Source organism: Blautia sp. HCP3S3_B11 (assembly GCF_052064435.1).
Classification (GTDB): Bacteria; Bacillota; Clostridia; order Lachnospirales; family Lachnospiraceae; genus Blautia_A.
Window position 1 is genome coordinate 115,344 of the sequence record NZ_JBQHVP010000004.1, and the last position, 57,671, is coordinate 173,014.

The 57,671-nt window shown below is 41.9% G+C and carries 55 protein-coding genes, 1 pseudogene and 1 other annotated feature (2 of these 57 cut by a window edge); of the genes and pseudogenes, 8 read left to right on the top strand and 48 right to left on the bottom strand.

The features are described from left to right. The 7 genes from ACTNC0_RS04180 to ACTNC0_RS04210 form a co-directional block, all read right to left on the bottom strand. On the bottom strand, positions 1-1,484 hold the 5' portion of the coding sequence (locus ACTNC0_RS04180) for an ABC transporter substrate-binding protein (RefSeq protein WP_441086429.1). Its footprint begins 52 nt before the window's first position; 1,484 of the gene's 1,536 nt are visible here — the first part of the coding sequence; it begins with the start codon at positions 1,482-1,484; the stop codon falls past the left edge of the window. Between the two features lie 32 nt (positions 1,485-1,516). Further along, entirely contained in the window at positions 1,517-2,398 is an 882-nt protein-coding gene (gene nikC, locus ACTNC0_RS04185; protein ID WP_441086430.1) for a nickel transporter permease, read from the bottom strand. Positions 2,399-2,404: 6 nt separating this feature from the next. Beyond that, positions 2,405-3,340 carry a nickel ABC transporter permease gene (nikB, locus tag ACTNC0_RS04190; protein WP_441086431.1) on the bottom strand — a complete coding sequence of 312 codons (936 nt, stop codon included), beginning with the start codon at positions 3,338-3,340 and terminating at the stop codon, positions 2,405-2,407. A gap of 322 nt (positions 3,341-3,662) precedes the next feature. Next, the gene (locus tag ACTNC0_RS04195; RefSeq protein ID WP_118136380.1) at positions 3,663-4,571 is read right to left on the bottom strand and encodes a LysR family transcriptional regulator; all 909 of its coding nucleotides are present in this window, start codon (positions 4,569-4,571) and stop codon (positions 3,663-3,665) included. After that, a complete protein-coding gene (locus ACTNC0_RS04200) occupies positions 4,571-4,702 on the bottom strand; it encodes a hypothetical protein (protein WP_441086432.1) in 132 nt (43 codons plus the stop codon). Before ACTNC0_RS04200 ends, ACTNC0_RS04195 begins: the two co-directional genes overlap by 1 nt. A 13-nt stretch (positions 4,703-4,715) precedes the next feature. Next, positions 4,716-5,582, bottom strand: coding sequence for a serine hydrolase domain-containing protein (locus ACTNC0_RS04205; RefSeq protein ID WP_441086433.1), 867 nt, complete (start codon positions 5,580-5,582; stop codon positions 4,716-4,718). Positions 5,583-5,607: 25 nt separating this feature from the next. Continuing rightward, a complete protein-coding gene (locus ACTNC0_RS04210) occupies positions 5,608-6,126 on the bottom strand; it encodes an AAA family ATPase (RefSeq protein ID WP_441086434.1) in 519 nt (172 codons plus the stop codon). Positions 6,127-6,711: 585 nt separating this feature from the next. On the opposite strand from ACTNC0_RS04210, the gene ACTNC0_RS04215 reads away from it, so the two are divergent. Together ACTNC0_RS04215 and ACTNC0_RS04220 are read left to right on the top strand one after the other, a co-directional pair. Then, complete coding sequence (locus tag ACTNC0_RS04215; protein WP_441086435.1) at positions 6,712-6,981, top strand: carbon starvation CstA family protein; 270 nt, start codon at positions 6,712-6,714, stop codon at positions 6,979-6,981. Positions 6,982-7,013: 32 nt separating this feature from the next. Further along, positions 7,014-7,502 carry a carbon starvation CstA family protein gene (locus ACTNC0_RS04220; protein WP_441086502.1) on the top strand — a complete coding sequence of 163 codons (489 nt, stop codon included), beginning with the start codon at positions 7,014-7,016 and terminating at the stop codon, positions 7,500-7,502. 144 nt (positions 7,503-7,646) lie between these two features. On the opposite strand, the gene mgtE is transcribed toward ACTNC0_RS04220, so the two are convergent. After that, a complete protein-coding gene (mgtE, locus tag ACTNC0_RS04225) occupies positions 7,647-9,041 on the bottom strand; it encodes a magnesium transporter (protein ID WP_441086503.1) in 1,395 nt (464 codons plus the stop codon). Positions 9,042-9,844: 803 nt separating this feature from the next. Between mgtE and sdaAB the strand changes: the two genes are divergently transcribed. Together sdaAB and sdaAA are read left to right on the top strand one after the other, a co-directional pair. Then, a complete protein-coding gene (gene sdaAB / locus ACTNC0_RS04230) occupies positions 9,845-10,513 on the top strand; it encodes an L-serine ammonia-lyase, iron-sulfur-dependent subunit beta (RefSeq protein ID WP_441086436.1) in 669 nt (222 codons plus the stop codon). Positions 10,514-10,532: 19 nt separating this feature from the next. Next, the gene (gene sdaAA / locus ACTNC0_RS04235; RefSeq protein WP_441086437.1) at positions 10,533-11,402 is read left to right on the top strand and encodes an L-serine ammonia-lyase, iron-sulfur-dependent, subunit alpha; all 870 of its coding nucleotides are present in this window, start codon (positions 10,533-10,535) and stop codon (positions 11,400-11,402) included. Positions 11,403-11,479: 77 nt separating this feature from the next. On the opposite strand, the gene ACTNC0_RS04240 is transcribed toward sdaAA, so the two are convergent. From ACTNC0_RS04240 to ACTNC0_RS04285, 10 genes are all read right to left on the bottom strand, one after another. Further along, positions 11,480-12,115 (bottom strand): YczE/YyaS/YitT family protein, encoded by a 636-nt coding sequence (locus ACTNC0_RS04240; RefSeq protein ID WP_441086438.1) that lies wholly within the window; start codon positions 12,113-12,115, stop codon positions 11,480-11,482. Between the two features lie 101 nt (positions 12,116-12,216). Next, positions 12,217-13,404: an MFS transporter gene (locus ACTNC0_RS04245; RefSeq protein ID WP_441086439.1), complete on the bottom strand. Its 1,188-nt coding sequence runs from the start codon at positions 13,402-13,404 to the stop codon at positions 12,217-12,219. Between the two features lie 230 nt (positions 13,405-13,634). Next, positions 13,635-14,294, bottom strand: a complete 660-nt coding sequence (locus tag ACTNC0_RS04250; protein ID WP_441086440.1) for a ribonuclease H1 domain-containing protein — start codon at positions 14,292-14,294, stop codon at positions 13,635-13,637. Positions 14,295-14,303: 9 nt separating this feature from the next. Next, positions 14,304-14,813, bottom strand: coding sequence for an acetolactate synthase small subunit (gene ilvN / locus ACTNC0_RS04255; RefSeq protein ID WP_022381366.1), 510 nt, complete (start codon positions 14,811-14,813; stop codon positions 14,304-14,306). An 18-nt stretch (positions 14,814-14,831) separates the two neighbouring features. Continuing rightward, complete coding sequence (ilvB, locus tag ACTNC0_RS04260; protein WP_441086441.1) at positions 14,832-16,550, bottom strand: biosynthetic-type acetolactate synthase large subunit; 1,719 nt, start codon at positions 16,548-16,550, stop codon at positions 14,832-14,834. Between the two features lie 76 nt (positions 16,551-16,626). Further along, positions 16,627-16,895 (bottom strand) — a binding site (T-box leader). Positions 16,896-17,385: 490 nt separating this feature from the next. Further along, positions 17,386-18,978, bottom strand: coding sequence for a hydroxylamine reductase (gene hcp / locus ACTNC0_RS04265; protein ID WP_441086442.1), 1,593 nt, complete (start codon positions 18,976-18,978; stop codon positions 17,386-17,388). An 88-nt stretch (positions 18,979-19,066) separates the two neighbouring features. Next, positions 19,067-19,675 (bottom strand): ATP-binding protein, encoded by a 609-nt coding sequence (locus tag ACTNC0_RS04270; protein WP_441086443.1) that lies wholly within the window; start codon positions 19,673-19,675, stop codon positions 19,067-19,069. Between the two features lie 453 nt (positions 19,676-20,128). Further along, positions 20,129-20,488, bottom strand: a complete 360-nt coding sequence (locus ACTNC0_RS04275; protein ID WP_441086444.1) for a helix-turn-helix domain-containing protein — start codon at positions 20,486-20,488, stop codon at positions 20,129-20,131. A gap of 19 nt (positions 20,489-20,507) precedes the next feature. Next, on the bottom strand, positions 20,508-21,257 hold the full coding sequence (locus tag ACTNC0_RS04280; protein ID WP_441086445.1) for an ABC transporter permease: 750 nt from the start codon (positions 21,255-21,257) through the stop codon (positions 20,508-20,510). Next, positions 21,257-21,703, bottom strand: a complete 447-nt coding sequence (locus ACTNC0_RS04285) for an ATP-binding cassette domain-containing protein (RefSeq protein ID WP_441086504.1) — start codon at positions 21,701-21,703, stop codon at positions 21,257-21,259. Before ACTNC0_RS04285 ends, ACTNC0_RS04280 begins: the two co-directional genes overlap by 1 nt. A 162-nt stretch (positions 21,704-21,865) precedes the next feature. Here ACTNC0_RS04285 and ACTNC0_RS04290 point away from each other — a divergent pair. Both ACTNC0_RS04290 and ACTNC0_RS04295 read left to right on the top strand, forming a co-directional pair. Further along, a pseudogene (locus ACTNC0_RS04290) lies at positions 21,866-23,423 on the top strand (response regulator transcription factor). 17 nt (positions 23,424-23,440) lie between these two features. Then, positions 23,441-24,085 (top strand): hypothetical protein, encoded by a 645-nt coding sequence (locus tag ACTNC0_RS04295; RefSeq protein WP_441086446.1) that lies wholly within the window; start codon positions 23,441-23,443, stop codon positions 24,083-24,085. Positions 24,086-24,200: 115 nt separating this feature from the next. On the opposite strand, the gene ACTNC0_RS04300 is transcribed toward ACTNC0_RS04295, so the two are convergent. The 15 genes from ACTNC0_RS04300 to ACTNC0_RS04370 all read right to left on the bottom strand — a co-directional run bounded on the left by ACTNC0_RS04300 (position 24,201) and on the right by ACTNC0_RS04370 (position 42,686). Beyond that, on the bottom strand, positions 24,201-24,863 hold the full coding sequence (locus ACTNC0_RS04300; RefSeq protein ID WP_441086447.1) for a hypothetical protein: 663 nt from the start codon (positions 24,861-24,863) through the stop codon (positions 24,201-24,203). A gap of 54 nt (positions 24,864-24,917) precedes the next feature. Further along, positions 24,918-25,619 carry a hypothetical protein gene (locus ACTNC0_RS04305; protein ID WP_441086448.1) on the bottom strand — a complete coding sequence of 234 codons (702 nt, stop codon included), beginning with the start codon at positions 25,617-25,619 and terminating at the stop codon, positions 24,918-24,920. A 128-nt stretch (positions 25,620-25,747) separates the two neighbouring features. Next, a complete protein-coding gene (gene rhaB, locus ACTNC0_RS04310; protein ID WP_441086449.1) occupies positions 25,748-27,151 on the bottom strand; it encodes a rhamnulokinase in 1,404 nt (467 codons plus the stop codon). A gap of 242 nt (positions 27,152-27,393) precedes the next feature. Beyond that, the gene (locus ACTNC0_RS04315; RefSeq protein ID WP_441086450.1) at positions 27,394-28,509 is read right to left on the bottom strand and encodes a substrate-binding domain-containing protein; all 1,116 of its coding nucleotides are present in this window, start codon (positions 28,507-28,509) and stop codon (positions 27,394-27,396) included. Between the two features lie 187 nt (positions 28,510-28,696). Next, on the bottom strand, positions 28,697-29,677 hold the full coding sequence (locus ACTNC0_RS04320) for an ABC transporter permease (protein ID WP_441086451.1): 981 nt from the start codon (positions 29,675-29,677) through the stop codon (positions 28,697-28,699). A gap of 11 nt (positions 29,678-29,688) precedes the next feature. Then, entirely contained in the window at positions 29,689-31,200 is a 1,512-nt protein-coding gene (locus tag ACTNC0_RS04325; RefSeq protein WP_441086452.1) for a sugar ABC transporter ATP-binding protein, read from the bottom strand. A 20-nt stretch (positions 31,201-31,220) separates the two neighbouring features. Then, entirely contained in the window at positions 31,221-32,198 is a 978-nt protein-coding gene (locus ACTNC0_RS04330; protein WP_441086453.1) for an ABC transporter permease, read from the bottom strand. A gap of 141 nt (positions 32,199-32,339) precedes the next feature. Further along, positions 32,340-33,317, bottom strand: coding sequence for a substrate-binding domain-containing protein (locus ACTNC0_RS04335; protein WP_441086454.1), 978 nt, complete (start codon positions 33,315-33,317; stop codon positions 32,340-32,342). Further along, entirely contained in the window at positions 33,304-35,130 is a 1,827-nt protein-coding gene (locus ACTNC0_RS04340; RefSeq protein ID WP_441086455.1) for a sensor histidine kinase, read from the bottom strand. Before ACTNC0_RS04340 ends, ACTNC0_RS04335 begins: the two co-directional genes overlap by 14 nt. Next, complete coding sequence (locus tag ACTNC0_RS04345; protein ID WP_441086456.1) at positions 35,127-36,746, bottom strand: response regulator; 1,620 nt, start codon at positions 36,744-36,746, stop codon at positions 35,127-35,129. The genes ACTNC0_RS04340 and ACTNC0_RS04345 overlap by 4 nt, the downstream gene beginning before the upstream one ends. A gap of 315 nt (positions 36,747-37,061) precedes the next feature. Continuing rightward, a complete protein-coding gene (locus ACTNC0_RS04350; protein WP_441086457.1) occupies positions 37,062-38,072 on the bottom strand; it encodes an aldo/keto reductase in 1,011 nt (336 codons plus the stop codon). Between the two features lie 14 nt (positions 38,073-38,086). Beyond that, positions 38,087-39,136, bottom strand: a complete 1,050-nt coding sequence (locus ACTNC0_RS04355) for a galactitol-1-phosphate 5-dehydrogenase (protein WP_441086458.1) — start codon at positions 39,134-39,136, stop codon at positions 38,087-38,089. A 147-nt stretch (positions 39,137-39,283) separates the two neighbouring features. Next, the gene (gene xylB, locus ACTNC0_RS04360) at positions 39,284-40,792 is read right to left on the bottom strand and encodes a xylulokinase (protein WP_441086459.1); all 1,509 of its coding nucleotides are present in this window, start codon (positions 40,790-40,792) and stop codon (positions 39,284-39,286) included. Between the two features lie 28 nt (positions 40,793-40,820). Continuing rightward, complete coding sequence (locus ACTNC0_RS04365; protein ID WP_441086460.1) at positions 40,821-41,828, bottom strand: LacI family DNA-binding transcriptional regulator; 1,008 nt, start codon at positions 41,826-41,828, stop codon at positions 40,821-40,823. Between the two features lie 6 nt (positions 41,829-41,834). Beyond that, positions 41,835-42,686: a class II fructose-bisphosphate aldolase gene (locus ACTNC0_RS04370; RefSeq protein WP_441086461.1), complete on the bottom strand. Its 852-nt coding sequence runs from the start codon at positions 42,684-42,686 to the stop codon at positions 41,835-41,837. A gap of 330 nt (positions 42,687-43,016) precedes the next feature. Between ACTNC0_RS04370 and ACTNC0_RS04375 the strand changes: the two genes are divergently transcribed. Continuing rightward, positions 43,017-43,460 carry an RbsD/FucU family protein gene (locus ACTNC0_RS04375; protein ID WP_441086462.1) on the top strand — a complete coding sequence of 148 codons (444 nt, stop codon included), beginning with the start codon at positions 43,017-43,019 and terminating at the stop codon, positions 43,458-43,460. Positions 43,461-43,938: 478 nt separating this feature from the next. Here ACTNC0_RS04375 and ACTNC0_RS04380 read toward each other — a convergent pair whose 3' ends face one another. Then, the gene (locus tag ACTNC0_RS04380; RefSeq protein ID WP_441086463.1) at positions 43,939-45,735 is read right to left on the bottom strand and encodes an L-fucose isomerase; all 1,797 of its coding nucleotides are present in this window, start codon (positions 45,733-45,735) and stop codon (positions 43,939-43,941) included. Positions 45,736-46,154: 419 nt separating this feature from the next. Between ACTNC0_RS04380 and ACTNC0_RS04385 the strand changes: the two genes are divergently transcribed. Continuing rightward, on the top strand, positions 46,155-47,003 hold the full coding sequence (locus ACTNC0_RS04385; protein ID WP_441086464.1) for an AraC family transcriptional regulator: 849 nt from the start codon (positions 46,155-46,157) through the stop codon (positions 47,001-47,003). A 277-nt stretch (positions 47,004-47,280) separates the two neighbouring features. On the opposite strand, the gene ACTNC0_RS04390 is transcribed toward ACTNC0_RS04385, so the two are convergent. The 14 genes from ACTNC0_RS04390 to ACTNC0_RS04455 all read right to left on the bottom strand — a co-directional run. Beyond that, positions 47,281-48,423, bottom strand: a complete 1,143-nt coding sequence (locus ACTNC0_RS04390; protein WP_441086465.1) for an ATP:cob(I)alamin adenosyltransferase — start codon at positions 48,421-48,423, stop codon at positions 47,281-47,283. 43 nt (positions 48,424-48,466) lie between these two features. Next, the gene (locus ACTNC0_RS04395) at positions 48,467-49,618 is read right to left on the bottom strand and encodes a 1-propanol dehydrogenase PduQ (RefSeq protein WP_441086466.1); all 1,152 of its coding nucleotides are present in this window, start codon (positions 49,616-49,618) and stop codon (positions 48,467-48,469) included. A 24-nt stretch (positions 49,619-49,642) separates the two neighbouring features. Then, complete coding sequence (locus ACTNC0_RS04400; protein ID WP_441086467.1) at positions 49,643-50,407, bottom strand: DeoR/GlpR family DNA-binding transcription regulator; 765 nt, start codon at positions 50,405-50,407, stop codon at positions 49,643-49,645. A 38-nt stretch (positions 50,408-50,445) separates the two neighbouring features. Beyond that, a complete protein-coding gene (locus ACTNC0_RS04405) occupies positions 50,446-50,994 on the bottom strand; it encodes a BMC domain-containing protein (protein ID WP_441086468.1) in 549 nt (182 codons plus the stop codon). A gap of 16 nt (positions 50,995-51,010) precedes the next feature. After that, complete coding sequence (locus tag ACTNC0_RS04410; RefSeq protein WP_441086469.1) at positions 51,011-52,339, bottom strand: 4Fe-4S dicluster domain-containing protein; 1,329 nt, start codon at positions 52,337-52,339, stop codon at positions 51,011-51,013. A 4-nt stretch (positions 52,340-52,343) separates the two neighbouring features. Beyond that, the gene (locus tag ACTNC0_RS04415) at positions 52,344-52,610 is read right to left on the bottom strand and encodes a EutN/CcmL family microcompartment protein (RefSeq protein WP_026648404.1); all 267 of its coding nucleotides are present in this window, start codon (positions 52,608-52,610) and stop codon (positions 52,344-52,346) included. Between the two features lie 175 nt (positions 52,611-52,785). Next, positions 52,786-53,397: a phosphate propanoyltransferase gene (locus ACTNC0_RS04420; protein WP_441086505.1), complete on the bottom strand. Its 612-nt coding sequence runs from the start codon at positions 53,395-53,397 to the stop codon at positions 52,786-52,788. A gap of 69 nt (positions 53,398-53,466) precedes the next feature. Beyond that, entirely contained in the window at positions 53,467-53,745 is a 279-nt protein-coding gene (locus tag ACTNC0_RS04425; RefSeq protein WP_005427721.1) for a BMC domain-containing protein, read from the bottom strand. A gap of 212 nt (positions 53,746-53,957) precedes the next feature. Next, positions 53,958-54,266: a BMC domain-containing protein gene (locus tag ACTNC0_RS04430; protein WP_441086470.1), complete on the bottom strand. Its 309-nt coding sequence runs from the start codon at positions 54,264-54,266 to the stop codon at positions 53,958-53,960. 37 nt (positions 54,267-54,303) lie between these two features. Next, a complete protein-coding gene (locus ACTNC0_RS04435) occupies positions 54,304-54,579 on the bottom strand; it encodes a BMC domain-containing protein (protein WP_008705581.1) in 276 nt (91 codons plus the stop codon). 72 nt (positions 54,580-54,651) lie between these two features. Next, positions 54,652-54,966 carry a BMC domain-containing protein gene (locus tag ACTNC0_RS04440; protein ID WP_441086471.1) on the bottom strand — a complete coding sequence of 105 codons (315 nt, stop codon included), beginning with the start codon at positions 54,964-54,966 and terminating at the stop codon, positions 54,652-54,654. Between the two features lie 29 nt (positions 54,967-54,995). Then, a complete protein-coding gene (locus tag ACTNC0_RS04445; RefSeq protein WP_020993375.1) occupies positions 54,996-56,219 on the bottom strand; it encodes a zinc-binding dehydrogenase in 1,224 nt (407 codons plus the stop codon). A 27-nt stretch (positions 56,220-56,246) separates the two neighbouring features. Further along, a complete protein-coding gene (locus ACTNC0_RS04450) occupies positions 56,247-57,635 on the bottom strand; it encodes an aldehyde dehydrogenase family protein (RefSeq protein ID WP_008705584.1) in 1,389 nt (462 codons plus the stop codon). A 29-nt stretch (positions 57,636-57,664) separates the two neighbouring features. After that, positions 57,665-57,671, bottom strand: the final stretch of a protein-coding gene (locus tag ACTNC0_RS04455) for a class II aldolase/adducin family protein (protein WP_441086472.1). Its footprint extends 857 nt past the window's final position; 7 of the gene's 864 nt are visible here — the last part of the coding sequence; its start codon lies off the right edge, out of view; the stop codon is at positions 57,665-57,667.

Sequence of the window (57,671 nt, forward strand, 5' to 3'; positions counted from 1 at the left end):
GCCATACCCGTAACATTTGATTTTGTCACAATTCCCATGTTCAGATGAGATACAAAGAAATATGCATCATCATCCAGAATTTTCTGCTGAAGTTCTATTGCCAGTTTTCCTCTCTCATCTGTATCAAAAGTCTGATGAAGCTGCTCGGTCAGTTTTGTAACTTCATCATTCTGATAATTTCCGTAGTTTTTTGCACCGGTTACTGTACTTGTAAAGAAATACTCCGGATCTCCGGTAGGTGCTGTAGTAAGCGAACTTACATAAACATCAAAATCTCCGCTTTCCGCAAAAGTTTTATGATCAGCTGTATTATTTACAACCAAATCAATTCCGATATCTTTCAGAGTTGCCTGTGCATACTCTGCAAGTTTCGGCTGCTCCAGGCGAGTCGGATAAGTCAGCCAGTTGATCGTCAGTTTCTGTCCGTCTTTATCTACATATCCATCACCATCGGTATCTGTCCAACCTGATTCCTCCAGCAGTTCTTTCGCTCCATCCGGATCATAAGATACAGTCTCTACTGCATCATTTCCGTAAGAGAAACTGCTCGGAAATGCTCCTTTTGCCGGCAGTCCACGTCCTTCCATGATTACAGAGCAGAATCCTTCCTTATCAATTCCCATTTCAATAGCCTTACGTACATTCTGATCCTGTACGATTTCAGAATCCATGTTAAACTGACCAAAGAAACATCTGCTGGTAGCACAGGAATTGATCGTATAATCGGAATTTCCGTCAAACAGTGAATAATTGTCATACTGAAGTCCATAAGTTCCCTGAATATCGCCTGTCTGCAAAGCTGCTGTCAGTGCACTTCCATCTGCAAAAGATTTTACAGTAATTTTATCTACCTTTACTTCTCCGCCCCAGTAATCTTCATTCTTTACCAGATCAATCTGTGTAGGCGTAACGTTTGTAGCGATATAAGGACCAGTTCCTGCTACATTTGCAGAACCGCCTTCTCCCTGAACACCATATTCCATATCAATGATTGCACCATATGGATCACCCAGATAATTGATGATTGCCGGACATGGCTCAGTTGTATAAATAGTCAGGGTCAGACCATCAGCATCTATATGATCGACCTTCAGATCATACGGCGCGCGGTCATGAACTGCAAGCAGATCATCCAGACACTCTTTCACTGCCTCTGCATCCATCGTACGTCCACTTGAGAATTTTACGCCATCACGAAGTGTAATCTTTACCGTTGTATCATCTACAAATTCATAATCTGTTGCCAGCCATGGCTCTACTTCCATGTTATCATTGTATTTGAAAAGTGTCTCGCCAACACCATAACGAAGGGCACTCCATCCAGAATAATTGTCATGTGGATTGAGACCTGCATCTCCCATCTCCTCACTGTATCCGGTTGTTCCGTATACAAAAGTTTTCTCATCAGCTGCAAATGCAGTTGCAGACAAACCAGATGCCAGCATGGCTCCTGTAAGTAACATAGCAATCACTTTTTTCTTCATAGTTCTTTCCCTCCATTGTTTAGTTCTCTGTTTTAGTTCTTTGTTTTAGCTCTTTGCTTTGGATCCATATAATCTCTCAGTGTATCTCCAAGAAGATTAAATATCATAACAGTAATAAAAATTGCAGCACCGGGAGCCAGTACCATCCATGGTGAGATCTGAAGCATACTTCTTCCATCATTAATCATGCTTCCCCACTCCGCTGCCGGAGGCTGAACGCCAAGTCCCAGAAAAGAAAGTCCTGCAAGCTCCATCATCATGGTTCCGATATCAAGAACTGCCGTGACAAGAATCTGCCCTGCAATATTGGGTAAAATATGCTTAAATAATATTTTCAGTGTACTGCTGCCAGACATCCTTACCGCCATCAGATAAGCGGAATCTTTTTGTGCCAATGTCAGTCCTCTCGCAAGTCTTGCAAACTTTGGCCATCCGATTACTGCCAACGCAATCACCGCATTATGAATGCCACCTCCAAGAACTCCGGCAACAGCCAGTGCAAATACAAGGCTTGGAAATGCCAGAAACAAATCTGAAATGCGCATCAGAAGCGTATCTGCGATTCCACCACACCAGCCACAGACAATACCAATCACAGTTCCCACAACAGTAACGATTGCAACCAGTAAAAGTGTCGCATAAATGCTTGTCGTACTTCCTGCCAATACACGAGAGAACATATCTCTTCCGTATCTGTCCGTTCCCAGAATATGTTCCGCTGAGGGAGCTTTCTGTGCCTGCAGAAGATCCTGTGCATACGGATCATACGGACAGAGTTTTCTCGCAAAAACAGCAATGATAAGTAAAATAACCGTAAGCGCTGTAAAAAATATCAGTTTCTCCCTGATATGATTCTTCTTTATTTTCTGTTTACGGACACTGATCTTTTTCTCATTGATCTGATTTTCACTCATGCCTGATCACCCCCCTAATCTCACGCGGGGATCCATGTAGTGATACAGAATATCTGTAATAAGATTGACCACAACATAAATAATCGCCATCCAGGCGACATAAGCCTGAACAATCGGATAATCTCTCATGGTAATGGCATCTACTGCCATCTTTCCAACGCCATCCCACATAAAAATTGTTTCTACTATCGTAGTTCCACCCAGAAGGCTTCCTATGGAAAGTGCCAGGAGTGTAATGATCGTAAGCATGGAAGATTTCATTACGTTTCTCCACACGATTACACTTCCACGCACGCCTCTTGCCCTGGCTCCTGCCACATAATCCTTATTCAGTTCTTCAAGAACTGCCGCTCTCACCTGCCTGGTATACTTAGAAGCCATAGCAATTGCCAGAGTCAGAGTCGGAAGTACCAGACTCAGCGCAATGTTATCTGTAGTAATTACCGGAAGCCATCCTAACTTAATAGAAAAGAAATACATCAATACCAGTGCCGCAAAGAAATTCGGCATGGAATTACCGATGAAACTGACGAAACGTATTACATAATCGCTCCAACGGTTATGCTTTACTGCTGACAAAATTCCCAAAGGAATCGAAATAATCATGGTAAGCAATACCGATGATACCGTCAGAAGAAGGGTTGCCGGAAGTTTCTCTACAAAAGTATCATAAACATCCTTTTTTGATACATAGCTCACGCCCATATCCCCGGTTACCATTCCTGCAAACCATTTCCCATACTGGACGAGGAATGGCTGATCCAGTCCATATTCCGCTCTGGTCTTATCGATTACTTCCTGGGAAACCGCTGTTCCGGCATTTTCATACATATAAGTGACAGCATCTCCCCCTGCCAAACGCATCATGGCGAATGACAAAAAAGTAATTCCGATCAGAACCGGAATCAACTGAAGAAGTCTTTTGAAAACATATTTTATCATAGTTTCTCCTTTTGTATGTTCTAGTTTCTGACATTACGTCTACCCGAACATTCTGCGGAATATTACCGATAAGCATCTTACTGAATAAATTTTTTTATTTTTTCTACCTGCATAACCGTATTGAATCCGCACACTCAAATTTACAGATAAAGTCTAGCAAAAGCAAAAAAGGCACACAACCCCAGGGGAGGGTTGTGTGCCATTCTTAGTTTGAATACTTTTACGGCATTCTGGAATATGTCAGTTTACAGGCTGACATTCGTAAAATACTTCATTGTATACTTTTATACCAGATCTTTTTCTGTAACTTAGTCTACTCTGATCAGCTTTTGGGAAGTCTTTCTTTTAAAAATTCCAGAAACTCTTCTATGCTCTCATCTATTTTCTCACCCTTATGGAGAATATATCCGAAAATAACCTTATTATCGCCAAGTTCCAGCGGGATTCCCGGTGTAGTTCCTGTCTTGTTTTCTGAGAGATAACTTCCACTCATATTTGAAACCTTACTGTTCTTAAGCATTTTTTCCATAATATAATCGCTGTTCGTCAGCACAGAAATATCAATATCTTTCCATTGAAATGCTTCTTCCTTCACTGCGCCAATATCAAAAAACTCGTCCTGATAATTCTGTATGAAACGGATTCCTTCCAGATCCTCCAGATTCGCACTTGCCTTACCGGAACCGTAAAGTTGTGTCAAACGTCCTGGGTACAGAATCAGATTTGTTTCATACATAGGTATAAACTGCATTTTATTCTTTGCAAGTTCATGCAGGAAATTCTCCTTCTGGTGACTCAAGATATATACAAATCCAATATCATCCATATAATCCCTGACTCGTTCCATCACACTGCGCACACCTGCTGTTGTCAGTTGAAAATGGTATCTTTTTTCAAATGTTTCATTATAAAACTCTACAAATTGATTGGCAAACCAGGAACTTGGATTCATGGAAATCCGAATCCATTTCGTCATTCCACGCGATGCCATATTCTCAAGAACATCTATCTCATTTATAATTTTCGACGCGTACTGATAAACTTTCTTTCCCTGTACCGTCAGGCGGATTCCTCTTGGAAGCCGTTCGAAAAGCTGCATTCCAAGTGTATCTTCCAGACCTTTGATTACCTTGCTGACACTCGGCTGTGTTGAATATAGATTTTTTGCCGCCTCACTGAACGACCCGGTCTGCGCACATACCACGAAATACTGTAACTGTTTTAAATCCATTAATGTAGGCTCTCTTTCTGGTTTATTTTAAATTCTCCCAGTCTTTCCATATAAACAGCCTGCTCATCTGCAATTTTTGATGCACCTGGATCATAAATGATTCCCTGTTCCATACGTTCTTTTTGAGTCATAATATTTCTCCCCTTATAATAATTTTGTGCAAATAAGATCATAAACTGCGCGCATAAGTTCTTTTCCTCTGCGGCATTCCGATACAAATGTGACAACTGCATTTTTATCCGGAAGAACCATGGAAATCTGGCAATATTTTCCATCTGCTCTGTATGAATTGTATTCTCCGCGCCAGAACAGATATCCATAATGATCCACATCAGCAGCTTTTGTGCTTTCTTTTATCCACTGTTCAGACAGTATCTGTCTGCCATTCCATCTGCCTTCATTAAGATAGAAAAGACCAAATTTGTGAAGTTCAGAAAGGGTAAGGAATAATCCACCTGCTCCAAAGCTATTACCAAGAGGATCTGTTTCCCATGTCGGGCGTTTTATCCCAAGATGTGAAAACAATCTGGGTGTGAGATAGGAAACAAGATCACATCCGGACCGTCTCTGTACAAGAATTCCAGCCAGATACGGACCAACATTATTATATACAAAATGTGTTCCTGGCCTATATTTAAAAGGAACAGCCATAGACATCTTTACCCAGTCATCTTCCTTATATAACGGGCGCTGTTCTCCCATAAGATTTCCCTTTTCCTGTCCCAGGCACATGGTCAGTAAATCCCGGACTGTTGCAGATTTCAGGTTATCATCAATATTCTCCGGCATATCTCCTGAAAATGCTTCTGTAAGCTTTTCATTCAGATCAATCAAACCTTCCTGAACAGCAAAACCAACTGCACAGGATGTAAAGCTTTTCGTTGCAGAATAGATATTTCTCCTGCATTCAGGCTCACTGTGCCACTCTGCTGCCAGTTCTCCGTCTTTTGTAATTTTAATTCCAAGAACGTTAAGATTCTTTGCTACTTCTATAAATTCAGAAATATCCATATCAAAGGCCCTCCTGTTAATTTTCTTATGATATATTCGTATTATTATGATTAGAGCGACAAAAGGGTAGTTTTAAATCCCCTCTCAGTTGTTTGTACCTTGCTACGAAAATAAAACTCGTAGCTCTTTCATCCTCATCCAGCCTCTCACTATTCTTTAAAAATGAAAAACGTTTTGCTTCTGTTCCAATAACATTTCCCAGTGCTTTCTTTGCCGCTTCAAAATTTATTCCCTCTACACCTTTAAGCGTAATAGAAATCACTGGAAACTGTCCCATATATTTCTCACATAGTTCTGTTTCTTTCGATATCTTCAGTCCGTCAAAAATCGTCTGTTCAAATCCCACTTCAAAAAAATATTTCAGCATATTCATATTCAGGCTCTTGCCAAAGCGTCTTGGCCTGGTAAAAAGATTTACCGCCCCCCAATTATGAAGGAGTTCTGCAATAAGTTCTGTCTTGTCTACATAATAAAAGTCCTGTCTGATCAGCTCATCAAAAAATTCTATTCCCACCGGCAGCTTTTTTTCTTTCCATTCTATCACACTCCCTTCAACTGAAAAATCAAACTTTTTTATATATCCAGCCTGAATGGTTTTAATCCTGACATTTTTATAAGTCATTATTGTTGTATTTTTTATATTGTATCCATTTTTTCCAGCAATGTAAAGCAGGTCTTGAAATGCTAACAACCAAAAATAATGTTACTGGAAGCGGAGTGAACAGTAATAACAGCAGCCAATCACTTTGATAACTTTTTCTCATTTGTTATATTTTTTGCTTCTGTCGAGAATCTGGACCGTCTCTTTCTGGAAAAGTTGGATGCCACAGCCTGGGAAAAGGGAATCTCACGTGTTCAGCCGCATTCTAATCACAGAAATACAGATATTTCTCTGATCATCATCGCTTCCTCTGTAACTGAAGACATTTCCAAAATTGTGCCGAGGCTAAAACATTATAAAAGCTATCGCATGAGTTTACATGGATTTAGTCATTATCGACTGTATGTTGTTGATCTCTCCACCGGAAATCAGTTCTGCAATTCTCAGGGGCGTTCCATGAAGAAACTTTTCAGCAAAATAATGGCATGAGCGTGAGTCTTATTTTACACAGGGAAAAGGAGAAAACAAATGACAGCTATATTGATTATCGTAGCAGCGATCATTCTGCTCCTGATCGGTTATGTGGGCTATGGCTCCTGGCTCGCAAAACAGTGGGGCATTGACCCGAAGAAATCAACACCTGCAGTCGAAATGGAAGACGGTGTTGATTATGTCGCAGCAAAACCAGCAGTCCTTATGGGACATCATTTTTCATCTATCGCAGGTGCCGGTCCTATTAACGGACCAATTCAGGCAGCTGTATTTGTTCTGTTTATAACACGATTTACGCTCTTTTAACTCTGGCCGTATCTGTATTTGCACTGACTTCTCTGGATACAGGAACTCGTCTGGGACGTTTTCTGTTCTCAGAACTTTTCCTGAAAGAGGATGAAAAGACATGGAAAGATGCTACCGGCGCACGTAAGTTCCTTGCTCACCCGATGGTAGGTACTACTTTCCTTGTTGTTGTTGGCTGTATCCTTGGTGGTCTGTCATTAAGCCAGATCTGGGGACTGTTCGGAGCAGCCAACCAGCTTCTTGCAGGTATCGCTCTCATGGCAGTCTGCACATGGCTTGGCCAGGCAGGAAAGAACAATAAAATGTTCTATGTCCCAATGGTATTTATGCTTGCAGCAACACTCTGCAGCCTGCTTATCACTGTAAAAAATAAGATCGTTATGATCGGTGCAGGACAGGCTCTCTGGGGTGACTGGTTCCAGCTTATCTTTGCGGCAGCGATGGCTATTCTGGCTCTCTTCCTTGTAGCTGAAGGAATCCAGACATTTAAGAAGCAGAAACTTTCCAAAGCCTCTGCATAAAACTAACCTGAGACTTCACTTCAGATTATTTCTGAAGCAACTCTTTTAAAGCCAAAATTTATTTAAGAGATTACAATTGTACGTTTCCAGACGTACATAAAAATGGGCTGTCGGGAAATAGACAGCCCATTTTTTACAGTTTTATTATCCCGCCAGATGCAACATTTCCAGTAAAAAAATCCAGCTGAGACCATAGTATGTGATTACCGCAACCAGGTCGTTCACCGTTGTAATCAGCGGACCGGAAGCTACTGCCGGGTCAATATTAATTTTCTTAAAAAACAGCGGAATGCAGGTTCCCACTGCACTGGAAATCAGCATTGCCAGTAAAAGTGCCACACCGATACAGCCTGACACTGCGTAAGAAAACAACAATGTTTTTCCCTTAAACAGATAAATATACAACCCAATCAATACGAAAGAGAAAAATCCCAGAAGGCTGCCGTTGCACAATCCGATTCGCATTTCTTTCCATACAAGTTCCAGTTTCTGTTTTCCTGTAAGTGATTCATCCATCAGCACACGGATCGTTACAGCCAGAGACTGTGTACCTACATTTCCCGCCATGTCCAGGATGAGGGACTGGAAACACATCACAATCGGAAGTGCCGTTACTACCTGCTCAAAGAGACCTACAACAGAAGATACGACCATTCCAAGACCTAACAGAATGATCAGCCATGGCATACGTTTCTTCATACTCTCTTTCAGAGGTTCTTTTAAATCTTCTTCAGCAGTCAGACCAGCCAGCTTCGCATAGTCATCTCCCATCTCGTCATCAACCAGATCAATGATGCTCGCAGATGTGATAACACCCAGAAGCTGGTTATCATTATCCAGTACCGGAACAGAATCTTCTGAATAATCCTTCAGTTCTTCAATACAGTCATCAATATTCTCCTCCGCATACACATACGGATATGATGTCACGACCAGGTTCTCGAGCAGATCATCCTGTCTGGCAATAATCAATTCTTTCAAATCGATCGCACCGTAGAATTTCTGCTGCTCTGTTACTACGAAAATCGTAGAAATATTATCGTTCTTCGCTGCCTGTGAAATCAGGCTGCTCATAGCCTGCTTTACGGTGAGCTTATCTGTGATCACAATAAAGTTTGTAGTCATGCGGCTTCCAATCTCATCCTCATCAAAAGATGCGATCATTTCCACATCACGCCGAACCTCAGGTTCTAACAGATCGATCAGTATTTTCTTTTTTGCTTTTTCAAGTTTATTTAATACATCTGCCAGGGCATCTGTCTCCATTCTGGATAAAATGGCTGCCGCCTTTTTTACATCCATTTCGTTCAGATACTCTGCTGCGTTCTCTTCTTCTGTGTACTCAAAAATATCAGAGAGCACATCTGTGTCCAGAATGCGGTACAATTTGCACCGTTCCTGTACAGTCAGCACTGGCAGTACATCTGCCAGGTCATTCTCATGATAATCCTGCAGTCTTCCTGCCATAACAGCCGGAGAGGTATTGCTGCGGATGATTTTGAGAATTTCTTTGGAATAATCCTGTACTCTTTTCTCCATCATTTTTTCCTCCGTTAAAATGCGCACCAAAAGAAAGCAGTCTGTCGTTACTGCCACTTTCTCTATGCACTTTACAGCACAATAAAACAGTAAACACTTCCAATGTATTGCTTACTGATTATTCACTGTTCAAATATGTAATTGCATGATTCGGGGAATTTCATAAATACAGGATAAGAAATCGAAAAAGATGTGTAATATATGACTACAGCAGAACAGAATGTCTGCAATACTCATATGCTCTTTTTATTTCAGATCCTGTGCTACTACTTCGCCCATGAGAATCGCAATTATCCATTCTGTTCCACCTGCCTTTTCTCTATATTTTTCGTTCAGAAAAATTTCATTCTTTCTGTGAACTGATTTCCTGAACGCTCAAAACTTACACTGTTCTTTTATGATAAAAACAGTCTTGTTTCATTTGCATTGTTATTGTAACCGCCCTATTGTGAAAAAGCAACCCTGTATTTCTATTTTTTACATTAATTTTTGTTAATACGTTACTGTTCACACATCACTATCCCGCGAGGTGTTTTGGCATGAATATGCCAAAATCCCGAGACATACAAGCCAAAATTCCATTGCCGCAGGCAATCTGGAATGAATTTTGGCTACGTTACTGTGAACGGAGTGAACAGTAACGTTAATACTAACGCTACTGGCACAGAGTAAACAGCAACAATACTAACGTAAGGCTTTCCTTTAACAGTTTATATTAGAATTTGCTTATTTCATGAGTCAATGTTAGAATATAGCTAACGCCGGAGGGCTTATTATTTCATAATTACAGGAGAATAATTCTTATGTCATTTATCAGTGCATTTGATGTAATGGGACCGAACATGATCGGTCCTTCAAGTTCACATACCGCAGGTGCGGCACGTATTTCTTATCTTGCCCAGAAAATGATCGAAGGTCCGTTAAAAAGGGCTGATTTTATTTTGTATGGTTCTTTTGCCAAAACCTATCGCGGACATGGTACAGACCGCGCTTTACTTGGAGGAATCATGGGATTTTCTACGGATGATATGCGTATCCGAAACTCATTCGATATTGCCCACGAAAAAGATCTGGAGTTTTCATTCACTCCTAATGACCAGGAAACAGACATTCATCCAAATACTGTAGATATCTGTATGGAAAATGAAAAAGGCCAGAAAATGACTGTGCGCGGAGAATCCCTGGGTGGTGGAAAAGTCCGTATTGTTAAGATCAATCACGTTCAGGTAGATTTTACTGGCGAGTACAGCGCAGTCATCGTTATTCACCAGGATACTCCGGGTGTTGTGGCCTATATTACCAAATGCCTGAGTGACCGAAATATCAATATTGCATTTATGCGTCTCTTCCGCGAAGGAAAAGGCGATATTGCTTACACAATTGTAGAATCTGATGGTAAGCTTCCGGAGAATATCGTTCCTGCTATCCGCGAAAACCCAAATATTCATGAAGTCATGATCGTACAGATGTAAAGAAAGGAGGATTTTTATCATGGACTTTAAAAATGCAAACGAACTCTTAACACTCTGTGAAGAAAAAAATCTTCCTATTTCAGAGATCATGCGTCTTCGCGAGATTGAACTTGGCGAAACAACCGCTGAAACTGTAAAGGAACGAATGAGCCGGGTTCTGGAGATTATGAAAGATGCCGCACGTTCTCCTATTGAAAGACCTGTAAAATCCATGGGCGGTCTAATCGGAGGCGAGGCAAGAAAGCTGAGTCTTCACGCTCAGAATAGTCAGGGACTTTGTGGTGATCTGCTTCAGAGAGCAATAACTTACGCCATGGCAACACTTGAGACTAACGCTTCTATGGGATTGATCGTGGCTTCTCCTACTGCCGGTTCTGCCGGAATTGTCCCTGGACTGATGCTGGCAATGCAGGAGCATTACCACTTCTCTGACGATCAAATCATTCAGGCGCTTTTCAATGCAAGTGCGATCGGATATCTGGCAATGCGAAATGCCACCGTCGCCGGTGCTGTCGGCGGATGTCAGGCAGAGGTCGGCGTTGCTTCTGCCATGGCTGCTTCTGCCACTGTGGAACTGATGGGCGGCACCCCAAAAGAATGTACGTATGCTGCATCTACTGTCCTTATGAATATGCTTGGTCTGGTATGTGATCCGGTAGGAGGTCTGGTAGAATATCCTTGCCAGAACAGAAATGCTGCCGGTGTTGCAAATGCGATCATTGCCGCAGAAATGGCTCTCGCAGGAATCCCGCAGTTGATTCCTCTGGACGAAATGATCCAGACGATGTTTACCGTGGGTAAAAAGCTTCCTGCAGAACTGCGTGAAACTGCTATGGGAGGATGCGCTACTACGCCATCTGCATGTAAAGCATGCCATATATGCAGTTAACAGGCTGACAAATAAAAAAACTGTCTCTGTAATGCACCTATTTTCTACGTATAATGTGCATATACAGGACAGTTTTTTTATTTTTCCAGCTTTGCCAGCACTTTTGATGTAAAATGTGTGTCAAAAAACTGTACAAATGGTCCGAATCCAAATGCGCTGACTAAAGTTCCAAGCCCCACGATTCCGCCTGCAAGATAGCACACCAGTGCACTTATTGCATCATTTGATACCCTGCACCAGAAGTACGGAATCTTCGGCCATCTCTCTGTCATAATCAGTGAAATACTGTCATATGGTGCAACGCCCTGCTTCGGAAGCTGATACATGGAAATTCCAAGGCTTGTGATGATAACACCAATACACACTGTCAGCACCCTCATTGCCATCTGCTGTGGTGCATCGATCACTGATATGATCAGATTGTAAAAAAAGGTCACTATGTATCCAAGAAGCAAAGCATTTACGATTGTTCCCAATCCGATCAGCTTTCTTCCCCAGATGATTTCTATTATGAAAAACCCTATATTCATCAAAATTACAAATCTTGCATATTCAATCCCCACACATTCAGCCAATGCCATTGCCATTCCGCTGAAAGGGTCATTTCCAAGTCCGGAAAGTTTAAAAATCGCAATTCCAAGTCCCAGAATGATATTTCCTATGATCATTACAAGGACAAATTTCCAGTTTATTTTTTTTATCCATTCTCCCATTGTTTTTCCTCCGTAAAGCTAATTTAGTATACCAAAACCTTCTATATTTTACAATGTTCTTTTGAAATATTTTGTAACCATTCAGCAGTCTGCTATATTTCCTATATATTCTTCTTTCTCAGTCCGGAAATCAGCTTAATTCCTACTATCATTAATATCGGAAAAACAAGTGCCGCGAAAATTCCCATTTTCAGATTATCATTCAGTGTACCGGAAATCATTCCCACATAAGTAGGCCCTGAAGAACATCCCACATCACCGGCAAGTGCAAGAAGCGCAAATAATGCGGTTCCACCTCTTTTTACAGATGCCGCAGCCATACTGAACGTTCCCGGCCACATAATACCGACGGATAAACCGCAGACTGCACATCCAAGGATTCCAAGTGCCGGTACGGGAATGAATGCGATCATCAGGTAGGAAATCATGCACAAAATCGCACTATACTGCATAAAATGTTCAAGATTGATCTTATCGCCGAACTTTCCATAGAAGGCTCTGGAACTTCCCATAAGAATGGCAAATGCCATAGGACCTGCCAGATCTCCGATAGTCTTATTGATTCCGAAACTTTTCTCAGCAAGGGTGGAAGCCCACTGGCTGACTGCCTGCTCACTGGCTCCTGCACAGAGCATCATCAGCATCAGAACCCAGAAGATTTTTTTCTTAAAAAGTTCTGCCATGGACAGTCCTTCTTCCCCTTCATCCAGCAACGGAGCAATCGGAACTCTGGTGAAAAGTACGCCGTTTACGATTGGAATCAGCGCCCATACAAGCGCCATATATTTCCAGTTTTCTATGCCAAAAATCCTGAAAAATAACGTGGAGAGAATCACTACTCCCACATGTCCCCAACAATAAAAAGAATGCAGAAGACTCATCGCTTTCTCTTTATTATCTGTCGGGCAGGCCTCTACAACAGGGCTTACCAATACTTCAAGTAAACCTCCGCCAATTGCATAAATCATAACTGCGACAAGTAATCCCCAGAATGGATCTGCAAAAACTTCCGGCAAAACCGTCAGTAAAATCAGACCTGCTGCTGCCATCCCATGTGCAATAATCATAGATACACGATAACCGATTCTGTCTACAAATCCGATAGATGCCAGATCAACAAGCAGCTGAATACCAAAATTGAAAGTAACCAGAAGCGTGATCTTCTGTAATGATATTCCATAGCTGCTCTGAAATGTCAGAAACAACAACGGAACAAAGTTGTTGACGATTGCCTGCACAACATATCCCACAAAACATGCCTGCAATGTCTTATTGTAGTTTGTTTTCATCTGATGTAATTCTCCTCCTCTGTTATATATTTGTTGTCTCATCAGATAAATATTTATTTTCTGCTTTCACCACCAACCTGATTCAGCTAGTGTAATATTTCAGAAATTTTTTCATGAGCAATCAACAATGTGCCGATAAATTGACTTGTTCATCAACCTATCGGCACATACCAGTGTATCACATATTTTTGCTCTTTTCTTCTATTATCTTTTGTTTTTTCAGGAAATTTCTATACTATTTTTACTTTTTCATCTGTGCGAAGCAGTGCACTCTTTGCAAGCTGATCGGCTTCCTCGTTATAATGATTTCCCGTATGAGCGGCTACTTTGCAGAAAGAAATCTGAATCTTCTTTCCAGCTTCCTGCATGTGAACTGCATACTTACTGGTGAGTGGTGTCTTCGCTCTCCATACACCTGTCACCCATTTTTCCACACCTTCATAGTCATAACGGATTTCTACTGCAGGATAACCATTCTCCTGTGCCCATTTCACTGCATTCATAGCGCCTAGCATCTCTCCTGCCACATTTCGGATCGCAACTCCAGCCGGATCACTTCCACTCCCGGACTCCCGGATTTCCTGGCCGTCAGGCGTAAGGAGTACGCAGCCAAACGCATATCTGCCGATACTCTTTTCAAAGCTTCCATCCACATAGGCAATCACCATATTTTCAGGTACTTCGACAACTCCTGCTGCCTCTTTTGCTTTATCTCCTGACACCGTTTTCGTCGTTTCCATGTTCAGAAAAGCCAGTGCCTCTTCTTTCCCAGTAAAACCTCTGAACTCCGCACCTGAATACCCCGCAGTTGCCTTCTGACATTCTGCCCAGGTATTAAATAAACCGGTTTTATGACCTTTTCTTACCGCATAGATTTTCTTTTTTGCCATATAGTGACCCTATCTTTCCATCATACTGATAGATTCGATTCCAACACTTCCTCCACGGACAACTTCAATCCTGTGGAATTCTTCTTTAATCAGTTTTACAACTGCATCGTTCTTGGTTGCTGTCTGGACAAATTCAAGCAACAGGCTGTCTTTGCCATAGTCGATAACTTTCGCCTTGAAAGTTTCTGCAATCTGGAAGAGTTCTACTTTGTCTTCTTTGGAGCAGTTAAATACTTTGATGTACAGAATCTCTTTCATACGAACAAATACATCAGTAAAATCGATAACTTTGATCACTTCAATCATACGGTTTAACTGTTTTTTGATCTGCTCAAAAGTTTCGTCATCGCTGACTGTTGCGATAGTCATTCGAGATACTGTAGGATCTTCAGTGGTACCTACGGTAAGGCTGTCCAGATTATAACTTTTTCCGGAAAACAGTCCGGAAATTTTTGACAGAACACCTACCTGGTTCTCAACATAGAGAGAAATCCATCTTTTTTTCATTCCTTTATCCATAATATCGAATCCTCCTGATTAACAATCCATAATCATATCTTCCAGAGTTCCGCCTGGTTTGATCATCGGGTAAACCATCTCTTCCGGATCAATGATAAATTCAATTACTGTAGGTGCTTTCGTATTTTTCTTCGCTTCTTCAAAAGCGGCTGCAATTTCTTCTTTCTTAGTAACACGGATTCCCTTCGCTCTGTAACTTTCTGCAAGCTTGATGAAATCTGGTGTGTACTGTGGATATTCCATACCTTCTGTACGGCGGGAAAGAGCTCCTGCACGCAGGTTGGTCATTGCATAACGTTTGCCATAGAAAAGCTTCTGCCACTGACGTACCATACCAAGGTACTCATTATTAAAAATACAAAGAATAACCGGAAGTTCTTCAAGAACTGCTGTTGCCAGTTCCTGAATGTTCATCTGTACACCGCCGTCACCGGAGATTACGATAACCGGTCTGTCAGGATTTCCAATCTTGGCACCGATACCGCCCGGAAGTCCATATCCCATGGTTCCAAGTCCACCAGACATGATCATCTGCTTTCCTTCTGTAACTTCTGCATACTGGGAAACAAGCATCTGGTGCTGTCCTACGTCTGTGACAATAATGCTGTTCTCAAACTGGTTGTTGATTTCTTTCAGAATATCCATCGGACTTAATATGTCATTCGGGCGCATAACAAGTGGATGTTCCTGTTTCCATTTCTTAATCTGATCCAGCCATTTTCCTGTGGAACATTCCTGTACATATTCGTTCATTTTTGTGATGGCTTCTTTTGCATCAGCAACAATCGGAATGTCTACCTGAATGTTTCGGGAAATGGATGCTGTATCGATATCGATATGTACAATCTGTGCATGTGGTGCAAATTCATGGAGTTTTCCTGTGATTCGGTCATTGAATCGTGTTCCGATGGAAAAGAGTACATCACAGTTGCTTACTGCCATATTTGCAGCATAAGCGCCATGCATACCAAGGTTTCCGATATAAAGCGGATGGTCTGTCGGGATTGCGCCTTTTCCCATGACTGTTGTGACAACCGGTACGTTTGTTTTCTCTACTGCTTCGCGGAAGATTTCGTGAGCACGGGAAATTACTACTCCACCGCCTGCAAGGAATAATGGTCGTTTCGCTTTGTGCAAAAGTTTCAGGGCTCGTTTGAGCTGACCAATATGAACATCTGTGTTTGGTTTATACCCACGGATGTTGACATTTTGGGGATATTCTGCACTGCCAAGTTCGGCCATGACATCTTTTGGAAGGTCAATAAGGACCGGTCCCGGACGACCTGTGCGGGCGATGTAGAATGCTTCTTTGATAATGCGTCCAAGGTCTTCTCTTCTGCGGACTGTGACACCGTATTTGGTGATGCTGCGTGTGATGCCTACGATATCTACTTCCTGGAAGGCATCGTTTCCGATAAGGTGACGGGCTACCTGACCGGTGAAGCATACGAGTGGAACGCTGTCATAGTTGGCGGTTGCAAGACCTGTTACAAGGTTGGTTGCTCCCGGGCCGCTGGTTACAAGGCATACGCCGACTTTGCCTGTTGTTCTTGCGTATGCATCGGCTTCGTGAACGAGGGCCTGTTCGTGACGTGGGAGGATGACTTTTACGTCGTCTTGTTTGTAGAGTTCATCGCTGATGTCGATGGTGCAGGCTCCCGGGTAGCCGAAGAGGTATTCTACGCCTTCTTCTTTTAAGGCTTTGACTAAGAGTTTGTTGCCGGATATTTGTTTCATATGTTTTGGGACCTCCTTTTGTTTGAATGGGGACGCTCAGGAATTTATTTGTTATAAAAAACGCCCCGGGCTTATTGCCCAGGGCGAAAATATCTTTCCGCGGTACCACCTGTATTCAGAGTTTTGCTCTGCACTTTGTCAGTACGGATATACTGTGTTCCTGTAACGTGGAACTGACGTTGACGCCTACTGGGCATAGCTGCAAAAGCTGTGTTATGGGGTGCAGTATGCTGTTGGGGTCACTGCTCAAGGGCTACTTCTACAACTCGTTCACGAAAGCTTTCACCGACCGCTTTCTCTCTGGGCATCACGGGGTTGTGTACTCCTCCCTGTCATTGCATTTGATATTTGATATTTAGCTGTTGCTTATTGGTAAATATTATACATTTTGATATATGGGGTTGTCAAGGTTGTATTTTCGCCCAGTGTTAGAACGTATCGGCGTGGTTACTGTTCACACGCCACTATCCCGCGAGGTGTTTTGGCATGAGAATGCCAAAATCCCGAGACATACCGCGCGAATTTATGCGATTAGCATAAATTCTGTGCATCGCGAAGCGTGTTACTGGGCACGGAGTGAACAGTAACTCGGCGTGTGAACAGTAACTATTTTTTATATAAATAGAATATCAAAACCATTTTATGTTTTCAAGTTTTTAAAATATGTTTTAAAAACTTTTTTATATTTTAAGTTTTAGCATTATATTTTATTATATCTGAAATCTTAGAATTTTATACATACTATAAGTTAGTTACATTTCCAACTCTTATTTCTCCTGAAAAATCTTTGCTAACTGAAAAGCTGCCCTTCTAAAAGAAAGACAGCTCACATTTTTTATCCAAGAATTGTTTTCAAATCTTCTTCCGGGGTTGTTACCGGGGCGATGTTGTAGTTTTCTGCCAGGTAGTTTAAAACGTTTGATGAAATGAATGCCGGCAGGGTCGGGCCTAAGCGGATGTCTTTGATTCCTAAGTGTAACAGTGTGAGAAGGATGCATACTGCTTTCTGCTCATACCATGAGAGAATCATGCTCAGTGGCAGTTCGTTTACGCTGCAGTTGAATGCTTCCGCAAGTGCCACTGCTACTTTGATTGCGCTGTAGGCGTCGTTGCACTGTCCCATGTCCATGATTCTCGGGAGTCCGCCGATAGTTCCAAGGTCAAGGTCGTTGAAACGGTATTTTCCACAGGCAAGGGTGAGGATGATGGTGTCGTCTGGGGTCTGTTTTACAAAGTCTGTATAGTAGTTTCTGCCTTTACGTACGCCATCACAGCCGCCTACCAGGAAAAAGTGTCTGATGGCTCCTGATTTGACTGCTTCAATTACTTTATCAGCTACTCCCAGTACTGTTCCATGAGCAAAGCCGGTTGTAACTTCTGTTCCTCCATTGATTCCCGTAAACTGGGTATCTTCTGCGTAGCCGCCCAGTTCCAGGGCTTTCTCGATTACCGGTGTGAAGTCTTTTTCGTCGTCAATGTGGGTTACATCTGGGAAGGATACCATTTCTGTGGTAAATACTCTGTCTTTGTAGCTGGCTTTTGGCGGCATGAGGCAGTTGGTTGTGTAAAGAATCGGTGCAGGAATATGGTCAAATTCTTTCTGCTGGTTCTGCCATGCGGTTCCAAAGTTTCCTTTCAGATGTGGGAATTTTTTCAGTTCCGGATAAGCGTGTGCCGGAAGCATTTCTCCATGTGTGTAAATGTTGATTCCTTTTCCCTCTGTCTGCTGAAGGAGGAGTTTGAGGTCGTAAAGATCGTGTCCTGTCACTACGATGAACGGGCCTTTTTCCACTTTCAAAGGTACGGTTACCGGTGTCGGTGTGCCGAAGGTTTCGGTATTTGCTTTATCAAGGAGTGCCATACAGCTTAAATTTACTTTTCCTACTTCCATCACTATCGGGAGAAGTTCTTCCATTCCCCAGTCTTCCGCCAGTGTGAATAATGCTTTATAGAAGAAGTTATTAACTTCCTGATCTTTATAGCCAAGAACCATTGCATGGTATGCGTAGGCAGCCATTCCTCTGATACCGAAAAGGATCAGGGATTTCAATGAGCGGATGTCCTCGTCAGCTTCCCACATACGTTTCATATCATAGTTATCTGTATTTCCGCATCTGGATGCACATGCTGCGCAACCTGGCACGATTTTGCTCTTTTCTGCATTTACTTTGTCTATCATTTCCTTGATGGAATCATCATCAAATGCTACGTTAGTCACTGTAGTGAAGAGTCCTTCTATTATGATTCTGTCTGTTGTTTCTTTTCTTTCATTATTTGTGCAGGCGCGGGCAAGTCCGATTAATGCCCCTGTCAGTTCATCCTGAAGTCCTGCTGTATCTGCGGTTTTTCCGCATACTCCTGCTTTTCCTGTACATCCGCTGCATCCCGCAGTCTGTTCACACTGAAAACAAAACATCTGTCTGTCCATTTTTTATCTCCTCTATGATTATACAATTTTTATAATTATTGATAATGGTTAGTCTATCGAATATTACGTTACTATTCTCTGCGGTTTCTTACATATTATCCACAATCCGGCCATCTGTGGAAATGATTTTTACCTGCCATGGAATGAACTTTCCACTGTTTCTTAATGCCGTCTCCGCTGCTCTGGCGAGTCCGCCGCAGCATGGGACTTCCATTCTGACAATAGTTACGCTTTTAATGTTATTCTGACGGATAATCTCTGTCAGTTTCTCGCTGTAATCGCCTTCATCAAGTTTCGGACATCCAATCAAAGTGATTTTGCCCCTGATAAATTCCTGATGAAAATTTGCATAAGCATACGCGGTACAGTCTGCTGCGATCAGAAGATGAGCTCCATCAAAATATGGAGCATTTACAGGCACCAGTTTGATCTGTACCGGCCACTGTCTTAATTCTGAATTCGCTTTCATATTAGCTTTCACCGCCGCTTCATCAAATGCGGCTGCTTCTCTTTCAATAAAAGAGATTGCATTTGTCGGACATACCGGCAGGCAGTTTCCCAGTCCGTCGCAGTAGTCATCTCTTAACAGTTTTGCCTTGCCGTCTACAATACCGATTGCCCCTTCCTGACAGGCGCTGGCGCATAATCCGCATCCGTTGCAGAGTTCTTCATCAATGTGTATGATTTTTCGAATCATATTTCCCTCCTGAAAATTCTTTAAAAGTTATATGTGAATGTTTGTTTTTTCTTGATTACAGGTCAGAGTATATCTGATATCGCCAGTTAAGTATGTTGTAAAAACAACAAATTTATATTTTCTATAAAAAAATCTCAGGACTTTTATTTTTCGTCAGGGATGGCCCCTGAATTTAATAAATATCCTGAGATTTTTATATGTCTTCATTTGCTCATAAACATATGATACATTTTTATCTGTATACAGATTTATTTAACAAACAGGTATTCTATTATATTATCAATCGGATATTCGCAATCCGCTTTCGCTACGTGGCTCTACACCAAATAACTGCTTCGCAGTTTATCAGAAGGGGCTTGTACCCCTTCTGATACAAGCAAGTCCCCACCCACTGCTTATTGCTCTTCGCAATTGAAGCAGGGGACTTACTTGATTTGGTTAAAATCACTGCAACTACAGACGTACCAGCTCCTGCTGCCTGTTTTTCTCTCTGAACACACGCGGCGTCATATGATATCGTTCTTTGAATACCCTGTGAAAATAGCTGTTATTTTCATATCCCACAGCTGCGATGATATCACTGATTGGAAGATCTGTATCGCACATCAATTCCACTGACTTATTCAGACGTTTTCTCTGAAGCAGTTCTTTGAAATTAAATCCTGTACTTTTCTTGATCATCTTGCTTAACACATGCATAGGTAGATGGAGGATTTCACACAGTTCCGTAAGGGTTGTCGTTCTATATTTCTGCTCGATATAATCCAGTGTAGTCATGGAAATCATATTTTCATACTGATTCGGAACGCGCATCTGTACGTACTGTACAGAATCAATCAGGTATAAAAAGATCAGGCATTGCGGAAGCATATACAGATACCTGAAGTGCCCCGCCAAGACCTGCAAGAATACCCATGATCACATATACCAGTAATTTGATATTTTTTACATTGATACCGGAAACTTCTGCTGCACTTGCATTACTTCCTACTGCGTAAATCTTACGTCCTGTTCTGGTCCATTTCATAAACCAGAAGAAGAATACATAGCACACAATGATAATCCAGAGAACTTTGTTCAGTCCCAGAAACTTTGTTGTTGCAAAATTCTTAAAGTTTCCAAGTGCTGCTGCACTTGCCCATTCACCACCGTTGGAAATCAGATATCCTATTGCACGGAATACATACATGAAGCCCATGGTTGCAATAATCGGAGGCACATCTGCTCTGGAGATTACCAAACCTACGACTGCCCCGCAGGCTGCACCGATTGCAATCGCGATGACAAATGCTACAAATGTATTTGAGATATGCTCATATTTCAGAAGCATACCGATTGCCATACCGGACAATGCAAGTGTTGACATGATAGAAATATCAATACCACCAACCAACATAACACATAACATACCAAGTGACATAACCAGTGTTACTGCATTATTTTTCAAAAGCTCTGTCAGAGATTTCCATGTCAGGAATGATGGGCTGATTACTGTTACCACTGCACACAGCAGAATCAGAATGACTGCCAGCAACACCTCACGAGAGCCTGTGATTTTCTTTAAAACGGATTTCTTTTCCATTATTTCGCTGCCCCCTCTCCTGAATTATGGCTTTTCTCCATTGCCAGTTCAAGGATTCTCTCCTGTGTTGCCTCTTCTTTTGTAAGCTCACCGATCTTGCGTCCGTTGCACATTACAATAATTCTGTCAGACATACCCAGGATTTCAGGCATTTCAGAGGAAATAAGAATGATTGCATAACCCTTCTGGGCAAGTTCACCCATGATTGCATAGATTTCAGCTTTTGCACCAACGTCTACACCTTTGGTCGGCTCATCCATGATAACAACTTTCATTTCCTGGCTTAATGCCTTGGCAACTACAACTTTCTGCTGATTACCACCGGAAAGAGAACTTGCAGGTTGGAAAATATCTACCGCCTTTGTATCTACTTCTTCGAGAAGTCTCTTTGCCAGATCTCTCTCTTCTTTTTCATTTGCCAGACCACTCTTTGCATATTTACTGATGGTTGGAAGTGTAACATTTTATCTAATATGTCGTAGTTTTTTCTTACTATGTATCTACAAATTAATTCCTGAAATGAGAAATTCAGACGTACGATTATTCGGAAATTCAACTTATTGGTACATTAGCTATGGGAACACAAACAATTACAATGGAGAATGAAAATGAAATTACTTATCGTAGATGACGAGGAGCTTACACGTACCGGTGTGATCTCCTCTATTGACTGGAAAGCATTGGGAATCGAAGAGGTTCTTCAGGCAGATGATGGAATGAACGGACTGGAAATGGCTAAGAAGTACCATCCGGAAATTATCCTCTGCGACGTAAGAATGCCCCGGATGACCGGTATCGCAATGCTTGAGAAACTTGAGAATATCCTTCCTGATTCCATTCCTATTTTTATGAGCGGATACTCAGATAAGGAATATTTAAAAGCAGCAATTAAACTAAAGGCTGTCAGCTATATAGAGAAACCATTAAATCCATCCGAGATCCGCGATGCCGTTCTGGAAGCCAGGGAACTTTATCTGAAGAAAGTCCGTTCTCACAGAGGCGAGGCTTTGCAGTCTATGGAGACGGCTTCTCATCTGGCTCATCTTCTGACTATGCCGCACAAAGATGCGTCCACCGAAATTACAAAGCTAGCTGCTGAACTTTCTCTTCCCTGAGGTCCCGGAACCCACGTCACCTGTGCAGTGATCCATCTTCGCGCAGTTCCCGAATTTATCGAACCATCACCTGAGAATATTTATCAGCAATTCCACAAGCTCCTGGCTCATTATCACGCAGACTGTGTCTTTGTTGCCAAGAAACTACAGTATCTGGTTTATTTTATATTTACTGATGGCTAGGTTTCTTCAAATCTTTCTCATACAATAGAAGATTTCCTGGTCAGAGAATTTCAGGGATATGGGGAACATTTTATTGCGATCGGCGAAAGTTTCAATGGTTTCTCACGCGCTTATCAGGCGTATACTTCCGCAGTAATTCTATTGGAAAGCAGCTTTTTCTTTCCGGTAAATTCCTGTCTGACTCCGGAGTCAATGGACAGTCTGGCAGCCACATCTTACGAAACCGCCCCAACTTCGGCAGATGTTCTGTTTTCAGAAGCGCTCTCTTCGCAGAACCGGACAAAATGCCAGGAACTTCTCGAAAAGTTCCAGAAACAATATGAGCAAAATACTCATGTGCTTCCCGATCAGACAAAGGATCTCTATTATAAACTTTTTTATTGCACTGGAAAATGCCAGAAAGCAACAGCAGCTTTCCGCACTCTCCTATACTTCAAACAGCATTGTTGCTTTTCTTGAAAAATGCTTTACCTTTCAGGAATTTCATCATACCCTTGTCAGACAGACAGATACTTATTTCGAAGATCTGAAAGCTTCTGTTCCTGAAAATTCTACGATTTTTATGATCAAGGATTATATCAGTAAAAATTACAGCAAAGAAACACTTTCTGTAAAGGATATCAGTTCCCACGTTTTCCTTTCTGCCTCTTATGTGTGCACGTTCTTTAAAAACGAAACAGGGCAGACTCTGAACCAGTATCTGACCGAATACAGAATGGAAAAAGCAAAAAATCTTCTGGCGGATCCAAGGTATAAGATTGCTGATATTTCTTCCAGGGTTGGCTACAGTGACGGCAATTATTTTGGCAAAAGCTTCAAAAAATATACCGGTCTTTCTCCTTCTGAGTACAGAGAAAAACTGAACTGATAAAGGAGAGCCTATCTATGACATACAAAAAAAAGCACCGGTTTCAGGAATGGTATGGCAACCTGAAGCTTCAGTCAAAATTCACCCTTGCCCTGACTCTGATTGTTGTAATTCCTGCCATACTGGTAGCTGTTTTCTTTTACAGTCAGCTTTACGATATGGTAGTTTCCAACACGATACGAAAGGAACAGGAGATTTCTTCTAAAACGGCACCTCTCATTGAAGAGACCGTCATTCGGGTAACGGATGCCTATGAGGAACTGGCATCTCTTGCTTTTTTTAAGACCATTTTTCATAATCCGGTCAGCACTCCCCTCGGGGAGCTGACGCACACACAGGATGCCGAAGATTTCCGAAAAAAGGTAAATGAGATTGCTGATAAAAATCCAGTCAACGCCATACGGATCTATCTTCAGACTCCGGCTTCCCAGAACAGTCTGTTTGTCAGCGAAAATACCCGGAATACCTTTCTTCCCATGTCTTCGGCAAGAGGAACTTACTGGTATGAAATTTTTCAAGGGAGTCATGTGACAGAACTGTTCTGTCCACCTTTTTATCTTGGCACAAAGGAGCGGGACAGAGCAGTTCTGGCGGTACGAATATTGCTATCTATAATACTCATCGCAGGCTGCAGATTCTGTATGGACAGAAGTATGGGCTGACCTATACCAGCACTCCCGGTCAGGGAACTGAAGTACAGATTAGAATCCCCGCAAAAAAGGAATCCTGAAATTTCTCTCAGGATTCCTTTTTATTTTGAATATGTGATTTGGATTTTTATCTTGTAACAATTTCTACCGGCACGTTGAAGATTTTGGCAACTTTAAGGATTGTATCAATATGTCTTCCTGTAGCAGCTGCCATATGGTGTGTCGGGCCTGCTTCGCTCCAGCGGTTTACAAACTCTCTTGCGCCGCAGCTGAAACGTGTTCTCATGTTTGTATCACCAAAGGAAAGAATCTTACCTTCTTCATTTACACCTTCTGCTGCTACAAACTTAAAGTGTCCGTCTGCATCCTGTGTGATAGCCAGATAAGTAACCGGTCCTGTGTATGGATAGAACTGTGTCAGATACCCGCCGCCTGTCTTGCCATGGAATACTTTCACGATCTTCATAGTTGGTTTCTTATCGGAAATATCAGCATCACCACTTCCGGAATGACCGATAATGCAGATGTCATCATTGAAGTCAATAGAGTACATCTCTGAAAGCTGTCCTGTTCCGGAGATTGTCTTTAAGATACTCATTGCCATGGCAACTTTCATATCGCCTTCTACCGCGCAGGCTGTACCCTGTTTGATCAGCATGGAAAATGCCGGGATCAGCATACTGTCAAGGACGCCAGCTTTGCCCTGCGCAAAACCATCGTAATGAGAAGCAATAAGTCCGAGATGCTCTTCTTTTACCCATTTTTCAAATGCAACTACATATTTTGCCATATCCCATACTTTCTCGATTGTTCCGCCACCTTCAATATCAAAGGTATCCAGAATTTACTGAGCTTTTGCACGGATCGCATCTTCGTCTGTAACATCATCAGCAATTGCCCACATTTTCTCCCAGTCGAACTGTTTTGTGTAAAGGAACAATCTGTTGTACAGGTTTGTCTCATCAATATAGAGATCCATCATACCCGGATATGGTCTTCCGATCTGTGCGATATTTGTATCACGGAATCTTCTTCTGACCTGAGCAGCTTTACACCAGTCTTCAATCTCAGCCTGGACTCCAGGATCTCCACCTTCAGCAACACCAGTGATCACTGCGTGTCTCTTTCCGGCTCTCTCCAGATCGGCAACAGCTTCGCCTACTGCACCGCAGGCATAACCTTCACCCAGCCAGGAAGCAATATCTGTATGGTCATAATCCAGTGCTTTGAGCTTCTGTACATTTACCAGTACTACCGGAACATCCAGGTCACGTACTGCCGGAAGCATATTGTAGGATGTTGCATAAGTCAGCATCTGAAGAAATACGAGGTCAACATCTGCTGCACGGAACTTGTCTCCTGCTTCCATTGCCTGCTCTTTGGTTGTTACCATACCACCATCAATGATCTCGACAGTGTCCGGAATTGTTTTCTTAAATGCTGCATACTGTGATTCAAATTCCGGTACTAATGACGGGAACTGTGGAAGATATGCACCTAATGCGATGGAAAATACACCAACTCTTGCTTTTGTGTTAACTAACATAGTATAAAACCTCCCAGTTATTTTTGTTGCTGATTTCTCAATAGTTATTACCCTTTACATTCTTTTTTACAGCATGTTTTCTGCGATAACAATGTATGAAATAACCTGACGGAGAATCAGCAATTATCTTATTCTTTATAAATTTTTATTCCAAAGGACTCATGAATGGTTGTACGAGCCTCTTCGATTGTCTCAAATTCTTCTGCCTTGAGCATCTGCGCGGTGATATTTCCAATCGCAGTTGCCTCACCAGGACCTGCATGGATTTCTTTCTTTGTTGCCTTTGCGGTCAGCTCATTGAGATATCCTGCATTGGAACCACCGCCTACGATATGGATACGGCTGTATGTTCTGCCGGTCATTTCTTCCAGCTCTTTGGCTGTCTTTGCATAGCATTCTGCAAGACTGGTATAGATAACAGTTGCGATTTCTCCCAGTGTCTCCGGAACCTTCTGTCCGGTTCTGCGGCAGTAATCCTTTACTTCTTCTGTCATATTGTCAGGAGAAAGGAAGCACTCATCGTTTGCGTCTACTCTTGACGGGAAGTCCTTCGCTTCTTCTGCCATCTCACAGATTTGCGCGAAGTTGTATGCATCATTAAATTCATGACGTACAGACTGGATCATCCAGAGTCCCATGATATTCTTCAGATAGCGGAAACGTCCTGCATATCCGCCCTCATTTGTGAAGTTCATCTCGCAGCTCTTCTCAGAGCAATCTGCTTCTTTTCTCTCAATTCCCATCAGTGACCATGTTCCGGAACTGATGTAAATGAAATCGTCGTCATTTGCAGGAACTGCCAGTACTGCGGATCCTGTATCATGTGTTGCAGGTGCGACCACTTCAAGGTCAAATCCTACTTCTTCTTTAATCTGTTCTGTCAGATGTCCGATACTTGTACCAGGCATGATCAGTTTCTGGAATATTTTCTTAGGATAACCGAGCATATCGATCAGCTCATAATCCCATTCTTTTGTAGTCGGAGATACAAGCTGTCCGGTTGTTGCTTCTGTGTATTCGCAAGTCTTCTCTCCCGTGAGAAGAAAGTGGAAATAATCCGGTACGTGAAGCAGTGTCTCTGCCTGTTCCAGATACTCCGGATATTTCTTCTTCACTGCCATCAGCTGATAAACTGTATTAAAGATTGCTTTCTGGATACCGGTTCTTGCATAAAGATCTTTCAGGGAAATTGTCTTATAAACTTCTTCGTCCATTCCCTCTGTACGGTGATCACGATAACCTACTGTATTTCCAAGAACTTTGTCATCCTTGTCCAGAAGTACGAAATCTACGCCCCAGGTATCTACGCCCATGCTTACCGGGATCTTTCCGATTTCTTTACATTTCTTCAGACCGTTTACAACCTCTTTAAAAAGACGGTCAAATTCCCAGCAAAGCTCTCCGTCTTTTTTTACCATTCCGTTTTCAAAACGGTAAATCTCCTCGAGGATCATCTTTCCGTTTTCCATATGTCCAAGAATGTGACGTCCGCTGGACGCTCCGATATCTACTGCTAAATAATATGTTGCCATTTGTAAAACCTCCTCAATATATGAATTCATACGATCTTCATATCTGATGACTTTATTCTATCCCATCTCGACTCTGGGGGTAAGAACCTTGTTTGTCTAAAAAAGTGTCCTTATTTGCAAAAAAGCGGCATCAGATATGCTTCATTGAACAACAATGCCGCACTTGCCATACGGCAGTGCGGCGTCTGTATTTTACTTAATTCTAAGGATTCATTTCCTCTCGATATTTATTTACTTATCGATTAGTCATAAAGGTTAGGAGCGATCTCTTCGTCTTCCATGTTTGTGGAATCATACCAGTAACCTTCTGTAGGAACATCTTCAAGTTCCTGTCCGTTAGCTGCTGCTGTCAGAGCGTAGATTGCATAGTAGCCCATCATCAGAGGAGACTGTGTAACAGCACCTACGAATGTTCCATCCTGAACTGCTGCTTTGATGATAGAACCAGCGTCGAAACCAACACCGATAACATCGCCGTTTGCTGCATCAGATCCAAGAACGTTCAGGTTTGCGTTAGCTGCAAGAACACCTTCTGCGGATACCTGGTTGGAACCGAAGATAGCGATGCAGTTTTCCTGAGAAAGGATTGCCTGTGCTTCTGTTGAGCAGAGCTCTACAGTTGTCTGTGCAGGAACTGCGATCTGGATAACAACGTCTGCGTCAGCTTCTTCTGCATCAGCGCCTTCTGCTGCGTTTACATAGAATTCGTTACCTTTTACAGCTACAGTCTTACCATCAGCCTGTACAAGTTCGATCATCTTGTTGATAAATCCTAAACCACGCTGCTGAATGTTCTGAGCAGTTGCATCCTGGTTAACTTCACCGATGATAACCTGTCCGTCAGCGTTAGCTACAACATCTTTGATGGATTCATACATATGCTCAGCAGCTACAGAACCAGCCTGTGTATTATCTGTACAAACTTCGCAAACTACAGATCCTTCCGGAGCGTCAGCAACACCTGTATCAAATGTTACTACCGGGATTCCTTTGTCAGCGCACTCCTGAAGTGCATCGAGAACAGAAGATGTATCGCATGCTGCAAGTCCTAAACCAGCCGGATTAGAAGCGATTGCTGTGTTGATCATGTTAACCTGGTCAGCGATATCAGATTCACTGTTTGGTCCCTGTGCTTTATAAGTAACACCAAGTTCTTCAGAAGCTTTCTTCATACCTTCCTGAGCTGCATCCCAGTATGTAGACTGGAAAGATTTAACCATCATCGGGAAATCATAAGCTTCGTTAGCTTTCAGATTTTTGAACTGTTCTGGCATATCAGCTGCCATAACGCTTGATGCGGACATTCCTGCTACCATTGCTGCACACATAACTAATGCGATCACTTTTTTTGCTTTCATTTAAAACTTCCTCCTTTTAATATACATTAATATAGTTTTTTTATGATGATACTCCGGAAGCTTCCGTCTTTCGTTCCCGGCCTTCCCCCAAAATACACCTTATGACAATACTGTCGCCGAACATCCCCTGGAAGCCTTCCGTAAGTTTCATATCTTATTTAGTTACTGTTTTTTTTCTGTTTTCCTATTATTTTGTTGCTGCTTTCTTTTCTTTCATGATATCGATCAGAACTGCGATGATCAGAACCGCACCGGTAATGATCTGCTGCCAGTTTGCCTGAAGTCCGATATATGGAAGACCGGTCTTCAGAAGCATGATAACGAAGATACCTGCTAATGTACCGATTACTGATCCATAACCGCCTGTTGCCGCAACACCACCTACGAATACACCACCGATGGCATCCATTTCAAGTCCGGCACCGGTACCAGGCTGTACAGTTGGTGTAACTGCTGCGTATGCGATAGCTGCAAGACCTGTGAAAAGTCCGCATACTACATATACCATAACATGGTAGAATTTAACGTTGATTCCTGAAAGAGCTGCTGCTTCTTTGTTAGAACCGATTGCAATTGTGTAACGTCCGAATTTTGTATGATTCAGAACATATTCCATTACCAGAACCAGGATAATCATCCATAAGAAACCGATCGGGTAACGGGAAGCGCTTCTTCCGGTTCCAATTGTAAGTTTAAAAATTGAGTGGAACCATCCACCGTCCTGTGTAAGTCCCGGCCACGGAGTCGCACTGCATAAGGATCCGGCGCCTCGGGTTATCATACAGGTACAAAGGGTTGCAAGGAATGGAGGCAAATTCATAATACCGATCAGTACACCATTTGCTGCTCCTACAATAATTCCAAGTACAATGCAAACTAACATTGCAAGTGCAACCGGGAGATTATTATTTCTTACCAAAGATCCTGCGATCAGTGCATAACATACCATACCAGTTCCGATTGAAAGGTCTACACCACCGGTGATAATCGGGAATGTAACACCAATTGCCATCAGAAGATCATAATATGAGAAATCCAGCATACTCAGAATCGTGGTATACTGTCTGAACTCTTTACTCTTAAAGGAGAAGATTGCAAACAGTACAATAATAACCAGTAATACAATAAATCTCTGATCACTTAAAATACTTTTTTTCTTCTTAGTCATGACTTTCCTCCTTAATCGATATTCCGTGTTGCCTGATTCATGATGTGTTCCTGAGTAGCTTCGGAAATATCAATGTTTCCTGTTATCTTACCTTCACACATAACGATAATACGGTCACTCATTCGGAGAACTTCTGTCATTTCAGAAGAAATCATGATAATTGATTTACCTTCTGCTGCCAGCCTGTTCATTAACTTGTAGATTTCGTTCTTGGCACCAACATCGATACCCCTTGTCGGCTCATCGAAGATCAGGATGTCGCTGTCTCTTGTCAGCCATTTTGCGATTACGACTTTCTGCTGGTTACCACCGGAAAGGTTTACAACTAACTGATCCGGGCTTGGAGTCTTGGTTGCAAGTTCATTGATATACTTCTCTGTAACCTTTTTCTCTTTGCCTTTGTTGATCATAAGTCCGCTTGTATACTCTTCCATTGTTGCGAGTGTAGTATTCTCTGTTACAGATTTCTGTACTACAACTCCATATCTTCTTCTGTCCTCTGACAGATAACCGATACCATATTTAACTGCATCCTGTGGACTGTTGATTGTCACTTCCTGAAGCTTTCCGTCTTTTCCCATAACAGAGATCTTTCCACTCTGTTTCGGATCTGCTCCAAACAGTGCTCTGGCTGTCTCAGTACGTCCGGCGCCCATCAGTCCGGAGAATCCAAGGATCTCACCTTTACGAAGTTCAAAGCTTACATCCTGTACCATTTTACCTGCATTCAGATGTTCTACTTTAAGAACGACTGGTGCATCCGGTGCAACCATACTGTGCTGCTTAGGATCTTCATAAATAACACGTCCAACCATCATGTTGATGATGTCTTCTTTTGTACTCTCTGCTGTGATCAGTGTTCCTACATAACCACCATCTCGCATGACAGTTACTCTGTCTGTGATAACTTTGATCTCATCCATACGGTGAGAGATATAAACGATTCCAAGACCTTTTTTACGAAGATCACGGATGATCTCAAATAAGTCTGCGATTTCTTTCTCTGTCAGCGCTGCTGACGGCTCATCGAAGATGATAACTTCAGCTTTATGAGAAATCGCTTTTGCGATCTCACACATCTGCTGTTTACCAACAGTAAGATTGTTCATCTTTTCTCTTGGATCGATTTCAATGTTCAGATCCTGGAAAAGCTTCTTGGAATCTTCGATCATTTTTTTGTCATCGATACGGAAGCCTTTCTTTGGCTCACGTCCGATAAAGATATTCTGAGCAACGGTAAGGTCACCTACCATGTTCAGCTCCTGGTGAACGATTACGACACCAGCTTCCTGTGCTTCTTTTGTATTATGGAATTCAGTTTCCTGTCCTTTATATGTAATAGTTCCTGAATCCTTCTGATAAATACCGGTAAGAACTTTCATCAGTGTGGACTTTCCGGCACCGTTTTCTCCCATAAGAGCATGTACTTCGCCGCGTTTCACTTCAAAATTAACGTGATCCAGAGCATGAACTCCAGGAAAGGACTTATCAATGTCCTTCATAGTTAAAATAACTTCACCCATTGTTACATCCTCCCTTCCGATCAGTTCTTTCTACGTCTTGCAGAAACATCGACATAAACTGCTACGATAACAATAAGACCTGTGATGATCATCTGCTGTCCTTTACCAAGGCCAAATGCCATGATTCCCTGCTGAAGAAGAGAAATGATAAACACACCGATTACTGTACCGCCGATGGAAGCAAGTCCACCAACCATGGATGTACCACCCATTACGCAACCTGCAATTGCTTCGTTGTTATACTGATCGCCGTATCCAGGCTGAACAGTTGTATAAGCACCAACAAAGAAAATTGCTCCGATTCCAACTAACACACCACAGATGACATATGCAAGCATCTGCCATTTTCTTGTATTAACACCGCTGAGTCTTACTGCTTCGCTGTTAGAACCAAGGCAGAGAATGTAACGTCCCGGTTTTGTGTTATACAGAATGATTCCGCAGATTACTGCTGCTATAAGGAAAATCACAAGTCCTACAGGGAAACCTTTATAGGAAATGATATTTCTGAACCATCCATTTACCGGATCACTGCTCTGTGGCCAGCTGACTGACTGAGTCTTTGTAAATACAGATGCGATACCTTTTGCAATATTCATAGATGCCATGGAAATAATAAATGGCGGAACTGACATGTAAGATACCATCCAGCCATTAAAGATACCAAATGCAAGTCCGATCAGTACACAGATCACCATTGCTGCCGCACATGGCACGCCATAGGAATTCATGCAGTAACCTGAGATCAGTGCACAACAGAACATTACCGGTCCAATGGAGAAATCGATTCCTCCAGTGGCAATTACAAATGTTACTCCAAGTGACAGAAAGCCCAGGAAGTATACATAGTTTAAAGTAGATTTTATACTGTCGCTCACTGGGAATTTACTTCCCAGAACTACTTTGAAAACTACGAACATAAGAATCAGAATACAGATCAACAGGATTCTGTTCAAGCCGAGCTTTTTCACGATTGGATTTTGTTTCAACTTTTCCAAGTTTTTCACCCTCCTTACGTTATTTCGTATCTCTCTTTGTTTTCTATATCTTACCTTACCTGTCGGATAATTGTAATGAAATATCTTCCAAAAAAAGGTTAAATATTTCCTGTCTTGCAATGGAAATATTTAACCTTTTTATCAATTAAATGGAAAGATTAGTCTTTCTATATCACTGTTATACATATTCTCAGGTGTAACCAGTTCGCATCCGGAGTCTATGTTTTTTTCTACCGCATCACCATTAAGCAGATGAATCGTTTCTTCCACGCCGATATATCCCATACGGAATGCTTTCTGCACAATAATACCTTTGTAGACGCCCATTTCCATAAGGTTGATTGCTTCCTGCGAACAGTCAACTCCCACTACAACGATCTGATCTTTCACACCTGCGTCGCTGACTGCCCTTCCGACACCGACTGCAGAATATTCATTCATTCCTGCGATCATTTTCAAATCCGGATACTTTTCCATCAGTTCCTGTGTCAGTTCATAGGATTTCTCAAAAAGAGAATTGCAATAGACTACTTCAACGATATTATTTGCATAATCTCCCAGACCTTCCCTGAATCCCTGCTCTCTTTCTACTGCTGTCGAAACACCTTTCACATGACTGACGATGGCAATCTTAGAATCCTTATTTATCAGTGTGCGGGCATATTCCCCTAACATCCTGCCGACTTCCACATTATCTGTGGCAACTGTCAGATCCTGCAGTTCTTCATCTGTATAAGAGTCTATATATATAATACGGATTCCCTGCTCCTTTGCTTTTTTCAAGAGGTCATCAGATGCATCCATACTGGACGGGGAGAATAATATCGCATCTGGCTTCTGTTCGATTGCTTTTTCCAGAAGCTGGTTTTGCTCCTCTATATTCTCCTCTTTATCCGGTGCCATGATCTCTAGTTCAGAGTTATATTCTTCTGCCGCCATCCTGCATCCCGATATTACTGAAGTCCAGAAATCGTTTGTATCGTCTCTGATTTTTGGAATATATATCATGGAACACCTTCTTGTCTGTGTAGCCTCTGGCGTCAGAAGTCCGGTAAAAATCACCAGTAATGCCGCCATAAGGATAACGGCGATCATAATCTCTTTTTTATGACTTTTCATGGGATTCCTCCTGACTTCTCGGAATTACAACAGACGCTGTGGTTCCTTTTCCTTTTTCACTGTGATAAATGATACCGTAATCCTTTCCATAATAAAGTACCAGACGCTGCTGTACATTGTACACTCCAACTCCGTTGGAACGGTAATTTACTTTATGCTTATCATAAATATGCTTCAAAGTTTCCGCATCCATTCCCACACCGTCATCTATGATATCAATTACCACATTCTCACCTTTTACGTATCCATGTACTGTCAAAAGTCCTCTGCTGTCCTTATATTTCAGTCCATGATAAATAGCATTCTCCACAATTGGCTGCAGGACAAGACGGATGATCGGTACATGAGTAATATATGGATCCACATCTATCTCAAATTCCAGCTTATCTTTATAGCGCATTTTCTGAATCGTAAGATAACTTCTGACATATTCAATTTCCTGTCCGATAGAAACAAGTTCATCCTCATTACTGATGCTCTGTCTGAGAAGCCGCGCCAGAGACGCAGTCATAACTACTACCTCTTCATTCTTCTTTCCCTCTGCCATCCATATAATAGAATCCAGGGTATTGTATAGAAAATGTGGATTGATCTGTGACTGCAGGGCCTTCAGCTCTATCTTTCTCTTCTGCTCCTGTTCCTTCACATTCTGCTCCATCAGTTCCCTGATTCTGTGCGTCATCACATTAAAGGAACGGGTAAGGCTTCCTATTTCATTATCTGAAATCACTTCAATATCTTCGATATCAAAGTTTCCTTTCTGGACACGTTTCATCGAATCACGAAGCTGTTGAATAGGATAGGTAATATTTCTGGCAATAACACTTGAGATTAGAAGCGCCACAATGATCAGTCCGATGGCCACCAACACATAAATGCTTCTTGTCTGCCGGCTGTTTCTCAGAAGCTCTGACATATTCATACATCCAACGATCGTCCAGCCCGTAATGTCCGAATGAGATAATGCATAGATTTTCTCTTCATCACCACTGCCGGCAGTGACAATATCTGACTCGGCATTCATAACAAGAGAAATATTCTCTGTCTGCAGTTCATTGTAGAGCTGCTGTTGCTGCGGATGATAAACAATATTTCCTTTCTGATCCAGAATAAAAACGTAGCCTTTATCCCCCATACTGCTCTGTGCGCAAAGTTCACTGATTGCACTGTAATTTAAGTCAATAAAGACAACTCCGTCATCACCCTCTGTTCCCGTATAATTGCGGATTCCCCTGCTCAGTGTGATCACCCATGGTCTTTCTCCTTTGATCACATTCTGCACATGAGATGAGGTCAGATTATACTGGTCATATTTTCCTACCGCATCTGCGTACCATAGCTGCGTATTCAGATTCACATATGCATTTCGCACAGATAATCCATTGTCAAACAGGGACGGACCATTCTTATCTTCTCTGACGATACCGATATTTCTAATATCTGAGCGGCCCTTCAGGATTGTTTTAAACTGTTCGATCAGACGCTGTCTGTATTCACTGTATTTTTTGTCTGCTGTCGCTCCATGCCCATTTTCGGTGTAGAGATACTTATAGGCATCTCCACTTCCTGCTATCAGTGAAGCAATATTATCCATATAACTGATATAAGAATCGATATTCTGGTTCAGCTGTTTAATGATCGTCTGTGTATACATGACAGAGTTTTCATAGATTGACGAATTGGTATATCTTAAGGACACCAGTGTTACAGCCAGTACCGCACTTAATACCAAAATCGAAACTGCGCAGAAAATGGAGCTCTGGATACTTTTAAATTTTGAAGGAATCCTTCCGGTTATTCCTTTCAGTTTCATCGGCGTTTCTCCCTTGCATATTCTGTCGGTGTTTTTCCTGTGATCTTCTTAAATGCGATTCCGAAATAATGTGGGTCTGAGAAGCCTACTTTCTCCGCAATCTCATAGTTCTTCATTGTCGTATTTTCTAGCAGTTCTTTTGCTTTCTCCATTCTGGTTCTGGTAAGCACCTCAACAAATGTCTCACCTGTCATTTCTTTGAAGATGGTACTGAAATAACTGGTGCTGATATTTAAATAAGAACAGATACTGTTCAGACTCAGATCCGGATCCATATAATTATTCTGTATATAGTCCATGGCAAGAATTCCCTGTTTCTGGCTGCTGGAGCTATTCAGATCCTTAAGAGAATCAAATACGCTTCCTGCATATTCTTTTACCAGTACTGCGGCATCATCAAAGGTTTTTGCCTGTGAGACAGATTTCAGCAGTTTTTCTCTCTCGGCTATGATTTTCTCCGGATTATCACTTAACGACTGGCAGGTATTTCCGATGGCTCGGATTACCTGCTGAAGGTAAATGCAGGCATAACTTTTCTCCACCATGGCACCCTTAATCTCTTCTTCGATTTGATTCAGGATTTCTGTTACCCGCTGACGGTTTCCTGCTTTTATCTCGTCAGTCAGTTCTTCCAGTGGCTTTATGAGATTGATACTTTTGTCAGTCTGCTTTTCTTCCATATCAAGCAGAAGATTTCCGCCCAGCAGATATCTGTATCCGATAGCCTTCTCGGCAAGTCTGTAGGAATATATTAATTCCTGCGGTGATCTCACCCAGTTTCCGATTCCAATAGAAGTTTCAATTCCAATCACTTCTTTTACCTTCTGTTGAATTTCCTGGCAGATACTATGTATTTTCTCTCCGAATTCCCTGGATCTGTTTCCGGTAAATATCACGCAGATACGGTTACTTCCCTCCTGATAGGCAACACCTGCATTCTCTCTTGTCATGATCTCATTACTTACATTAAAAAGAACAAAGGACATTAATGCGCTTTCCTGTTGTTTATGCATATCAACCTGGTAGATATCAGAATACGTATCCATGTCAAAAACAGCAATTCGAAAGCTGGGACAGTCAAAGCGGATTCCAAGTTTCTCAAGTTCAAGAAGACTCACCTGTACATCCCGGGTACAATTTACCAATGTCTCAAGTGCTTTTGAGCGAATTACATCTACATTCTTATGATAATCCTGAGAAGTCTGTGCAAGAGATTCCATTTTTTTCTGCTTTTTCTTTCTGGCATCTACCTTCTCTTTCATATTTTCAATTACTTTTGTCAGTTCCATTGCTGTAACCGGTTTGAGCATATATTCGCTGACATTATAACGGATTGCTTTCTTTGCATATTCAAATTCCCCAAAACCGCTGAATATTACAATGAGAATATCCGGATAATTGTCATGTAGAAATTCACTCAGCTCCATGCCATCCATATACGGCATACAGATATCTGTCAGTACGATATCTACTTCATGATCCTGAACAAATTCTACTGCCTGTCTGCCATTCTCACAATCCCCCACGAGTTCGCAGTCCAGACCTTTCCAGTCAATATTCTCCCGGATTGCATCCCTGACCAGAATCTCATCATCTACCAATAATATTTTGTACATATTCAATTTTCCCCCATAAGATCAGGCAGATATCCCATATCCCGCTGCCTGACATTTCATCCGATATCTTGCATCCTCTTTCTTTTTGATTCCAATTATAATACCACATATTTACTATATTTTCAATTTTTCGTTTGAATTTTTTATATATTTTACACAAGGTTCATGGTGTTTCGCTGCAATTCATTATATAGTTCTACCCCAAATAACAACTTCATAGTTTATTTGAATAGTCACCCATCAGTCTTTTCACCTAAAATAAGGGTGCGTTTACCCCGCACCCTTATACACGCAATTATGTATTTATATTTTATCTTATTTTACGATCACACCATCTTCATCCCAGAGATCATGCCAGTCATTTGCACCTTTCCAAAGGAATACGTGCCCTTTGATCAGTCGGTTATTTTTATCAACTGAACGGATAATTTCCATTTCTTCATCTGTCAGTGGATCTTCTGTTACACATTTCAGATTCATGGTATAATTTTTCTCTTTTAATGAGAATGGAATCGGCGCTGCACCTCTCTGTACTGCCCATTTGATACAGATTACTGCCGGATGTACTCCATGAGCTTCTGCGATTTTCTTTAATTCCGGAAGTTCGATATCTGCGATATCTTCTGGCATTTTATCTCTTTCCGGGCGCTGTGGTGAGCCGATTGGGCAGAAACCTACGATTTCAATGCCATGTTCTTTGCAATAATCAAACAGTTCCGGCTGCTGGAAGCATGGATGAAGTTCCATTTCGATCGCAGCTGGTTTGATTCTGCAAAGCGGTAAGACTGCTTCCAGTTTCGGGATTGTCATATTTGACATACCGATGTGTTTAGTCAGTCCCATATCTACCAGACGTTCCATCTGTCTCCATGTTGCCATAAAGCGCTCTACAGAAAATGGTTTGGAATCCGGATTACGCGAATCTACATCACAGTGCGGTGCATGATAGTTCGGGAATGGCCAGTGTACATAGTACATATCCAGATAATCAAGCCCAAGATCTCTTAATGATTTGGCACATGCAAGAAGAACATCGCCTTTTCCATGCATGTCGTTCCATACTTTTGAAGCGATAAAAAGTTCTTCTCTTTTTACTACGCCCTCTTCAAATGCCTGTGCAAAGACCTTACCAATCTGGTCTTCGTTTCCATAACATGCTGCACAGTCAAAGGAACGATAGCCTGCGCGGATCGCACCTGCAACGGATGCAGATACTTCGTCCGGATCTGCATGGTCACTTCCGAAAGTTCCCATTCCTACTGCCGGCATTTTTGCCCCTGTGTAAAGTGTTCTCTGTGGAACTGTAGCTGGATCAATAAATGTCATGTGATATACCTCCTTTAATCTTCATTCACTAAAAGAATTTTTCCTTTTACAAGTCCCGGAGTCTTGTAAAGCTGGAATGCTTCCTGTGCCTGGCTCATCGGGATTTTCTTATAAATAAATCCCGGATCAAATTTCAGCTGACCTGTTGCAAAATAGTGTGCTGTCAGATCCCATTCTTTTCCCGGGAATGGTGAACTATAGGACATCCAGGAACCTGTCAGTTTAAATTCTTTGCGGTTCATATTTTCCCACTGCTTTGGCGTAAAGCTAAGTTCCTGATGCGGCGTTCCGATAAAGCAGACATGCGCTTTATTGGCAGCCAGTTCAAATGCCATATGCATTGTCGGAACCTGTCCTGCTGTCTCATATACAAAGCCATAACCTTTTCCATCTGTAAGAGCCATAGCTTTTTCCATATATCCTTCTTCTGTTGTATTGATCACCTCATCAGCGCCAAGGCGTTTTGCCAGTTCGAGACGTTCCGGGCTGATATCAAAAACAACAACCTTCTTGGAACCGAAAATCTTTGCCCACTGCATTGTGAACATGCCAATCGTTCCTCCACCAAGGATAGCCACACACTGTCCGCCCTGATAATCATTCTGGAGCAGGCCATGAATAGCTACTGTAGATGGCTCAAACATTGCACCCTGCTCATATGAAATAGATGAATCAAAAGGTACTGCATTCTGTTCCGGAATAACTACATAATCTGCATTACTTCCATTCTCTCTGGAACCAATAAAGCTGTAATGTTTACAAAGAGAGAAGTTTCCATTCTGACAGTCATCACATTTCATACATGGAAGGAGCGGTGCACCTGACACACGGTCGCCGACTTTTACCTTTGTAACGCCTTCTCCAACTTCCACAACATCTCCTGAGAATTCATGTCCCAGTACGATCGGATAAAAATGAACTCCGTTATTTAATACACGCGGAATATCTGATCCGCAGATTCCGGAGCATTTTACCTTAACCTTTACCCATCCTGGTTTTACCTGTGGTTCTTCTACTTCCTGATAACGTACATCTTCATTTGCTACTACAACTGCTGCTTTCATTTCTTTTATGCCTCCATTTCAGGTGGATATATCCGCCCATTACTTACATCTGTCATTACCATTCACATAAAGTCAATCGGATATAGCACTTTGGTATTTTCACACCTGTCTTTATGATATAGTAATACATGAACTAATAATTATTTCTCAACGCATCATATGTTCCAGAGATCTGTAAAGTTCCAGATAATTTTCATATACTTTATCATATACAGCTTTCTTATCCGGATCCGGCATATGTTTTCTTGTCTCTTTCACTGTCAGTGATACTGCTTCTTCATAATCTTTATAAAATCCAACACCTACACCTGCCAGGATAGCTGCACCAAGTGTCGTCGCAGTATCTGAAGCAGGTACTTCAACTGGTTTTCCTGTCACATCTGATTTGATCTGTGTCCAGAGAAGAGAGTTCGCTGAACCGCCCATGGCTCTGAGCACTTCTGCATGCGCGCCTGCCTCTTCTGCGATTTCCAGATTGTGTCTTAAGGAAAAAGCCACACCTTCCATACAGGCTCTTAGCATATGACCTTTGGTCTTTGAAAAATCAAGCCCGTAGAAAACGCCTTTTGCATGTGGATTCCAGATTGGTGAGCGTTCACCTGCCATATATGGAAGGAAGACAACGCCATCACAGCCCGGAGCTACCTTTTCACCAATCTCATTTAACTGATCCAGTGAGGACTTTCCGTTTTCTTTCTGCATCACTCTCTCATAATCAGCAAATTCATGTTCAAACCAGCGCATTACACCACCGCCTCCGGTAGTTCCGCCCTGTAAAAGCCATTCTCCTGGCATAACATGGAAACCAAGAATCAGCCTCGGATCTGCCTGATAAGTATCAGTACAGATACTCATTCCACCGGCCTGACCGCCCTGTTCCTGTGTTTCTCCCGGATGAATCACACCTGCACCAAGAGTACCGCATGCCGCATCAAGGCCACCTGCTGCTACCGGAATTCCGGCTGTCAATCCACACTGTCTGGCGGCTTCCTCTGTCACTGTCCCCACGATTGTGTCACAAGAGCAGATTTCCGGTAAAAATCCCACCGGGATTCCCAGTTTCTCACACATTTGCTGATTCCACTGTCCTGTATGCATATCAAAGCAGTGAAGTCCATATCCCTGTGAAACATCCTGCGTAATTGCACCGGTCAGCTTATATGCAATGTAACTGTTAGACTGTAGGATTTTATAAATTTTTTCATAAACTTCCGGCAGATTTTCTTTATACCAGAGAATTTTTGCAGTGGTATAAGAAGGCTGTAACGAATTTCCGGCGATTTTGAAAATCTCATCTTCTCCGATTTCCCGATTTAGCCTGTCACAGATTTCCTGTGCCCTGGTGTCCATCCATATCGGTGTATTCGTTAATACATTTCCTTTTTTATCAATCGCAATCGCAGACCAGCTCTGACCATCGATTCCGATTCCGGCAATTTCTTCCGGTTGGATTTTTCCCTTTTCCAGAGTTTTTTTTATTGCCTGGCAGACTGCCTCCCACCATTCTTCCGGTTTCTGCTCAGCCCATCCCTCTTTTGGATAATAGACTGGGTAATCTCCTGTAGCTGCTGCTTTCACCTGACCGTTTCGGTCAAATATAGCAACTTTGCAGGCACTTGTTCCTATATCAATTCCAAGTAAATATACAGCTTTCATCTTTCCCCCAAAAATTATCGACTTATGTTTATATAAGCGCTATGACAGAATTTCCATTTTCAATCTCTGTCTGTAACTTTTCTGTTATATAGTTTTCCGTTTTTTCATTCTCTTCCAGACGCTGTAGCATAATTCCTGCAGCTTTCTCGGCAATCTGGTGAGTTGGCTGTGTAACGATTGTCAGTCTCGGACTACAGGCTCTGGCAAACTCTCTGTTGTCAAAGCCTACGATTGAAAGTTCCTGCGGTACTTTTATGCCAAGTTCATTCAGACCGATCACTGCACCCATTGTCATCTCATAATTTATCACCAAGACGGCAGTCATCTGCGGATTTTGCTTTACCAGTTCTTCCAATGCATGCACTCCGCCTTGCATCGTATAATCGCCATGATAGATCAGAGATTCTTTCACCGGGAGTCCTTTTTTTTCATATGCCATGCAATATCCCCGAAGTCTCTCCTGAGCGGTGTAAATTTCTCTCGGACCTCCGATCAGACCAATGTCCATATGCCCTTTTTCAAATAAAAGCTCCACGGCATCCTCAGCTGCCTTCTCGTTATCTACCAGAACACAGTCACTGGAAAGTCCTGTGATTTTTCTGTCTATTAGAACAATCGGCTTTCCTGTCTTCTGAAAAGATTTCAGATGAGCTCCTGTCTCATCTACCGGCATACTGATAATGCCATCTACTCTTTTTCTTGTCAGAAAATCTACGGCATCTTTCTCCCGCTTCTTGTCTGTACGGCAGTCACACACGATGGTTGCATAACCATGGCTTCTCAGAATATCTTCAATTCCAATAATGATCTGGGTACAGAAAATCTGGTCCAGTTCCGGTATTACCACGCCTATTGTCTTCGTCGCATTCGTCTTTAATCCTCTTGCTACTTCATTAACCTCATAGTGCAATTCTTCTATTGCTTCTTCAATCTTGATCTTGTTTTTTTCTCTTACATTTCCCCCATTGAAGTAAGAAGAAATAGTCGCCAGTCCAAGTCCGGTTCGTCTGGCGATATCTTTCATGGTCGCTGCCAATTAGGATCACTCAGCCTTTCCATCACATCCACAAACTTTCATACGGCCTTTTACCAGCTCTTTTACTGCTGCGATTCCAGCCTTTCCATATGCTTTCGGATCAAAGACATCCGGATCATTCTCGAATATTTCTTTCACAGCCTTTGAATATGCCGCACGTAATTCTGTTGCAAAATTCACTTTACAGATTCCACGTTTCACACAGTCACTTACATCTTCATCTGTAAGTCCGGATGCACCATGAAGTACCAACGGAATATCAACAACTTTACGAATCTCACTCAAACGTTCCTTATCAAGAACCGGGGTACCTACATAAAATCCATGTGCCGTACCAATTGCAATGGCGAGAGAAGTAACACCCGTACGTTCTGCAAATTCTTTTGCCTGAGCTGGGTCTGTGTTTGTGTCAGCTTCAGCAACCAGGTCATCTTCTTTTCCGCCAACTTTACCAAGTTCAGCTTCACATGGCACACCGATAGCGGCTGCAACATCTGCTACTTTCTTACTTACTGCGATGTTCTCTTCAAAGTCTAATTTAGATCCGTCGATCATTACAGAAGTATATCCTGCGTCCAGCGCCTGCATTGCAAGTTCAAAGCTGCTGCCATGATCCAGATGGAGGCATACCGGTACGGATGCTTTCGCTGCTTCTGCTGCTACGATTGCATGGTAAGTTTCCAGTGTTCCATATTTAATTGTGGATGGAGTTGTCTGGATCATAACCGGTGCTTTCAACTCTTCAGCAGCCTGAATGATTGCTTTCACCATCTCCATGTTCTCAGCATTAAATGCTCCGACTGCATAACCGCCTTTCTGTGCTTTTAATAACATTTCTTTAGATGTAACTAATGGCATTCCTTTGTCCTCCCTGATAGATTCTTTATGGTTTTTATTAATAGTTTCCGGGTATCTTTACTGATAATTACTCATTTCGGCTTTCAAAAACCGAAACGTTTCTGTTTTGTTTCATCATACCGCGCTTACAGGTAACTGTCAACTAGAAAAATTTACTCTTTTTTTGTAAGATTTTGCCTTGATTAATAACTTTTTTCTTACTAAACTTTAATTATGTTGTCAGGGATAAAATCGTTATTGTTTATTCTGTTCACAGTGACATAACTCAAATCCCGAATACAGAATATTTACGGAAATTGGAAATTCTATTTTGAAAGGAGAATATAAATTATGTTAAAAGGAATTCCTGAAATTTTATCACCGGAATTATTAAAAGTTTTATGTGAAATGGGACATAGCGACCGTCTTGTTATTGCAGACGGAAATTTCCCGGTTGAATCAATGGGTAAGAATGCTATCACGATCCGTTGTGACGGACATGGTGTACCGGAGATTCTGGATGCGATCCTTCAGCTTTTCCCGCTGGATACTTATGTAGAGCATCCTGTAAATCTGATGGAAGTTATGCCCGGTGATGATGTAGAGACACCTATCTGGGATACTTATAAAGAAATTGTATCCAAATATGATGAGCGTGGCGATAAAGCAATCGGAAATATTGAACGTTTCGCATTCTATGATGAGGCCAAAACTGCATACTGCATTATCTCTACAAGTGAGAAAGCTCTGTATGCAAACGTTATGCTCCAGAAAGGTGTTGTAATCAACAACTAATTAATGCTTCTGACATTAATCTATCTTTAATAGATACTTATACACATAACACACATATACAATGATACATATTCATAAAGACAGCATCTGTATTTTGTCAGCAGATGCTGTCTTTATGTTTATCATTTATAGTCATTTAACCGAATCAAGTAAGTCCCCTGCGGAGGTTGCGAAGAGCAATAAGCAGTGGGTGGGACTTGCTTGTATCAGGAGGGGTACAAGCCCCTCCTGATACACTGCGGAGCAGTTATTCGGTGTAGAGTCACGCAGCGAAAGCGGATGATTTTATCCGATTGACTATTCCCGTTTTCTATATCTATAGCAATTCTAGAAAATAATGCAAATAAGACTGTCCGGCAAAGTGCTCTGGTTTTATATCCTGAAATATTTCTGGCAGTTTTCTGCAATAAAAAACCCTCCCATCACCATTTTCGGCTTTGGGAGGGTTTTTCTTAAGGTAAGACCTTGATTTTATTTATTATTTGTAAAGAGGTCCATAGTTCTTGCATGCTCTGAAATCTGCGCCTTCTTTATCCATTCCGAATGCATTCCATGCTGCCGGACGGAAGATATCTTTCTCAGGTACGTTGTGCATGCAAACCGGGATTCTCATCATAGAGCACATTGTGATAAGATCTGCACCAATGTGTCCATAGGAGATTGCACCATGGTTAGCGCCCCAGTTATTCATAACATCATATGCACTCTTGAATGCACCGTCTTTGCCATCACATCTCGGGACAAACCATGTGCATGGCCATGTATAGTCTGTACGTTTCCAAAGTGTATCAGATACATCTTCCGGAAGTTCTACTGTCCATCCTTCTGCAATCTGAAGAACCGGTCCAAGTCCTTTTACAAGGTTCAGACGGATCATTGTAGCAGGCATAGTAGCTCTTGTCTCGAATCTGGATGAGAATCCGCCTCCACGGAAATATCCGTTGTCGGCTGCGTTCCATGTAGTTGCATTCATAATCGCTTTCTGATCTTCTTCAGTTACATTCCACCATTCTTTCATAACGCCTTCGCCGTTTTCGTCTTTCACAACACCGGAAGCGTCCAGACAGCATGCACCAGAGTTGATCAGATGAATGATACCATCGTTCTCTTTTGCAACGCCTTCAAGATCATATCCTGTAACACGCTTAACAGCATTTGCACTCCAATATGTACGAACATCTGCGAACATCTGAGCACGTCCTGTCAGAAGTTTCATAAACAGCATTCCAAGACCGTTGAGTACGTCGTTCTCTGTAGCCAGAATGTATGGCTCTCTTGCTCCATTCCAGTCAAAGGAAGTATTCAGCATAGCTTCTGCAAAGTCGCCGTTTGGATAGAAGTCTGTCCACTGTCTCTGTCCCTGGAAACCAGCAGCAATCGCATTGTGTCCGATTGCTTCTTCAGAGAATTTCGGATCAAGATTGTCACATCCATTCATAAGTTCCTGGATGATAACTGCCATCTTAACTACGAATTCGAACTGCTCTTCTTTCTGCTCTTCAGACATCTGAAGTTCAGGCGGGTTCTTATCAAATCCGATTGTGCAGTTTTCTTTTGCCCATTTCATTGCTTTGTCAAATTCATCATGATCATAGATGCCTTCTGTCATACGACGGATGATTTCTACCTCGTCAACAGACTCTACACGCATTCCAAGATAGGATTCGATAAAATCAGGATCAATGATAGATCCGCCGATACCCATAGTAACGGAACCGATCTGCAGCCAGGATTTGTTTCTCATTGTAGCTACTGCTACTGCTGCACGTCCGAATCTTAACATTTTCTCTTTTACATCTTCTGGCATTTCTGTGTCATCAGCATCCAGAACTTCATGTCCGTAGATACCAAATGCAGGAAGACCTTTCTGTGCATGAGTTGCAAGAACAGATGCAAGGTAAACAGCACCAGGTCTCTCTGTTGCATTGAAGCCCCATACAGCTTTAATTGTCTGAGGATCCATATCCATTGTCTCAGCACCGTAGCACCAGCAAGGTGTAACTGTTACAGTAATGTCAACACCTTCATGTCTGAATTTATCAGCACATGCAGCTGCTTCACCAACACGTCCGATTGTTGTATCAGCGATTACAACTTTAACTGGTTCACCGTTTGAATATTTCAGGTTTTCTTCGAATAATTTGGCAGCTGATTTCGCCATGTTCATTGTCTGCTCTTCCAGAGATCCACGAACATCTAATGCTCCTCTACGACCATCAATAGTAGGTCTGATTCCAATTACCGGATAGCTGCCGATTAATCTGCTCTTTGCCATAATAAAATACCTCCTGATAAGTTGTTATAATATCCTTGCAGAAATATCATTTCTGCTTTACCCCCAAGATTATGATTCCGTCATTTACAAACATTCATCTGCAAATATACGAAATGATAATCCTTTAAGTTACTGTTCACTCCCTTCCCGGTAACGTTGCCAAAATTCCTTTCAACTTGCCTATGGCAATGGAATTTTTGCTCGTATGTCTCGGGATTTGGGCATATTTATGCCAAAACACCTCGCAGGATAGTGGTGTGTGAACAGTAACGTTGATTCTTTAAACCTGTTACTGATATCTATTATATAATTGCATTCATAAAATTACTTGTGTTATAATAGCAAAAAATAGTACAATATTCACTTTTTCTGTTTTAAGTATAAAATTTCTGTAAATTTTGAAGCGGAGGAGATTTCTTTTGCATGATTTAGAGCGCAACGAAGACCGTCCAAGAGGTACTTATGAGTTTCCTTTTGAATTTCATCACATAGACCATACACATCCCAGATATGTCATGTCTTATCACTGGCATGTGGAATATGAAATCATTCGTGTTCTGAAAGGGTCTATCACCGTCACTTTAGACGAAAAAAGTTTTATCGCAATCGAAAATGATGTCATTTTTGTACATAGTGGAATTCTTCATTCCGGAGTTCCTCATGATTGTGTCTATCAGTGCATTGTTTTTGATATTAATGCCTTTTTGAAAAATAATCCGGTATGTGGAGAATATATTCAAGAGATTCTTCATCAGGAAATGATGCTTTTTCCACACTTTACAAATGAACAGCCTCAGATTCTTGACTGCATTTCTACTTTATTTCAGGCTATGTATGAAAAAAAGCCCGGATATGAGCTGACTGTATTTGGACAATTTTACCACTTTTTTGGTCTTGTTTTTAGTAACCATTACTTTATTGAAAATCCTACCAGGGCGCGTCGGGATTACAAGCGTATTTTGCAGTTAAAACAAGTTCTGGAGTTTATTGAAAAAAACTATACTAACCCTATTACTCTTCAGGAGCTGTCATCCTCTGTTTCCATGTCGCCGAAATATTTCTGCAGATTTTTCTCGGAGATGACTCACCAGACTCCCATGGACTACCTGAACCGCCAGAGAATCGAAGAGGCCTGTTATCAGCTGGCTGCTACGGATGATTCTATCACAGAGATTGCTTATCGAAATGGATTTAATGATCTGAGCTATTTTATCCGGACTTTTAAAAAATATAAAGGGATTACTCCTGGAAAATATAAGAGAAGATAATACTATTTTTATTTCCATAATTTCAGAATCCAAATAGACTTTCTCACAAAAACGCGCCATCCGGCAGTCTTTTCTATAAAGTAAAAACCCAGAATATTGGTTAACATCTCACATCTGTTACCAATGTTCTGAGTTCTTATTTTCTATCATTATTTATTTTACAAATATTATATGCCTGAAACAGAATATCTTTCTTTTTCTGTTAAACAAATAGATTTTAAATCTTTTTCTATAATTTTCCATCAAACTTTCTTATAGGGTTACAAATCACTAATGATTACAAAATTTCCTTTAATATAGACTGACCATACTCTGCCAGACTGTGATCTTCTTCTCCTGTTCCTCCGCTGATTCCAAGTCCTCCAATAATAGTATCTCCTGATTTCAACGGAATTCCACCGCCAAAGATAACGATTTTTCCACCATCCAGCTTATCAACTCCATAAAAAGTTCCACCAGGCTGTGCAATCCTGGATAACTCCATTGTTGACATCTTCACCGCAACAGCAGTATACGCTTTCTTCATAGCCACATCAAAGCTGACTAGAAATGCACCATCCATAACATGAACAGCTACAGGATTTCCCTCCGGATTACAGACAGCGATCACTGCTCTCTGTCCTCTGCGGACTGCTTCCTGTTCCAGTCTTTCAATCAGTTTCTTAGCCGTACTTAATGTAATTCTGCTCTGTATTCCCATACGTTTAAGAACCTCCTGAATGACTGCTTCATTGATGTTCGCTGATCTTTGCAGCATATTATTCCCATTTGTACCGGAATCAGGCTGTTCTGATGTGAACTGACTTCTATTCTCTGCATCTATAACCAGAATATCTTCTCCCATAGCTTCTAGACTCTTAAACTGAGAACTATCTACTTCTTTTTGATTATGTATAGCCTGAATTTCATACCCTCCCTGCTCTACATATCTCGCAAGAATATATAGATAATCAGAAAGACGATTCAGAAATCTCTTGCTCTCTGTATCTGCTCCGAATTTCACACTCACCTGAGCCAGACAGCGTTCCGCCCTTCTGGCAACAGCACGTGTGATTTCGATTTCTGCAGCAAGCTGATTTCTACCGGTAAGTTTTTCAGAAAGAGGCTGTGTACATAACGCTTCTACTCTGTCCGTTTCTGTCTCTAAAGCTACTGTTTCTTTCTCATTGATCCTGCTGTCTCGGTCATATGGATTATTCACTCCCGATGCGACCAGATTCAGGTTTGCTTGTATGCTTTTCAATAATTCAGTTGTTCCTGTCATTTCTGACTGGTAAAGCATGCTTTTCACAAGCTCAATATGACTATTTAATTCATCGATCGTACCAATCAGTCGAATACGATCATCAGACTTGGAAATATTACTGGTATGAGTCATATCTGTAATTCCTCTGTCTCCTCTTTTCGTATAAATACTCATATTCTTTCCATCTCCTGTTTCTGATTTCAGTGGGCTGTTTTGATCAGAATGACCACAATTTTGTATAAATCTTTACAATATCTTCTTTTGTAGGAACTCTTGGATTGTTCACAGTGCAGGCATCTGCAAGTGCTGCCTCTGCCATCTTGTCAATTGCTGCGAAATACTCTTCCGGTGCAATCGTTCCAAGTTCCTGTATTGTCAGAGGAATATTCATTTCTTTCTGCATAAACTGAATCCAGTTCACCAGAGAACGCACTGTCATTACCTTATTGTAATTACTCAGACCAAGAATATGCGCAATATTTGCATATCTCTTTACGGCCGGAAGATATTCTTTCTGACTCTTACTGTGCTTATTAATATCAGCATTAAATTCTACGATATGTGGAAGAAGCATCGCATTTGCTCTTCCATGCGGAATATGGAACATTGCTCCCAGCTGATGTGCCATACTGTGGGTGATTCCCAGTCCGGCAGTGTTAAATGATAACCCAGCCAGACAGGAAGCTACATGCATCTTATTACGAGCATGCATATCACTGCCGTCCAGGTATGCTCTCAGCAAAAATACGCCGCAGATTTCTATTGCCTTCTCTGCAAGTGCTGAAGAAAATTCATTATGTGCTGTACTTACATAAGATTCCAGCGCATGTGTGAATACATCCATGCCTGTATCCGCTGTAATAGATGGTGGAACACTCTTTACAAGCTCTGCATCCAGAATTGCTTCATCTGCTGTCAGACTGTCTGAAATCAACGGATACTTCACATGTGCCGCTGTATCATTTACTACTGCAAAAGAAGTCACCTCTGATCCTGTACCACTTGTAGTCGGGATTGCGATCAGACCTACTTTTCCATAATTATTGATTTTGAGTGCAAACTCTCTGATTGCTTTAGATGAATCAATGGCAGAACCACCGCCGACTGCAATAACCGCTTCCGGCTGGTATTCCAGAAATTTCTTTACACCTTCTGCAATCTTATCTACAGGAGCATCCGGCACTACATCATGAAAAATATCATACGCAATACCAGCACTGTTTAAAGGAGTAGTGATCAAATCAACCATTTTGCTTTGTACCACAAATGGGTCTGTGATAATGAGAACCCTTTTGTATGGAATCTGTTTCAGTCTGTCTAATGCGTTATTTCCAAAATGGATCGCTGTTTTCATCTCGAAAGTATTCATTGTATAATACTCCTTTTCTCTGTATCAGACAGGATATTTACATTTTACTCCCATTTTCTCGAAGTATATACGCCAGCGTTCTTCCGGTTTTTTATCTGTCACTACGATATCTACATCTTTCATACTGCCAGCAACAGAAAATGCTGTCTGATCAAATTTGGAACTGTCGATAACCAGAATTTTTTTTCGTCCTGAATTCATCATCGCTCTCTTTGTAGAACCAAAGGCTTCCTGAGATTCCATGATTCCCCATTCCTGATCCAGGGCCTTACATGAAAAAATAACCTTGTCTACATAATAGGAACGTATGGATTCATCTGTTTTGGAACCCAGGAAGGCCAAATATCCTTCCTTCATTACGCCTCCTGTAGAAATAATATTCCATCCAGACACGTCAGATAATTCCAACAATATCTCCATAGAATTTGTAATTACAGTAAGGCGCTCCTTCTCTTTCAGTGCCTTGGCCACAAATACGGCCGTAGTACTGGCATCCAGAAAGATATGGTCCCCATCTTTTACCAGTGAAGCCGCAATCTCCGCCATTCTCTGCTTTCCTGATACATTCTGATTCTTTCGGACATTAAAAGGTAAATCAATACTTACATCCTCATTAATCACGGCACCGCCATAGCTCTTAATTGCAAGTCCTTCTTTTTCAAGTTTATCCAGATCACGGCGTATGGTCTCTTCAGAGACATTATACAGCTGGCTGAGTTCACTGACCACTACCCGCTTTTCTGCCTGTAGTTTCTCGAGAATCTGGTTTCTTCTCTCCAGTGCAAGCATATTTTTGCCTCCTTTTTCTGAGGAATTATTTATTAATATTACAAAATACTATCTATCATTCTTCTGTCAGGATGTGCGATAACGGAAGAATCCAGATACATACCCTTGGCAGATACAAGTTCTTTCGCTCTCTCTATGGAAGCTTCTACTGCTGAAACCTCTCCAGTGATCATCATATAAGATTTCCCGCACATACCTTTGGCAATACGAAGTTCGATCAGATCTACGATTGCAGTCTTCGCTGCCTGATCAGCTGCTTCAATAATAGAAGCTGCGTCATAAGTTTCCAGAATTCCCAGTGCACTGATTTCTTCTACCTGTGTAGTTCCATAAATTGCCGGGAAAATTGACTCATGAGGATTACCGAGTACAAAACTGTCGATACATTTATCCTCATATGTAGTTACTGCCGTATCAACGGCTGCCTTTACCGCACTTAAGTCACCGGTAATAATTGCAATATATTTACCAGGACATACGGTCTGTGCCTCGACGATCTCTACCTCAGATGTTTTTACCATAGCATCTGCTGCAGTAACGCCTGTAGATGTGGTTTTAAATTCAATCATTCCGATTGCTTTACTCATTTTGTGCACGTCCTTTCTACTTTACTGCAATGATGATGTAACGGTCTGTTACTTCTGTGACTTTACCGCTGACAGAGGCATGGATTCCAACGCTTAAGCCCTGTGCCGGCTGTGCGATCATCTGCCCTCTTGTTACCTCATCACCGGCTTTGACCACTGCCTGTGCAGGTGCTCCGATGTGCTGGCTCAATAATATCCTTACTTTCTTAACCTGTACAAGTTCTTCTTTCAGAGGAGCATCCTTGTCATATCTCGTAAGACCAAGTCGCGCCATCAGACGTTCTTCCGGAACCTTACGGTATTCTCTGGATTCCTGTACCGGTTTCGGCTGTACACCCTGCGGAGGACGGATACCTGCTTTTCTCAGACCGCCCTTCATATCTGCGAGAAGACTTCTCGGTGCAAGACTCTGCGGACATGAGTACATCTCACATACACCGCAGGAACTGCAGAAGGAAGCATCTATATATGGATTCAGGTCTCTGAAATCATTATTTGATGCAGCTCTCATAAATTTCGCCGGATCGATCGGATGTCCCAGATTATGTCTCGGACATAAATCTGTACAGGTATTGCACTGGCAGCAGATAGATGCTGCACGTTTTAAATCTATGGAAGAAGTCCGCTGTTTCTTCGCTACAATAAGATGGTCTTTTGGAAGGACCAAAATCGCATTTGTTGTCTTTGTCACCGGATCTGAACCATTTCCGATACGCCCCATCATAGGGCCTCCTACGAAATAGACAGGATCCTTTACTGTTGTACTGCCAGCCTGGGCTACAACTTCCTCCAGGGTACATCCCAGCGGAACTTTCACTGTAACCGGATCACTTACTTCGGCAACAACAGATACATATTTGTCTGTTACCGGCTGTTTCTCTTCTACAGCACGATATACATTATAAACTGTCTCAACATTAAACACAGCTACACCCTGCTCAATCGGCAGTCCACCCGGTCGTACTACTCGTCCGGTTGCCTCATAAATGAGTACAACTTCATCTCCCATCGGATAAACTTCATCCAAAAGATGCAGCCTCATTCCAGGAAATTCTTCAATATGCTGATTTAATGCCTGAATTGTCTGTACATAAGATTTCTTGATTCCAATGATTGCCTCAGAAGCTCCTACAGTTTTCTGAATCATATGGAATGTTTTCATAATCTCATATGCGTGCTTTTCCAATAACTGTCTGTGTAACTTCAGTAATGGTTCACACTCTGCACAGTTCATAAGAATGGTATCGGCCTTATCTGTGAGCTTCATATAAGTAGGGAATCCAGCTCCACCGGCACCTACTACACCATTCTGCCGTATAATATCTTGTAATTCTTTGATTTCCATGGCGTTACTCCAATCCTGCACCGTCATCAATGATACCAACTATCGCCGCATCTACCGGTGCTGTTTCTACGCCGCAGCCAATTCTTGCTGCGCTTCCCTGTGCCACCAATACATATTCACCAACTCCGGCTCCTATCATATCGATTGCCACCAGCTGGCTGAGGTCGCCTTTCATATGATGCACAGGCTCGATAATCATAAATTTACTTCCTATCAGTTTCTCGCATTTACGTGTGGATACCACACTTCCAACAACTTTGCCTACGATCATATGAGCCTCCAAATTATTTGTAATAATAATATTGGGGGCAAAATCTTTGCCCCCAAATTAATACTTAAGGGATCCTGTTCAAAACCTTATCGTGCAGGCACGAATGGCTTTTTTGACCTTTGGCCCCCGATATTATGATGTTAGGGACAAAAAGTCTTTTGACCCTGATATCATATTATTTAATGATTGTTACTGTATTGCCTGTAGCAATCTTTGCTGCATTTGCCTCATCTGTATCAATGTGCATTTCCAGTGTAAAACTGTCATCCACGCGGATTTTAACCTGATTAAAGATTGTCCCTCTTTCATTATCCGCTTTCACTGATACAATGTCACCATCTTTCACACCTGCAGCCTGTGCATCTTTCGGAGACATATGTATATGGCGCATTGCCACGATACATCCCTCTTTCAGATAAATAGCACCTTTCGGTCCTACAATTGCTATCGGCGCACTTCCTGCAACATCTCCTGATTCACGAACCGGAACATTCATTCCAAGTTTGATCGCATCTGTAGCAGATACCTCAACCTGTGAGGCCTTACGTACCGGTCCCAGGATTCTTACATTCTCAATGGCACGAAGTTTCAGTCCCACAATGGTAACTGTCTCATTGGAAGCAAACTGACCACCCATCAGATCTTTTTTCTTTGTAAGCTGATATCCAGATCCGAATAATGCTTCCACATGTTCCTGTGTCAGGTGAATGTGTCTTGCAGAAACTCCGATGGGAACCATGAATCCATCGCCTTTTTTCTCATTTTTATTGATTGCCTGAATAACCATTCGGGTAATCAGTTCAATATTATTAGTTTCCAAGAATACACCTGCTTTCTGTCAGAAATGACGGATAAATTATTTTAATACAGGCAGGATTTTCTCTACATCTGTGTGTGGTCTTGGGATTACATGTGTAGCAACTAATTCACCAAGTCTGGATGCTGCTGCGCTTCCGCTCTCTACTGCTGATTTAACAGCTCCGACATCTCCGCGAACCATAACTGTTACAAGTCCGGATCCGATTTTCTCTGTTCCTACTAATGCAACGTTAGCTGCTTTGCACATCTGGTCTGCTGCTTCAATTGCTGCTGTAAGTCCTCTGGTTTCTACCATTCCTAATGCTTCCTGTGTCATAATTTTCTCCTCCTTATGAGATACTGTTTCTATACTATTTTCCTTCTGGGATTCTGTTTCATTTGTTGTTTCTGCCGCCGTATCTGCTGTCTGAGCCTTTACTTCCGTCTTCGCAGAAGCTTTTGCTCTTCCGGCTGTACTCCTGGTCTTTCTTGGAGTGGCTGCTTTTTTAGGGGCTTTCTTATCTGCTTCCGGTTTATTCTCTTCAGCCATTATTCATCCCCCTGCTTGTCCTTGTTCTTCCAGCGACTTGCACTCAGTTCCACCATTCTGACGGTTTCTTCATGGGGGCGTGCAATTACTGCATAACTTACCGGTTTCTTGATTGCACCTACCACTGCAGCATTTACAGCTTCCGTAACGGCAGATACATCGCCTTCAACTATAATAGTAACCAGTCGTCCGCCCAGCTTACGTTCCCATGACGCCAGCTCAACGTCTGCAGTTTTGCACATAATGTCCAATGCATCAATTGCTGCAACAACACCTGTGATTTCTATAAATCCGTATGATTTACTCATGAGCGAACTCCTTATTTATAACTTCTTAATCTGTTGGTCAGATGCTTGGAAGGATTTTCTCTACGTCTGTATGAGGTCTCGGAATTACATGTGTAGCAACTAATTCACCAAGTCTGGATGCTGCTGCGCTTCCGCTCTCTACTGCTGCCTTAACAGCTCCGACATCTCCACGAACCATAACTGTTACAAGTCCGGATCCGATTTTCTCTGTTCCTACTAATGCAACCTCAGCTGCTTTTGTCATTGCATCAGCTGCTTCAATTGCTGCTGTAAGTCCTCTGGTCTCAACCATTCCTAATGCTTCCTGTGCCATTTTATCTTCCTCCTGAATCTACAAAAAACTATCTGATTCTATCTTAACTGATACCTGAAGGATATGCAACTGCTATTCCTTATCCAGGGCGCTGATTTTCAGCATTTTTTCCGTTCCCTCTTCCGGGTTCGGGATTACATAGTGCTGTACCACACCAGTCATTCTGTTTGCAACTTCCATGCCTGCCTCCACAGCAGCTGTAACATCAGTTACACTTCCTCTGAATTTAATGCAGACAAGGAGCGGTACCGGCAGGCTGTCAGCATTGGCTGGTTTATTTTTATCAAAAACCTCCAGGCGGACATTCGCTGCCTTGCATCCGGCATCGCCTGCTACAAAGGCTGTTGCCAGCCCGAATACCTCTAAAATTCCTACAGCTTCTGCCATTTCGATTCTCCTTTATTGCCAGGCTTATATTATTTATTCACAACTGCAATCTTAAGACCTGTCATTGCCAGGTTGGTCTGAAGAGCTTCGTTGATCTGCTCTAACGGGAACTTATCTGTGATCAGTTCAGACATTGGAAGACCGATTGCATTTGCTCTCTTAAGGAAATCAAATGTTGTAACATAATCTCTGAGAGTGTAAACCCAGGAACCAACCAGATTGATTTCTTTGGAGCAAAGATCAAAGTGCGGGTTAATTGTAGCATCTCCACCATTGATGAAGAAACCAAGTTCGCAAAGGCCGCCGCCGTTACGGATAAATTTATAAATATTTGCATGAGCTTTTGGATTTCCTGTACACTGGAATGCAAAATCTGCAAGGTGTCCACCCTGTGCTTCTTTTACAGCCTCTGTCAGTGCTTCGATTCCTTTGAAGTTCATGAAGTTAACGCTTGTATCTGCTCCCATTCTCTTCGCAAATTCAAGACGTTTCTCATTTCCGTCTACTGCGCAGATATGTTCTACGCCCATAGTACGAAGTACTGCAATGCAGATCAGACCGATTGGTCCGCAGCCCTGAACTACAACTCTGCTGTTGAAACGAAGGATTCCGGTTGTTTTTGCTCTCTCAACTGCATGTACAAGTACTGCACATGGCTCGATGAGGATTCGGGAATCTAGATCCAGATCACTTACATTAAAGAATGTAGTTCCGAAATTTCCACCTCTTAAGAAGATGTAATCGGAGAACCATCCGTTAAGATGTACATCATCATCCGGAAGAAGTCCATATACGTCAGCTCCACCTACGTTCTTCTTGTTCAGGTCGAACATTGTGATTTCCGGATCATCTTTAAAGATCATACAGGTAACGACTTTATCGCCAACCTTTACAGGTTTTCCTGCAGTATCTACTTTAACATTCTTACCCATAGCCACGATTTCACCTGTACCTTCATGTCCAAGTGCTACCGGGATCAGGCCAAATGGATCTCTTTTAAATTCATGTGCATCTGTACCACACACACCGCATCCTTCAACTTTAACCAGGATATCGTCATCTCCAATCGGAGGAATCGGATATTCTTTCAGTTCGAAATGTTCCTTTTCAGTTAATACAGCTACTCTGGCTGTCTTCGGGATTCCAGTTGTTGCTGCCGGTGCAGAAACTGTTGCTGCTGCCGGTGCATTTCCTGTCATGCCGGAGAGAACCTGTTTCACGATTTCTTCTATATTTACATTATTCATGTCCATGTTCTTTCTCTCCTTAACTCATCATCTTTAACGAATGCAAAGGCTGTCTGCCATTACGCAGCGTCTTCTCTTGGTAAATGTACTTGCGCAGGTAAGACCTTCACCTGTACGGCTTGCGATTGTAAATGTACAATAGCCTTCACCGCCAAATCCTAATGCAGCATAGGATGGTGCATTCTTTACAAGGATTGCTGTATCAATTGCTTTCGCATATTTTGTAATATTATCAATATTCTTTGAATGGATATGTGCAGAATGGCGATTTCCGTGTTCTAACCATACTGCCTGTTCCACTGCATCATCAAAATCTCTTGCTCTTACTACACCAAGGATCGGCATCATAAGCTCTGTTGTGATCAGCGGATGTTCCTTCGGTCCTTCAAATACGATACAGCGGATATTTGCCGGTGCATTGACACCGATCATGGAAAGAAGTGTTCTTGCGTCACGTCCGACACATTTACGGTTCAGTTTTCCGCCTGCCAGAACTACTTCTGTAAGTTTATCCTGTTCTTCTTTAGATGCAAGATAACAATCATTCTCAGTTACAAGATAATGCATCAACTCATCTACGATAGAAGAAACTGCTACGATCTCTTTCTCTGCGATACATGGAAGATTGTTATCAAATGTACATCCGTTTACAATGTCTGTTGCCGCTTTACGGATGTCAGCTGTTTCATCAACAAGTGCCGGAGGGTTTCCTGCACCTGCACCAATGCCACGTTTGCCGGAAGAAAGAACTGCAGTTACAACTCCAGGTCCCCCGGTTGCTGCAATAAGCGGGATGTCTTTATGTTTCATCATTACATTGCTGGTTTCAAGAGTAGGTTTCTCTACAGTAACCGCAATATTATCCGGTCCGCCGGACTCTAATGATGCTTCATTCAGAAGATTGATCGCATAAATGGAAGTCTTGATTGCTGCCGGATGAGGATTAAATACAACTGTATTTCCTCCTGCAAGCATTCCCATTGTATTACATAAAATTGTTTCACTTGGATTGGTACATGGAGTAATAGCACCGATCACACCGAAAGGTCCCATTTCAATAAGAGTTAATCCTCTGTCTCCTGACCATGCAGTTGTTGTAATAACTTCTGTTCCCGGTGTCTTATCAGCTACAAGATGATGTTTGAGAATCTTATCTCCTACATTTCCCATACCGGTCTCTTCCACACCCATGCGTGCCATTACTTCTGCATTTTCTTTTATTTTCTTACGAATGCAGGTAATAATTTTTTCTCTCTGATCCATGGACATTTTCTTTACAATAAGCTGTGATTTCTTGGCAGCTTCAATTGCATCATTCATTTCTTTAAAAATGCCATGTTTGCCAGTCGGAGCGTCTGCTATCTGCATTTTTGCCATAACTTCCTGTACAATTTCCTGTACCATATTCTCATTAATTGGCATGAGACTGTCCTCCTTGATTATCTATGCTCTTATTTC

Coding starts and splice junctions, on each gene's coding strand:
- nikC (WP_441086430.1), bottom strand. CDS start 2,398: ATGAGTGAAAATCAGATCAATGAGAAAAAGATCAGTGTCCGTAAACAG.
- nikB (WP_441086431.1), bottom strand. CDS start 3,340: ATGATAAAATATGTTTTCAAAAGACTTCTTCAGTTGATTCCGGTTCTG.
- ACTNC0_RS04195 (WP_118136380.1), bottom strand. CDS start 4,571: ATGGATTTAAAACAGTTACAGTATTTCGTGGTATGTGCGCAGACCGGG.
- ACTNC0_RS04200 (WP_441086432.1), bottom strand. CDS start 4,702: ATGACTCAAAAAGAACGTATGGAACAGGGAATCATTTATGATCCAGGT.
- ACTNC0_RS04205 (WP_441086433.1), bottom strand. CDS start 5,582: ATGGATATTTCTGAATTTATAGAAGTAGCAAAGAATCTTAACGTTCTT.
- ACTNC0_RS04215 (WP_441086435.1), top strand. CDS start 6,712: ATGACAGCTATATTGATTATCGTAGCAGCGATCATTCTGCTCCTGATC.
- mgtE (WP_441086503.1), bottom strand. CDS start 9,041: ATGGAGAAAAGAGTACAGGATTATTCCAAAGAAATTCTCAAAATCATC.
- sdaAB (WP_441086436.1), top strand. CDS start 9,845: ATGTCATTTATCAGTGCATTTGATGTAATGGGACCGAACATGATCGGT.
- sdaAA (WP_441086437.1), top strand. CDS start 10,533: ATGGACTTTAAAAATGCAAACGAACTCTTAACACTCTGTGAAGAAAAA.
- ACTNC0_RS04240 (WP_441086438.1), bottom strand. CDS start 12,115: ATGGGAGAATGGATAAAAAAAATAAACTGGAAATTTGTCCTTGTAATG.
- ACTNC0_RS04245 (WP_441086439.1), bottom strand. CDS start 13,404: ATGAAAACAAACTACAATAAGACATTGCAGGCATGTTTTGTGGGATAT.
- ACTNC0_RS04250 (WP_441086440.1), bottom strand. CDS start 14,294: ATGGCAAAAAAGAAAATCTATGCGGTAAGAAAAGGTCATAAAACCGGT.
- ilvN (WP_022381366.1), bottom strand. CDS start 14,813: ATGGATAAAGGAATGAAAAAAAGATGGATTTCTCTCTATGTTGAGAAC.
- ilvB (WP_441086441.1), bottom strand. CDS start 16,550: ATGAAACAAATATCCGGCAACAAACTCTTAGTCAAAGCCTTAAAAGAA.
- hcp (WP_441086442.1), bottom strand. CDS start 18,978: ATGGACAGACAGATGTTTTGTTTTCAGTGTGAACAGACTGCGGGATGC.
- ACTNC0_RS04270 (WP_441086443.1), bottom strand. CDS start 19,675: ATGATTCGAAAAATCATACACATTGATGAAGAACTCTGCAACGGATGC.
- ACTNC0_RS04275 (WP_441086444.1), bottom strand. CDS start 20,488: ATGCGCGTTCCGAATCAGTATGAAAATATGATTTCCATGACTACACTG.
- ACTNC0_RS04280 (WP_441086445.1), bottom strand. CDS start 21,257: ATGGAAAAGAAATCCGTTTTAAAGAAAATCACAGGCTCTCGTGAGGTG.
- ACTNC0_RS04295 (WP_441086446.1), top strand. CDS start 23,441: ATGACATACAAAAAAAAGCACCGGTTTCAGGAATGGTATGGCAACCTG.
- ACTNC0_RS04300 (WP_441086447.1), bottom strand. CDS start 24,863: ATGGCAAAATATGTAGTTGCATTTGAAAAATGGGTAAAAGAAGAGCAT.
- ACTNC0_RS04305 (WP_441086448.1), bottom strand. CDS start 25,619: ATGTTAGTTAACACAAAAGCAAGAGTTGGTGTATTTTCCATCGCATTA.
- rhaB (WP_441086449.1), bottom strand. CDS start 27,151: ATGGCAACATATTATTTAGCAGTAGATATCGGAGCGTCCAGCGGACGT.
- ACTNC0_RS04315 (WP_441086450.1), bottom strand. CDS start 28,509: ATGAAAGCAAAAAAAGTGATCGCATTAGTTATGTGTGCAGCAATGGTA.
- ACTNC0_RS04320 (WP_441086451.1), bottom strand. CDS start 29,677: ATGACTAAGAAGAAAAAAAGTATTTTAAGTGATCAGAGATTTATTGTA.
- ACTNC0_RS04325 (WP_441086452.1), bottom strand. CDS start 31,200: ATGGGTGAAGTTATTTTAACTATGAAGGACATTGATAAGTCCTTTCCT.
- ACTNC0_RS04335 (WP_441086454.1), bottom strand. CDS start 33,317: ATGAAAAGTCATAAAAAAGAGATTATGATCGCCGTTATCCTTATGGCG.
- ACTNC0_RS04340 (WP_441086455.1), bottom strand. CDS start 35,130: ATGAAACTGAAAGGAATAACCGGAAGGATTCCTTCAAAATTTAAAAGT.
- ACTNC0_RS04345 (WP_441086456.1), bottom strand. CDS start 36,746: ATGTACAAAATATTATTGGTAGATGATGAGATTCTGGTCAGGGATGCA.
- ACTNC0_RS04350 (WP_441086457.1), bottom strand. CDS start 38,072: ATGACATTTATTGATCCAGCTACAGTTCCACAGAGAACACTTTACACA.
- ACTNC0_RS04355 (WP_441086458.1), bottom strand. CDS start 39,136: ATGAAAGCAGCAGTTGTAGTAGCAAATGAAGATGTACGTTATCAGGAA.
- xylB (WP_441086459.1), bottom strand. CDS start 40,792: ATGAAAGCTGTATATTTACTTGGAATTGATATAGGAACAAGTGCCTGC.
- ACTNC0_RS04370 (WP_441086461.1), bottom strand. CDS start 42,686: ATGCCATTAGTTACATCTAAAGAAATGTTATTAAAAGCACAGAAAGGC.
- ACTNC0_RS04375 (WP_441086462.1), top strand. CDS start 43,017: ATGTTAAAAGGAATTCCTGAAATTTTATCACCGGAATTATTAAAAGTT.
- ACTNC0_RS04380 (WP_441086463.1), bottom strand. CDS start 45,735: ATGGCAAAGAGCAGATTAATCGGCAGCTATCCGGTAATTGGAATCAGA.
- ACTNC0_RS04390 (WP_441086465.1), bottom strand. CDS start 48,423: ATGAGTATTTATACGAAAAGAGGAGACAGAGGAATTACAGATATGACT.
- ACTNC0_RS04395 (WP_441086466.1), bottom strand. CDS start 49,618: ATGAATACTTTCGAGATGAAAACAGCGATCCATTTTGGAAATAACGCA.
- ACTNC0_RS04400 (WP_441086467.1), bottom strand. CDS start 50,407: ATGCTTGCACTGGAGAGAAGAAACCAGATTCTCGAGAAACTACAGGCA.
- ACTNC0_RS04405 (WP_441086468.1), bottom strand. CDS start 50,994: ATGAGTAAAGCAATCGGAATGATTGAATTTAAAACCACATCTACAGGC.
- ACTNC0_RS04410 (WP_441086469.1), bottom strand. CDS start 52,339: ATGGAAATCAAAGAATTACAAGATATTATACGGCAGAATGGTGTAGTA.
- ACTNC0_RS04415 (WP_026648404.1), bottom strand. CDS start 52,610: ATGATCGTAGGCAAAGTTGTTGGAAGTGTGGTATCCACACGTAAATGC.
- ACTNC0_RS04420 (WP_441086505.1), bottom strand. CDS start 53,397: ATGGTTATTCAGGCAATCAATAAAAATGAGAAAAAAGGCGATGGATTC.
- ACTNC0_RS04425 (WP_005427721.1), bottom strand. CDS start 53,745: ATGACACAGGAAGCATTAGGAATGGTAGAAACCAGAGGACTTACAGCA.
- ACTNC0_RS04430 (WP_441086470.1), bottom strand. CDS start 54,266: ATGAGTAAATCATACGGATTTATAGAAATCACAGGTGTTGTTGCAGCA.
- ACTNC0_RS04435 (WP_008705581.1), bottom strand. CDS start 54,579: ATGGCACAGGAAGCATTAGGAATGGTTGAGACCAGAGGACTTACAGCA.
- ACTNC0_RS04440 (WP_441086471.1), bottom strand. CDS start 54,966: ATGGCAGAAGCTGTAGGAATTTTAGAGGTATTCGGGCTGGCAACAGCC.
- ACTNC0_RS04445 (WP_020993375.1), bottom strand. CDS start 56,219: ATGGACATGAATAATGTAAATATAGAAGAAATCGTGAAACAGGTTCTC.
- ACTNC0_RS04450 (WP_008705584.1), bottom strand. CDS start 57,635: ATGCCAATTAATGAGAATATGGTACAGGAAATTGTACAGGAAGTTATG.